At 38.7% G+C, this 57,671-nt stretch carries 51 protein-coding genes, 2 tRNA genes and 2 pseudogenes (1 of these 55 running past the window's edge); 31 read left to right on the plus strand and 24 right to left on the minus strand.

Annotated elements, in window-relative coordinates; genetic code table 11:
- The first annotated feature begins 140 nt into the window (after positions 1-140).
- Positions 141-216, plus strand: a tRNA-Val gene (locus POD11_RS15520).
- Positions 217-594: 378 nt separating this feature from the next.
- Here POD11_RS15520 and POD11_RS15525 read toward each other — a convergent pair.
- The 4 genes and pseudogenes from POD11_RS15525 to yccS all read right to left on the minus strand — a co-directional run bounded on the left by POD11_RS15525 (position 595) and on the right by yccS (position 7,073).
- Positions 595-1,380 (minus strand): YdcF family protein, encoded by a 786-nt coding sequence (locus POD11_RS15525; RefSeq protein WP_262457827.1) that lies wholly within the window; start codon positions 1,378-1,380, stop codon positions 595-597.
- Between the two features lie 114 nt (positions 1,381-1,494).
- Positions 1,495-4,067: pseudogene (locus tag POD11_RS15530) on the minus strand (PepSY domain-containing protein).
- 155 nt (positions 4,068-4,222) lie between these two features.
- The gene (locus POD11_RS15535; RefSeq protein ID WP_002116136.1) at positions 4,223-4,798 is read right to left on the minus strand and encodes an SdpI family protein; all 576 of its coding nucleotides are present in this window, start codon (positions 4,796-4,798) and stop codon (positions 4,223-4,225) included.
- Positions 4,799-4,898: 100 nt separating this feature from the next.
- Positions 4,899-7,073 (minus strand): YccS family putative transporter, encoded by a 2,175-nt coding sequence (yccS, locus tag POD11_RS15540; RefSeq protein ID WP_262457829.1) that lies wholly within the window; start codon positions 7,071-7,073, stop codon positions 4,899-4,901.
- 127 nt (positions 7,074-7,200) lie between these two features.
- On the opposite strand from yccS, the gene POD11_RS15545 reads away from it, so the two are divergent.
- Positions 7,201-8,415 carry a multidrug effflux MFS transporter gene (locus POD11_RS15545; protein WP_262457830.1) on the plus strand — a complete coding sequence of 405 codons (1,215 nt, stop codon included), beginning with the start codon at positions 7,201-7,203 and terminating at the stop codon, positions 8,413-8,415.
- A 26-nt stretch (positions 8,416-8,441) separates the two neighbouring features.
- On the opposite strand, the gene POD11_RS15550 is transcribed toward POD11_RS15545, so the two are convergent.
- Complete coding sequence (locus POD11_RS15550; protein WP_262457833.1) at positions 8,442-9,149, minus strand: nitroreductase; 708 nt, start codon at positions 9,147-9,149, stop codon at positions 8,442-8,444.
- A 510-nt stretch (positions 9,150-9,659) separates the two neighbouring features.
- Here POD11_RS15550 and POD11_RS15555 point away from each other — a divergent pair.
- The 6 genes and pseudogenes from POD11_RS15555 (at position 9,660) to sbmA (ending at position 15,780) form a co-directional block, all read left to right on the plus strand.
- Positions 9,660-9,863 (plus strand): hypothetical protein, encoded by a 204-nt coding sequence (locus tag POD11_RS15555; protein WP_262457835.1) that lies wholly within the window; start codon positions 9,660-9,662, stop codon positions 9,861-9,863.
- Between the two features lie 184 nt (positions 9,864-10,047).
- The gene (locus tag POD11_RS15560; protein ID WP_080649560.1) at positions 10,048-10,188 is read left to right on the plus strand and encodes a hypothetical protein; all 141 of its coding nucleotides are present in this window, start codon (positions 10,048-10,050) and stop codon (positions 10,186-10,188) included.
- Between the two features lie 99 nt (positions 10,189-10,287).
- A pseudogene (locus POD11_RS15565) lies at positions 10,288-11,762 on the plus strand (alanine/glycine:cation symporter family protein).
- 168 nt (positions 11,763-11,930) lie between these two features.
- The gene (locus POD11_RS15570) at positions 11,931-12,905 is read left to right on the plus strand and encodes a patatin-like phospholipase family protein (RefSeq protein WP_262457836.1); all 975 of its coding nucleotides are present in this window, start codon (positions 11,931-11,933) and stop codon (positions 12,903-12,905) included.
- Between the two features lie 204 nt (positions 12,906-13,109).
- Positions 13,110-14,345, plus strand: coding sequence for a threonine ammonia-lyase (locus POD11_RS15575; protein WP_005064397.1), 1,236 nt, complete (start codon positions 13,110-13,112; stop codon positions 14,343-14,345).
- Positions 14,346-14,583: 238 nt separating this feature from the next.
- Positions 14,584-15,780, plus strand: a complete 1,197-nt coding sequence (gene sbmA, locus POD11_RS15580) for a peptide antibiotic transporter SbmA (protein WP_239967286.1) — start codon at positions 14,584-14,586, stop codon at positions 15,778-15,780.
- 40 nt (positions 15,781-15,820) lie between these two features.
- Here sbmA and POD11_RS15585 read toward each other — a convergent pair whose 3' ends face one another.
- On the minus strand, positions 15,821-16,570 hold the full coding sequence (locus POD11_RS15585; RefSeq protein WP_262457837.1) for a DUF4850 domain-containing protein: 750 nt from the start codon (positions 16,568-16,570) through the stop codon (positions 15,821-15,823).
- 124 nt (positions 16,571-16,694) lie between these two features.
- Here POD11_RS15585 and POD11_RS15590 point away from each other — a divergent pair, with 124 nt between their 5' ends.
- Together POD11_RS15590 and POD11_RS15595 are read left to right on the plus strand one after the other, a co-directional pair.
- On the plus strand, positions 16,695-17,762 hold the full coding sequence (locus POD11_RS15590) for a DUF1176 domain-containing protein (protein WP_262457839.1): 1,068 nt from the start codon (positions 16,695-16,697) through the stop codon (positions 17,760-17,762).
- Between the two features lie 83 nt (positions 17,763-17,845).
- A complete protein-coding gene (locus POD11_RS15595; protein ID WP_032005407.1) occupies positions 17,846-18,364 on the plus strand; it encodes a hypothetical protein in 519 nt (172 codons plus the stop codon).
- 78 nt (positions 18,365-18,442) lie between these two features.
- Here the strand turns inward: POD11_RS15595 and POD11_RS15600 are convergent, their stop codons facing one another.
- The 4 genes from POD11_RS15600 to gatC form a co-directional block, all read right to left on the minus strand.
- Positions 18,443-19,021, minus strand: a complete 579-nt coding sequence (locus tag POD11_RS15600) for a DJ-1/PfpI family protein (RefSeq protein WP_064785346.1) — start codon at positions 19,019-19,021, stop codon at positions 18,443-18,445.
- Positions 19,022-19,188: 167 nt separating this feature from the next.
- The gene (gene gatB / locus POD11_RS15605) at positions 19,189-20,658 is read right to left on the minus strand and encodes an Asp-tRNA(Asn)/Glu-tRNA(Gln) amidotransferase subunit GatB (RefSeq protein WP_002116348.1); all 1,470 of its coding nucleotides are present in this window, start codon (positions 20,656-20,658) and stop codon (positions 19,189-19,191) included.
- Complete coding sequence (gene gatA / locus POD11_RS15610) at positions 20,658-22,136, minus strand: Asp-tRNA(Asn)/Glu-tRNA(Gln) amidotransferase subunit GatA (protein ID WP_262457840.1); 1,479 nt, start codon at positions 22,134-22,136, stop codon at positions 20,658-20,660. Before gatA ends, gatB begins: the two co-directional genes overlap by 1 nt.
- Before the next feature lie 52 nt (positions 22,137-22,188).
- Entirely contained in the window at positions 22,189-22,503 is a 315-nt protein-coding gene (gene gatC / locus POD11_RS15615) for an Asp-tRNA(Asn)/Glu-tRNA(Gln) amidotransferase subunit GatC (RefSeq protein ID WP_262457841.1), read from the minus strand.
- 133 nt (positions 22,504-22,636) lie between these two features.
- On the opposite strand from gatC, the gene POD11_RS15620 reads away from it, so the two are divergent.
- The 6 genes from POD11_RS15620 to POD11_RS15645 all read left to right on the plus strand — a co-directional run bounded on the left by POD11_RS15620 (position 22,637) and on the right by POD11_RS15645 (position 27,458).
- Positions 22,637-23,677: a rod shape-determining protein gene (locus POD11_RS15620; protein ID WP_000601379.1), complete on the plus strand. Its 1,041-nt coding sequence runs from the start codon at positions 22,637-22,639 to the stop codon at positions 23,675-23,677.
- A 16-nt stretch (positions 23,678-23,693) separates the two neighbouring features.
- Positions 23,694-24,551 carry a rod shape-determining protein MreC gene (mreC, locus tag POD11_RS15625; protein WP_262457842.1) on the plus strand — a complete coding sequence of 286 codons (858 nt, stop codon included), beginning with the start codon at positions 23,694-23,696 and terminating at the stop codon, positions 24,549-24,551.
- The gene (gene mreD / locus POD11_RS15630; protein ID WP_262457843.1) at positions 24,538-25,029 is read left to right on the plus strand and encodes a rod shape-determining protein MreD; all 492 of its coding nucleotides are present in this window, start codon (positions 24,538-24,540) and stop codon (positions 25,027-25,029) included. Before mreC ends, mreD begins: the two co-directional genes overlap by 14 nt.
- Positions 25,017-25,577 carry a Maf-like protein gene (locus POD11_RS15635; RefSeq protein WP_262457906.1) on the plus strand — a complete coding sequence of 187 codons (561 nt, stop codon included), beginning with the start codon at positions 25,017-25,019 and terminating at the stop codon, positions 25,575-25,577. The genes mreD and POD11_RS15635 overlap by 13 nt, the downstream gene beginning before the upstream one ends.
- Before the next feature lie 113 nt (positions 25,578-25,690).
- Positions 25,691-27,145, plus strand: a complete 1,455-nt coding sequence (gene rng, locus POD11_RS15640; protein WP_224992850.1) for a ribonuclease G — start codon at positions 25,691-25,693, stop codon at positions 27,143-27,145.
- Positions 27,146-27,284: 139 nt separating this feature from the next.
- Positions 27,285-27,458 (plus strand): PA1571 family protein, encoded by a 174-nt coding sequence (locus POD11_RS15645; RefSeq protein ID WP_002116397.1) that lies wholly within the window; start codon positions 27,285-27,287, stop codon positions 27,456-27,458.
- Between the two features lie 29 nt (positions 27,459-27,487).
- Here POD11_RS15645 and POD11_RS15650 read toward each other — a convergent pair whose 3' ends face one another.
- Both POD11_RS15650 and POD11_RS15655 read right to left on the minus strand, forming a co-directional pair.
- Entirely contained in the window at positions 27,488-28,873 is a 1,386-nt protein-coding gene (locus POD11_RS15650) for a WS/DGAT/MGAT family O-acyltransferase (RefSeq protein WP_224992852.1), read from the minus strand.
- A gap of 171 nt (positions 28,874-29,044) precedes the next feature.
- On the minus strand, positions 29,045-29,779 hold the full coding sequence (locus POD11_RS15655; RefSeq protein WP_005064416.1) for a phosphoadenylyl-sulfate reductase: 735 nt from the start codon (positions 29,777-29,779) through the stop codon (positions 29,045-29,047).
- A gap of 184 nt (positions 29,780-29,963) precedes the next feature.
- Here POD11_RS15655 and thrH point away from each other — a divergent pair, with 184 nt between their 5' ends.
- The gene (gene thrH / locus POD11_RS15660; RefSeq protein WP_016143158.1) at positions 29,964-30,581 is read left to right on the plus strand and encodes a bifunctional phosphoserine phosphatase/homoserine phosphotransferase ThrH; all 618 of its coding nucleotides are present in this window, start codon (positions 29,964-29,966) and stop codon (positions 30,579-30,581) included.
- 59 nt (positions 30,582-30,640) lie between these two features.
- On the opposite strand, the gene POD11_RS15665 is transcribed toward thrH, so the two are convergent.
- Together POD11_RS15665 and POD11_RS15670 are read right to left on the minus strand one after the other, a co-directional pair.
- Positions 30,641-32,140 (minus strand): outer membrane protein transport protein, encoded by a 1,500-nt coding sequence (locus tag POD11_RS15665; RefSeq protein WP_262457845.1) that lies wholly within the window; start codon positions 32,138-32,140, stop codon positions 30,641-30,643.
- A 588-nt stretch (positions 32,141-32,728) separates the two neighbouring features.
- Positions 32,729-33,427, minus strand: a complete 699-nt coding sequence (locus POD11_RS15670) for an NAD(P)H-dependent oxidoreductase (RefSeq protein WP_262457846.1) — start codon at positions 33,425-33,427, stop codon at positions 32,729-32,731.
- Positions 33,428-33,584: 157 nt separating this feature from the next.
- On the opposite strand from POD11_RS15670, the gene POD11_RS15675 reads away from it, so the two are divergent.
- The gene (locus tag POD11_RS15675; protein ID WP_262457848.1) at positions 33,585-34,610 is read left to right on the plus strand and encodes an AraC family transcriptional regulator; all 1,026 of its coding nucleotides are present in this window, start codon (positions 33,585-33,587) and stop codon (positions 34,608-34,610) included.
- A 56-nt stretch (positions 34,611-34,666) separates the two neighbouring features.
- Here POD11_RS15675 and POD11_RS15680 read toward each other — a convergent pair whose 3' ends face one another.
- Together POD11_RS15680 and POD11_RS15685 are read right to left on the minus strand one after the other, a co-directional pair.
- Positions 34,667-35,650 (minus strand): fatty acid desaturase family protein, encoded by a 984-nt coding sequence (locus POD11_RS15680; RefSeq protein WP_262457849.1) that lies wholly within the window; start codon positions 35,648-35,650, stop codon positions 34,667-34,669.
- 105 nt (positions 35,651-35,755) lie between these two features.
- Complete coding sequence (locus POD11_RS15685) at positions 35,756-36,556, minus strand: PaaX family transcriptional regulator C-terminal domain-containing protein (RefSeq protein ID WP_262457850.1); 801 nt, start codon at positions 36,554-36,556, stop codon at positions 35,756-35,758.
- 353 nt (positions 36,557-36,909) lie between these two features.
- Here POD11_RS15685 and POD11_RS15690 point away from each other — a divergent pair, with 353 nt between their 5' ends.
- From POD11_RS15690 to hchA, 4 genes are all read left to right on the plus strand, one after another.
- Entirely contained in the window at positions 36,910-37,728 is an 819-nt protein-coding gene (locus POD11_RS15690; protein WP_016143164.1) for an undecaprenyl-diphosphate phosphatase, read from the plus strand.
- Positions 37,729-37,886: 158 nt separating this feature from the next.
- The gene (locus POD11_RS15695; protein ID WP_262457852.1) at positions 37,887-38,783 is read left to right on the plus strand and encodes an AraC family transcriptional regulator; all 897 of its coding nucleotides are present in this window, start codon (positions 37,887-37,889) and stop codon (positions 38,781-38,783) included.
- Positions 38,784-38,816: 33 nt separating this feature from the next.
- Complete coding sequence (locus tag POD11_RS15700; protein WP_262457853.1) at positions 38,817-39,827, plus strand: NAD(P)H-quinone oxidoreductase; 1,011 nt, start codon at positions 38,817-38,819, stop codon at positions 39,825-39,827.
- A gap of 207 nt (positions 39,828-40,034) precedes the next feature.
- Positions 40,035-40,910: a glyoxalase III HchA gene (hchA, locus tag POD11_RS15705; protein ID WP_239968227.1), complete on the plus strand. Its 876-nt coding sequence runs from the start codon at positions 40,035-40,037 to the stop codon at positions 40,908-40,910.
- Between the two features lie 13 nt (positions 40,911-40,923).
- Here hchA and POD11_RS15710 read toward each other — a convergent pair.
- Positions 40,924-40,996, minus strand: a tRNA-Arg gene (locus POD11_RS15710).
- Between the two features lie 59 nt (positions 40,997-41,055).
- Complete coding sequence (locus POD11_RS15715) at positions 41,056-42,435, minus strand: amino acid permease (protein WP_004789335.1); 1,380 nt, start codon at positions 42,433-42,435, stop codon at positions 41,056-41,058.
- Positions 42,436-42,813: 378 nt separating this feature from the next.
- Here POD11_RS15715 and prpF point away from each other — a divergent pair, with 378 nt between their 5' ends.
- The 3 genes from prpF (at position 42,814) to POD11_RS15730 (ending at position 45,500) form a co-directional block, all read left to right on the plus strand.
- Positions 42,814-44,001, plus strand: a complete 1,188-nt coding sequence (prpF, locus tag POD11_RS15720) for a 2-methylaconitate cis-trans isomerase PrpF (RefSeq protein WP_262457856.1) — start codon at positions 42,814-42,816, stop codon at positions 43,999-44,001.
- Between the two features lie 161 nt (positions 44,002-44,162).
- Positions 44,163-45,074, plus strand: a complete 912-nt coding sequence (locus tag POD11_RS15725) for a polyprenyl synthetase family protein (RefSeq protein ID WP_262457857.1) — start codon at positions 44,163-44,165, stop codon at positions 45,072-45,074.
- Positions 45,075-45,131: 57 nt separating this feature from the next.
- Positions 45,132-45,500, plus strand: coding sequence for an MmcQ/YjbR family DNA-binding protein (locus POD11_RS15730; protein WP_262457858.1), 369 nt, complete (start codon positions 45,132-45,134; stop codon positions 45,498-45,500).
- A gap of 69 nt (positions 45,501-45,569) precedes the next feature.
- On the opposite strand, the gene POD11_RS15735 is transcribed toward POD11_RS15730, so the two are convergent.
- The 4 genes from POD11_RS15735 to POD11_RS15750 form a co-directional block, all read right to left on the minus strand.
- Positions 45,570-46,424 carry an SPFH domain-containing protein gene (locus POD11_RS15735; protein ID WP_016143171.1) on the minus strand — a complete coding sequence of 285 codons (855 nt, stop codon included), beginning with the start codon at positions 46,422-46,424 and terminating at the stop codon, positions 45,570-45,572.
- 28 nt (positions 46,425-46,452) lie between these two features.
- Complete coding sequence (locus tag POD11_RS15740; protein WP_016143172.1) at positions 46,453-46,914, minus strand: NfeD family protein; 462 nt, start codon at positions 46,912-46,914, stop codon at positions 46,453-46,455.
- 105 nt (positions 46,915-47,019) lie between these two features.
- Complete coding sequence (locus tag POD11_RS15745; RefSeq protein WP_014207516.1) at positions 47,020-47,937, minus strand: patatin-like phospholipase family protein; 918 nt, start codon at positions 47,935-47,937, stop codon at positions 47,020-47,022.
- A 66-nt stretch (positions 47,938-48,003) separates the two neighbouring features.
- Positions 48,004-48,630: a lysophospholipid acyltransferase family protein gene (locus tag POD11_RS15750; RefSeq protein WP_262457859.1), complete on the minus strand. Its 627-nt coding sequence runs from the start codon at positions 48,628-48,630 to the stop codon at positions 48,004-48,006.
- Between the two features lie 128 nt (positions 48,631-48,758).
- Here POD11_RS15750 and POD11_RS15755 point away from each other — a divergent pair, with 128 nt between their 5' ends.
- The 6 genes from POD11_RS15755 to POD11_RS15780 all read left to right on the plus strand — a co-directional run bounded on the left by POD11_RS15755 (position 48,759) and on the right by POD11_RS15780 (position 55,749).
- Positions 48,759-50,018 carry an MFS transporter gene (locus tag POD11_RS15755; RefSeq protein ID WP_262457860.1) on the plus strand — a complete coding sequence of 420 codons (1,260 nt, stop codon included), beginning with the start codon at positions 48,759-48,761 and terminating at the stop codon, positions 50,016-50,018.
- Positions 50,019-50,091: 73 nt separating this feature from the next.
- Positions 50,092-50,283: a hypothetical protein gene (locus POD11_RS15760; RefSeq protein WP_025470461.1), complete on the plus strand. Its 192-nt coding sequence runs from the start codon at positions 50,092-50,094 to the stop codon at positions 50,281-50,283.
- Between the two features lie 264 nt (positions 50,284-50,547).
- Positions 50,548-51,873, plus strand: a complete 1,326-nt coding sequence (locus tag POD11_RS15765; RefSeq protein WP_262457861.1) for a DcaP family trimeric outer membrane transporter — start codon at positions 50,548-50,550, stop codon at positions 51,871-51,873.
- A 178-nt stretch (positions 51,874-52,051) separates the two neighbouring features.
- A complete protein-coding gene (locus POD11_RS15770) occupies positions 52,052-53,701 on the plus strand; it encodes a phosphoethanolamine transferase (RefSeq protein ID WP_262457863.1) in 1,650 nt (549 codons plus the stop codon).
- Positions 53,702-53,715: 14 nt separating this feature from the next.
- The gene (locus tag POD11_RS15775; RefSeq protein WP_002116411.1) at positions 53,716-54,390 is read left to right on the plus strand and encodes a DNA-binding response regulator PmrA; all 675 of its coding nucleotides are present in this window, start codon (positions 53,716-53,718) and stop codon (positions 54,388-54,390) included.
- A gap of 24 nt (positions 54,391-54,414) precedes the next feature.
- Positions 54,415-55,749 carry a sensor histidine kinase gene (locus POD11_RS15780; protein WP_224992879.1) on the plus strand — a complete coding sequence of 445 codons (1,335 nt, stop codon included), beginning with the start codon at positions 54,415-54,417 and terminating at the stop codon, positions 55,747-55,749.
- A gap of 2 nt (positions 55,750-55,751) precedes the next feature.
- Here POD11_RS15780 and POD11_RS15785 read toward each other — a convergent pair whose 3' ends face one another.
- Positions 55,752-56,459, minus strand: a complete 708-nt coding sequence (locus POD11_RS15785; RefSeq protein ID WP_262457866.1) for a phosphatase PAP2 family protein — start codon at positions 56,457-56,459, stop codon at positions 55,752-55,754.
- Positions 56,460-56,598: 139 nt separating this feature from the next.
- Positions 56,599-57,671 carry the 3' portion of an ammonium transporter gene (locus tag POD11_RS15790; RefSeq protein ID WP_262457868.1) on the minus strand. The gene runs 115 nt beyond the window's last position, so 1,073 of the gene's 1,188 nt are visible here — the last part of the coding sequence; its start codon lies off the right edge, out of view; it ends in the stop codon at positions 56,599-56,601.

The following is a 57,671-nucleotide window of genomic DNA, read 5'->3' on the forward strand; positions in this document are numbered from 1 at the left end:
GCGGTAGTTCAGTTGGTTAGAATACCGGCCTGTCACGCCGGGGGTCGCGGGTTCGAGCCCCGTCCGCTGCGCCATTCTCTTGATTCCCTTGTCTAGAGAATGTAGAGTATAGAGATACATTCGTTATCTTTTCTCATTAAGGGCGCTTAGCTCAGTTGGTAGAGCGTCTGCCTTACAAGCAGAATGTCGGCGGTTCGATCCCGTCAGCGCCCACCATTATTTCTTTCAGAAAATTTAATTTCCTAAATTAATTCTTTCATAAATATCTTATCCTTGCATGTAAATTTACTTACTATGTGACTAAGTATCGATTCAACTTTTCTATTTTAAAATTAAAGTCTTTATTTCATTGTTAAGTTATTCTTTTAATGATCGTTAGTTTTTAAGGTTTCACTTACTACCTCTATATATACTCATACGTTTACGGGGGTGCTTTATTCTCATTAAATTACGCTATGTGTGATTAAAAATAAGAACCTAATCGGTAATTTATTAGCGTCAACGTATCTCAATTTTATATTTGTACTGATCACTAATTTTTCAAAATAAAAAAACTGCTACTTTTGAATAGCAGTTTTTTTATTACATTATTTTTTAATATTCGTTTAGAAGCCATCCACTCGCGTATGCAAAGTATTCACGTAACCATGCATTGTAGCGAGTAGCCAATGGTGTCTCGGCAGCGACTCCATAAACTTGGGTATAGCCCTGTTTTTTTGCGATTGCTACTGCTCGAGGTATATGAAAATCACTTGTCACGATAGCGATTGGCTGGTCTAAGGTAATCTGATGTTGTTCTAATAAGGGTTTACTATTTTTTAAATTAAGCTCAGTACTAGTACTCTTATCTTCAAGGATCATTTGATCTTTTGCGATATGATATTTTTGTTCAAGATAACGAGACATAACCAATGCTTCGCTTTCTTTTTCTGAAAAATCTAGACCACCTGTTAAAACAACCTGTGCTTGCTGCTGTTTTAGGGCTAAAGGGGCGGCCGTATCTAAACGTTTTGCAAGAATTGTAGATGGTTTACCATTTTCGACACCACTTCCTAAAACTATAATTGCTTTTACTAGAGGTATATTATCTGAAGTATCTTTATTTTCTTTAATAAAGCTAAAGAAATAGCCTAAGCCAATCAGCCATATCCAGAAGCATAACCATCCAAAACGCCAAAGTGTGTGTAAGCGATAGTGATAAAAGAAAAAGCGTTCTAAGTGATAATAAAATAAAGAATAAAGGCAGAAAAAAGTACCTAAAATTAAAGGAATAATTGTGCCTACATTAATTTTATTGAGACAAATTAGAACTAATCCATCTAGAAATAAAATCGAACCAATGATTGCTAGGAAAATACGGATCCACTTACTGACTTGCATTGTGCTTAGAGTTGCAATTTAAATTGCAGACAGTGTATGCAAAATCAATCTGAATGCAATAAAAAACCGAGTAAAGCATTTAAGCTATTACTCGGTTTTTGTTTTTATTGACCTTTAATACACATCACGACGGTAACGGCCTTGTTGTCTTAACTCATCGACCTGTTCTTCACCTAGAATTTCAATAAGGGCTTGATCGACTCCACTTGCCATACCATCAATACTACCGCATACATAAAGAACAGCACCGCGTTCTACCCAGCTTACTAATTCTGCTGCATTCTGACGAATTACATCTTGAACATACACGCGTTGTTCTTGGTCTCTTGAAAATGCTAAATCAAGGCGTTTTAACATTCCTGTGGTTTGCCATGCTTCAATAGTTGATGCATAGAAGAAATCACATGCTCTTTGACGTTCACCGAAAATTAACCAGTTTTCAGTATAATCATGACGCGTACGGGTGTGTAATAAGCTCATTAAGCCAGCAATACCTGTTCCGTTACCAATACAAATAATAGGGCGGTTGTCATCAATTAGATGGAATGATTCATTGGTACGAATACGTAAAGCAATTTCATTATTAACTTGCGTATGTTGAGTGAGCCAACCCGAACCTAAACCTAAATTACCAGACGCATCATATTGTTGACGAACAACTAAACGAAGGACTTGTTGAGAAGGAATACTCGCAATTGAATACTCCGTGTTGGTAAGTTAGGAAGCTGTTCTAATAAGTGGTCCAGATTAGCAAATGGTTCAATTTCTCCTGTTAAATCTTTATTCCAAAGGGCTTTTTCGATTGAAATCTGTAATGAATCAACTTTTGAATTTTTAACAATATGGTGGTGCTGCAAAAACTCATTAATACGTTCAGCACTATTACCCGGTTGTATTTCCGCAATATCACCTGCTTGCCAAATGGCCTCATGACTTGCTTTAAGTTCAATATTATAAGCAGGTTGACCTAAGCTATTTGGATTGAGTAAGTCACGTTGCTGCAATGTCCATGTATCAAAGACTTTTTCTAAATTTACAGCATGCAAATCTAATTTAGTTGCTTTCGCGAGAGATTGATTCCAGTTTTGGATATCCGATAAGTTTGCATTATCAACTTCAATTGTATTGAAGAGGGCATGAGCACCATTTGCTTTGAGCCAAGCGTCCACCGCATGACCAAAACTACAATAAGTGTCTGGATATTCTTTAGAACCTAACGCCAAAACAGCATAGTTGATGTGCTTAAGATCTAAATTCGATTTTAAAAGTTTCTTAGCAAAGCTTGTGGCGAGATCAGGAGCATCACCAGTACCATAAGTACTGATTACAAATAGAATTTGCTCATGCTGCTCTAAATCAGCTGGTGTTAGCTGCTGTACAGGTTTTACCTGAACAGGTTGATGAGCCTCCTGTAAACTTGTTGCCGTACTCCAAGCGAGTTGTTCGGCTACACCAGTCTGAGTTGCATAGGTAATAAGCCAAGATTTTGCATTTGGATCAATGTATTGTCCCGCTAAAGACTGGCGAGCTGCCTGTGTTAATTTTTTCTGTTTACGGCGTTTAAGATAAAGCATCCACCCTGTAACCAAGAACAAAGGCATAGCTAATGAGGCAAGCATCGCAACAAATTGATAAATTGGTCCAAAGAAGCTACCGCGGTGTACAGGTAACATACTGCTCATAATCTTCTGATTAAGCTTTTTATCTTCGTAAAGCTCCATCTTTTCGATGTTGCTAGTTTGATAATTATAGGTGGCTTGGTTACGTGCACGTTCATGTTGTGGGGTAGCATCAACAAAGCTTAACTCAATTTTTCCATCATCTTTTTTCGGTAAGTTCAATGTTAGTGTCGAATAATCACGTCCGACCTGACTATTGAAACCGCTCCACGTTTGATTGAGTGCTGTAATAAGCTGAGTATTATCTAATTGTGGTTGATCATTATTACGGCCAGTTTGTTTGCCTTGTTGCATTCCACGCTTTTGAGGAGTAGCGCCATGACCTTGTGACTTAGGTTGTTCAACGCCCATCACTTTGAACATGCCACTACGCCACCAGTCATAAGACCAATATAGACCTGTACACGCAAAAAGAAGATAAAAAACAATGACCCATGTGCCGACAACAGCATGTAGATCCCAAATAAAATTTCGGCCTTTAAGTTTCGGTTTTACCGCAAGCCATTGACGAGCAGAATGCTTTTTGGGCCAACGTAAATATAATCCACTGAGTACAAAGTAAATTAACATGAGTGCACAAGCAGCAGTAATTTGTTTACCAACTTCACCAGCGGTTAAATTACGATGAATTTGTTGTATGAGTAATAATAACTTTCGGCCTTTAACATCTGGCAGAACCTGAGCATTATAAGGGTTCACCATCATATTGTAGCCACGGCGTTCACCTTCTTTTTCAATATTTACAATAGAAGAAGAGGTGGGGTCCTTGGCAATTGTAATGCTATTAATTTTGATTTCAGGCTGAGTTGTATTGAAATGCTGATAAAGCTGAGCAGGGGTTAGTTTTGGACTATTTTCAGCTTGAACAACATAACTATCAGAATTCACCCATTTTAAAATTTGTTGGTCATAAGAATAAATTGCCCCTGTAACACCCATAATGGATAAGATGAGGCCAGCAGTAATACCCAGAAACCAATGAATTTGAAATAAAATTTTTTTAAACATGGTCGAAAATGTAAATATGATGGAGATCTTGTAACGAAGTATAGCCGAAGATTGGGGAGATAATATGGATTTTGGAGATAATATTAATTTTCATTATCATTTATTTTTAGCTTATTAAAAAACCTCCCTGAGGAGGCTTTTTTTTGAATAGAGAATTACAAGGTTTTTGGCTCGCCAACAGATTCTTTTAAGTGCGTGCGAATGGTATTGAACGAGAAGTTCTTAGAATCCATGCGCTTAGGTAGAATATAAGCACCTTGTTGTTCTTGGCCTTTTGGATCTTTTACTTTGAAATTGACCAAAATAAAATCAGGTGTATTGTACCATTCGTAGATATTTTTCCATCCAATAGTACCAACGCCTTCTTGTAGACCCATTTGTTGACGCATCACAATACCATGAGGCTGCACACCTAAACGAATCCCTTTGATTTCCTGTACCGGAAATTCATTCATTTTGCGTTTAACGTACCATTCTAATCCGTATTTACGACCTAGGTAATAAAGTACTACAGCGACAATAGCAACCCAGCAAAAAACAGTAGAGTAGTTCTTAATAAAAATAAGACCTAATATAGCTAGGGCTAAAACGACACCCATAATTGCCCAAATTTTTGTGCTGATTTTATTGGTGCTGCGCCAGATAAGAAGCTGTGCATTACGTTGTTCAGCTTCTGACACATCATATGGTACAGGCTGAAGCGTATAAGCGTATAAAGTTTTCGCGGTCATAGTGCAAATAACAAATTGTAAACTGTTTTAAGTTTAGCACTAATTGGCATAAGTCAGGAAAGGATATTATGCCAATTTCATACTAATTTCCGACTCAAATTTATAACGATGCGAGCTCACTGGCATCATTATCAAGATCATGACTTAGCCGTTGTTTTAACATACTAAATCGGTTCAATACTCCAAGCATGAGCGAGAGCTGCTGTAAAATAATGAGTGATTTTTGGTCTTCCTCATTATTTTGACTTAAACGTTGGCGTATCGTTTGGAGCATATTTTGTGCTGTAAGATCAGGCATCTCATCTCTTAATAAAGCACCTTCAATGTCATCTAGTGCTTGGTCTAAAAGTTTAAGAACAGCTTGATCTTGAATATTTTCTCGATGTGCCCCAAGTGCTGCGATATAACTTAAAAATGTATGGTTTAAACATAAAAATTCAAAGATATCGGATTTACGGGTAGGGTCAAAGTCTGGCTCGGTCGCTAAAGTTGAAATAAGCGAAGCAACCTCGGCATCAGTATTATGAGCAGCACGTCTTACAATACGGTAATTCAGCGCATGATTACGGCCTTCATGATATTGTTTAACGACTTCAGCTAAATAATTGCATTGAGCTTGTAATGAACGTCTGATGTTGCGAGGTAAGCGTCTGAATTTCCAATCCGGCCAAATAAATGTCACTCCAAACCAAGCTAGGGCACATCCAATTAAAGTATCTACAAATCGCGGAATAGCAGCGGCCATCGCTGAACCATCTAGATTAAAGTTAATTAATGCAAGAATAGTGATAAAGGCTGTTGCCTGTGCATATTGCTTACTACGTAACTCAAAAAATAGGACTCCACTTAATATCAACATGAATAGTTGTCCTTCGGTCGAAGGAATTAAGAAGATAATTGCAAGTCCAACAACAATACCAATTAAGGTTCCGACAATTCGTAAGCGTAAGCGACGTTTGGTTGCGTTGAAGTTGGGTTGGCTTACAAACAGAGCCGTAAGCATAATCCAATAGCCATACTCAATACGGGTCATTTGGATAAAGACATAGCCAATAAAAAGTACAATCGAAACACGAATTGCATGGCGGAAGAGTACAGATTCGGGAGTTAAATTCTGTTTTATTCGGATGATAATATCATTCCATCCTTGTAAATCATCATCTTTCAGCTGATTTTCGGCTTGTTTTACTTTATCAGATTGAATGTGTTGTTCAGTTTCCAAGTTGAGCAACTGAGAGTCGATAGACTTTAAATTTTGATATAAAGCGAAAAGAGCATTTACCCATAAAAGGTCATAATGCTGATCACGTCTTAGCTTCTCTAAAGACAATCTTAGATTTTCAAAACTCTGTTTAAAGCGTTTATTATGATTGTAAGGTTTACGTTGTAAAATACATTCATTTAGCTCTTGGCAAGCTTTACCTTGAACTGCCAAAATTCGTTGAAATCTAAATAAAATATCGCTGTGCTGAAAAATTTTGGCTAGTTTTTGATAGTCGATATGGGCTGAGTCAGCACGCTCATGAATATCTTGAGCAACAAAATAATAATGTAGGCTTCGGCGTGTATCTTTTTGTCCACGGTCACCTTTTAAACGAGTCAATAACGCTGTTTTTAAATCATTAAAAATCGTAATTAATTTACCATTTTCTAATGACAGCTCAATCATACTTTGCTGATAGCTGGCAGGCGTCATATCAACATCAAACAAATTCGACTTTGCGAATAAAAAGTCGCCTAGAGATGCATAAGACGCTGCGAGTTTGTCTTGCAGTTGGCGAACCGGAAACAATAAAAAGCTAATAGTGGCAATCAGGCCATACCACGCAGCACCTGCGACTAAAAGGGCTGGTTGAATATACCAATGATCGAAAAGATGAACACCCAACATGGTATAGACCGAAACAACCAAACAGCCATAAGAAATGGTGGCATAACGACGTCCTAACGAACCTAATAAAATCCAGCCAATACATGAAGCAATCAACCCTAAGGCAAAAGCCATTGGGTAGGGGAAAAGTAGTTGTACGGATGCTGCGGTAACGAAGAAACCAATATAAGTATAAATCAGGTTCATGATTCGCACGGAAAAGCGATCATCAATATCACTTAAACCTGCTGCGACCACACCTAAAGTAAGGGGAATGGTTGCTAATTGATAGCCCAAAAAATAAGGCACGAAAGCAGTTCCTGAAAAGGCTATCAGCATTCGCACGTTATACATAAATGTTGTGTTATAAGTCGCTCTTTTTAGGCGTTTTAACCAAGATTTCAAAGGAAGTCCTTGCTGATCAACCTGAGTGATAAAGGATTTGCGTATTTCTACACCAATGTTGCACAAATCATACGATAGACAGTGTAAGCTTGTCTGTATGCAAATGATTGAAAAATGAAATATCGTTATGTCTGAACAAACAGCCCAGCGTCAATACTCTATTGGCTGGATTATGTTGCTCGCTTTGCTCACGGCGTTAGGGCCGTTATCCATTGATATGTACTTACCTGCATTGCCACAAATGGCTCATGATTTTGGGGTAAGTACGCAAATGGTGGCAAATACACTACCAGCTTATTTTTTTGGTTTAGCCATTGGACAACTGGTTTATGGCCCTCTAAGCGATCGTATTGGTAGAAAAAAACCACTTTACTTTGGCCTCGCACTTTATGCAGTCGCAAGCTTATTTTGTGTAATGGCTACTAATGAATGGAGCTTGATTGCCGCTCGTATTTTGCAAGCATTAGGCGGTTGTGTGGGTGTAGTCATGGCTCGTGCGGCAATACGCGATAAATTGGATGTTCAAGGCTCGGCACAAGCTTTCTCAAGCATGATGATTGTCATGGGACTTGCACCAATTTTGGCCCCAATGATCGGAGCATGGATTTTAATTTGGTTTCCTTGGCAGGCTATCTTTATCGCGCTTTCAATTGTGGGCGCAATCTGTTGGTTATGCGTACATTTCTTTTTTAAAGAAACTTTGGTAAATGATAAAAGGCTTAAGCTATCGCTCTATCAAGTGGTGACCTTATATGGAGCTATTTTTAAAGATGCAAGTTTCCGCCTACCTATGTTTGCAGGATGTTTAACAGGTGCAGCACTATTTTGTTATATCAGCTCAGCGCCTGCGGTTTTTATGGATCAGTACGGACTTAATCAGCAAGAGTTTGCTTATGTATTTGGACTAAATGCTTTTGGCATTATGTTAATGTCATCTTTAAATAAGCACCTAACAACACGTGTTGAGATCACTAAACGTTTAAAAGCAGGTTCATTTGTACAAGTGACTGGAGCCATCATTGTCTTTATTGCTGGTTTAGTTTCTGCGGCACCTTTATGGCTGGTTATGTTAGGGTTATTTTTAGCTATTTCAGGCATTGGTTTAACAGGACCAAATGCGATGGCGCTGGCAATGTCCAAACAAGGAGCACGAGCAGGGACAGCGAGTGCAATTATGGGAAGTATGCAATTCGCTTGTGGCCTTTTAGGTGGTGTACTTCTTAACTTTTTGATTTGGTCTGCATCACTCAATATGGGCGTGATGATGGTGTTATTTACACTGAGCGGTTTTATTGTCGTATTAAAAGCGACAAAACAGGTAAAAACCAAGCCATTCTCATAAATTTTTAGAGAATGGCCACTTATATATTATTCGTCTAGAAAAACTGCGAAATTTTCAACAGGCTCTCGAGGTGTAATAAAGGTATTTACAATATGCTGAGGGTCAGCATGACCTAACGCAATTGCACATACGAGCTCTTCTTCATCTGATGCACCCAAGATATCTAAAACAATAGGATGAAAATGGTTCCAAGCTGCTTGTGGGCATGTATCTAAACCACGAGCCTTAGCAGCGACCATCACGTTCTGGATCATCATCGCAATATCCATTTTAGACCCGATTCCCATGGTTTTATTTACGGTAAAGAAAAGACCGACTGGCGCATCAAACAGTTTAAAATTACGTAACTGCTGTTCAGCCATTTTTTCTTTTTCACCCTTTTGGATTTTGAGTAAACCATAAAGCCCCCAACCATTCTCGCGGCGGCGATCAATAAAAGGGGATATCCATTTTTCAGGATAATAGGCAAAAGTTTCTTTATATTGTTCTGCAAGTTGCGGGTTTTTTGAAACTTCAATTTGTGCAGCACAGACACGCTCAACAATTTCATCACGTTTTTTGCCTGTTACCACATAGACTTTCCACGGTTGAGTATTGGTTCCAGAAGGTGCCCGACTTGCGACTTTTAATATATCTTTAATCATTTCTGGTTCAATGGGTGTATTTAAAAATGCGCGGACAGAATGTCGAGAAGTGATAGCCTCATCAACGAGATGAACTTGTTCCAAATTCATGAGTACTCCTAGATCTTTTCTTAAATACTTCATGCTTTTTGAAGCCTAATCTAATGCTTTGAAAGTACTTCATTTATAAGAAAAAAGTATTAGAAAGAGATATCCTTACAGATGTGATAATTTAATTGGTTTGGACATAATGTCTGATTAATTATAATGCGGAAATGCCACTTTAGATTTAAATTAGACAAAAAAGCATCGCCTTATTGGCTATAAAAAGTAAATGCATAATACCAACTGGATTAAAAAATATTCAATTGAAAAAAAGGTATAATATGTTTAAAAACAGAGCGGAATAGATTTTTTTGAATAAAAAACAACCAGAAATTACATAAAATTTTAATGAAAAACATACACAAAATTTTAAATTTCTGCATAATACCGACTTTTTTACGCAGGTATGATTTCTCCATACTCAGGTTAGGAAAGAAATGGCTGCATACGAAATCCCTTTACAAAAAGGATTTTGGTGTAGAAATGGAGAAATACACGAGGAATAAGGAGCTTTAAATGAGTCTACCACTCATCAACAAGCAGTTCATGAAACAAGGATTGGCGATTACCATTGCAACCATGAAAATGAACATGACTCACGCAACTACTGGGCTACAAGAAAAACAACAGCTTGGTACAGATCTAAACGCACTCTTCTTCAATCAAGGGGAAAGGGGCGCAGATGGTCACATTATGGCGATGGCTTGTTACAGTCTTTGAAATTTATATCCAGTTTAGACATTCGCTCTCAAGTATATGTAAATATGCTTATTGGCTTAAATCCAGATTTTGTATAACTCGATTAATTGATGGGAATCATTAGACGAGATTATTTAGCGGTGGTCATTTGTTAGTTTCCAAGTTTGTAGCTGAGTCGATCCATACTACTTTTCCGAAAAGGGAAATGTTCAGTAGTGCGATGATATTATTTTTTTTGAAGGTCGCTTTCTCTCATGCAACTTTCAAAGGCTTAGTGTTGGGCATGATGTTGCTTAAACTTGTGACGATAATTGCTATTCAATTGACATTAAAAGTTTTTTCTTAAATGTACTGAAGGAGTCCCAATTTTTAGGGGCTTTTTTGTTTATTGCAGTATTTTGGCTTGTGCTAATAGCACATTAGCAAGAACGTAAGCGGACCGAGTATGAATGAACAACTCAATGCCACACTGATGTCGTGGGTACAATTTTTTAATGATCCTTTATGGGATTTTCTGGTTATTTTCTTGCTGGCTGTCGGTATTTTTTATACGGTCTTAACAGGGGCAGTGCAAATTCGCATGTTCTTGCAAAGTATTCGTGTTATGAAAAGCAGTCGTACAGAAGGCGCAGATGAGCATGGCCTTACACCTTTCCAGGCATTTGTAACTGGCCTTGCGAGCCGTGTTGGGGTAGGTAACATTGCCGGTGTGGCAATCGCGATTGCAATTGGTGGTCCTGGTGCGGTGTTCTGGATGTGGGTAACTGCTGTACTCGGTATGAGTTCTGCTTTTATTGAGTCTACACTTGCTCAGCTCTTTAAAGTTAGAGATAGCAAGACTAAGCAATTTCGCGGTGGACCAGCTTACTATATTACTCAAGGTTTACGCAGTAAAACCTTTGGTGTGGTTTTCGCACTAGCACTCATCTTTACTTATGGTTTCGTATTCAACTCGGTACAAATTAATGCGATTGCTAATGCTTCTTCACATGCTTGGGGTTGGGACAAAGCCAATCTTATTGCACATTTAGGTAGCGTTGACTTTGAAATCTCTTGGGTTGGTCTTGCTCTTGTAGTTATGGTTGCATTGGCAATTTTTGGTGGTATTAAACGTATTGCTAAATTTGCAGAGATGTTTGTACCTTTAAAAGCAGGTCTTTACCTAGCCGTTGCTCTCTATATCGCATTAAGCAACTATGCAATTTTGCCTGATATTTTAAAGCTAATTGTGACTGAAGCTTTCCATTTCAATGCTGCGGCAGGTGGTTTCTTTGGTGCTGCTGTATCAATGGCAATGATGCAAGGGATTAAGCGTGGCTTATTCTCTAACGAAGCTGGTATGGGTTCAGCACCAAACGCAGCTGCTGCGTCTGATGTAAAGCATCCTGTAAACCAAGGTTTGGTTCAAATGCTTGGTGTGTTTGTAGATACGTTCATTGTGTGTACAAGTACCGCAATCATCATTTTAGTTTCTGGCGTTTACCAAGATGCAGGTTTTGTTGGTGTTGAATTAACTCAACGTGCATTAGAAACTCAAGTTGGACACTGGGGTTCAGACTTCCTTGCTGTTCTATTATTCTTGTTCTGTTATTCAGCTGTACTAGGTAACTATGCCTATGCTGAAAGTAACGTACAGTTTATTAATAACAACCCGAAAGTCATGTTCATCTTCCGTATTTTCGTATTGGTGATGGTGTACTTCGGTGCAATCGGTAGTGTTCCACTTGTTTGGTCAATGGCTGATTTGTTTATGGGTATCATGGCAACCATTAACTTGATTGCAATTTTACTATTAACGCCAATGGCACGTACTTTGTTAAAAGATTACCGCGAGCAATTGAAACGAGGCATTAAAGAGCCAGAGTTTAAAATTGATAAATATCCAGAATTGAAGAAAAAAGTGATTCAGATATCTGGTAAGTTTCAAAAGGCCTCTTATACATAAGAGGCCTTTTTCATATAGAGGGTAAATAAAATACTTGAGTCTAAATTTTAAACATGACAAATTAAATAAATTCACTACAGCTTTTCACGAAAGTAGTCACTAAAATTGCAATCCGAACTTAAACCTTAGTGCGAAGATGGGCCATGAAACAGCTTAAATTGTGGGTTCTAGGACTCTCTTTGGTGTTGGCGGGATGCCAGACCACCACACACTTGTCTGCTGCTTTAAAACCACAAACGACAGAAGCTTATGCTCGTTCTGTCGATCAGCCATTTGCACGAATTAAAAAAATGCAAAAACGCCCTGTTGTCGCGCTTGTATTGGGGAGCGGTGGAGCACGTGGTTACGCTCATATCGGAGTTATTGAAGTTTTAGAACAACACGGTATTCGACCAGATTTTATTGTAGGTACCAGTGCGGGAAGTATCGTTGGAGCAATTTATGCAAGTGGTAAAACACCTGCTGAACTGCGTGATACTGCTTTAAAAATGAAAGCTGGTGATGTCCGTGACATTAGTATTGGTCTAAAAGGTTTTTTTGATGGTAAAAAAGTAGAGAACTACGTTAACGAGCAGGTAAACAATATGCCACTCGAAAAAATGAAAATCCCTATGTATGTGGTTGCAACCGAATTAAAGCATGGTACCAAAACCGTATTTAACTATGGCAATACTGGGCAAGCCGTAAGAGCCTCTGCTTCTATTCCGAGTATGTTTGTGCCGACTAAAATTGGTAAATCTGAATATGTCGATGGTGGGTTAGTGAGTCCTGTGCCGGTTGAAGTCGCACGAGATTTAGGTGCGGATGTTATTATTGCCGTTGATATTCTAGCTCAACCCATTTACACAGAAACATCGAATGTCTGGGGGCTGTTCAACCAGAATATTAATATTATGCAAGGACGTCTGGCGGCGGAAGAGTTGCAATATGCGGACGTAGTTATTCAGCCAGATTTAAGAGAAAAAGCGCATATTTTTGATGTCAAAGGCCGTGAAGCCACGATGAAATCTGGTATAGACGCAGCCAATGCCAAGCTTTCCGATATTCATTTTGCTATTGATGAAAAAATAGCTGAACAAAATATGTCTACGGAAGGACTGAGTGCCCAAACCCAATAAATAAACGTTAATATTCTGAAAATTAAATAAAAGCCTAAAAAGGGCTTTTTTTTTATGGAAGTTTAAAACTTCAATTTTTGAAATAAAATTTTTTGTATATTAGAGACATGTTGGATATGCTGAAAATTCTAATGGCCGATATCAAATATTGTTGCCATTTTTCAAAAATAATTGATTTGTAGTGTATTGAGGCTGACTGGATAAATGATACAGCAACAGGTTAAAAATGGGTTTCCAACATTAGATGATGTTCATGCTGCCGCAGAGCGTTTGGAAGGTTTAGTTGTAAAAACTCCCTTTGTTTTCTCAGAGACCATTTCTAAAACCTTAGGGGCTGAGATGTGGCTGAAATTTGAAAACTTACAATTTACAGCCTCGTTTAAAGAGCGTGGTGCTCTCAACAAACTATTATGTTTATCTGAACAAGAAAAGCAGCATGGTGTCATTGCTGCTTCGGCAGGTAACCATGCACAAGGTGTTGCATATCATGCTCAGCGTACAGGGGTGACTGCGACTATTGTAATGCCGAAATCTACGCCTAATGTAAAAGTACAGCGAGTGCGTGAATATGGCGCACGAGTTATTTTGCATGGTCAAGATTTTTCAGAGGCAGCGGCTGAAATGCATCGTGTTGCACAAGAAGAATCTTTAACAATTATCCACCCATTTGATGATGCTGAAATTATTGCCGGTCAAGGAACCATTGCGCTTGAAATGCTTGCCGCTGTACCTGATCTGGACATTTTAGTTGTGCCAATTGGTGGCGGTGGTTTAATTTCTGGTATTGCAATTGCTGCTAAAGCGATCAACCCGAAAATTAAAATTATTGGGGTACAATCAGTCGTATACCCAAGTATGGCAAAACTACTGTGCAATTATCAGCATGCAGTTTCAATGGGTTCGACAGTTGCTGAAGGTATTGCGGTAAAAACGCCGGGTGAGCTTACGACTCAAGTCGCTAAAGAATATGTTGATGACATTGTCGTTGTCACTGAAGATATGATTGAAGAAGCGATTGCGCTATTACTCAATATTGAAAAAACCGTGTGTGAAGGGGCAGGCGCGACAGGTATTGCTGCAATTATGTCTCGTCCTGATCTGTTTTTAGGTCATAAATTGGGGGTGGTGCTGTCTGGTGGCAATATTGATACACGCGTTATGGTCTCTGTGTTACAACGTCATTTAACTCGTACAGGGCGTATGGTTCGCATACGTGTTGAATTACCGGACAATCCGGGTGCATTAGCGCGTCTAACGGCTATTATTGCTGAGCAGGGCGGTAATATTTATGAGCTGCGTCATGAACGCTTTGCGGCAACAAGTCGTGCCAAAGAAAGTGCCGTGAGCGTCGATGTCGAATTAAAAAGTGCCTCTGACCTAGATTTGCTCATTCAAGCAATGCAATTGGAAGGCTATATTGTTCGTAAAGAAGAGATTTAATCTCTGATATCACTATGTTATAAAAGCTGTATATGGCTCTATCGAGAGTCATATACAAGGTAATTTAAATGGATTAAATTGCCAAAAAAGGGATTAATTTACAAAAAAACGATCAAATCCTTCAATGAAACAGGAAAAACTGACAATTCTCTAAACTTTACCCTTCACAATTTTAAGGTTTAGGTTTTAGTATTTCTTTCATTGTAAATTTGAAGAAATATAGGGATATCCACGCTCAATGTTCAAATCATTTTTTCCATCACCACGGTATTTTTTCATATCTGCGGTTGTTTGGATCGCGCTCAATATGGTGCTTTGGTACTCAGGTGGAAACACGTGGGGAACTTTTGTCGGGTTTGCTCAAGGCTACCATAATACTCAATTACCAGTGGGTGTGAGCCGTTTTTGGTCTCCAACTTTTTTATGGTTTTATATCTGGTTTTTAGTCTCCACTGCGCTCTTTGCTGGATTTTGGAAAATTGTTTCTAATAATCCATGGCAGGGTTGGTCCATCTGGGGTTCGGCTTTTATTTTATTCAATATTTGGTTTGGTGTTCAGGTCAGTGTTGCGATTAATGCATGGTATGTACCTTTTTGGGATTTAATCCAAAAAATGCTTTCAGATGGTGGTGGAGACCTCTCGGCACTATATAGCGAGACAATGGTCTTTCTTTATATTGCTATGGTCGCTGTAACTCTTGCTGTGATTAATGCCTTTTTTACAAGCCATTATGTATTCCGCTGGCGTACGGCGATGAATGAATACTACACAGAGCATTGGGATAAGTTACGACATGTTGAAGGTGCTTCACAGCGTGTGCAAGAAGACACTATGCGCTTTGCAACCATTATGGAAGACTTGGGTGTTGAACTGGTAAAAGCCGTGATGATTTTAATTGCCTTTCTACCTATTTTATTTCAACTGTCTAAACATGTTCCTGTTTTACCAATTGTTGGTGAACTAGAACATTCGTTAGTATGGGCAGCAATTGTATGGGCTGCTTTTGGTACCGTTCTTTTAATGGTTGTCGGTATTAAATTGCCTGGACTGCAATTTAATAATCAAAAAGTAGAAGCAGCTTATCGTAAAGAATTAGTTTACGGTGAAGATCATGCAGAGCGTGCAAGACCAGCTACTTTAAAAGAGCTATTTAGCAGAGTTCGTAAAAATTACTTTCGACTCTATTTCCATTATGCTTACTTTAACTTAGTCGCAACTTGGTATAAGCAGTTAGACATTTTATATAGTCTAGTTGTTTTATTTCCTGCAATTGCAAGTGGAAAGATGACATTAGGCTTGATTAATCAAATTGGTGGTGTATTCGATAAGGTTCGTGAATCTTTTCAATATTTAATTAGTTCATGGAAAACAATTATTGAACTACTTTCAATTTATAAGCGTTTAAAAGCCTTTGAATCGATACTACACAAATAAAAGAAAACCCGCGAAAGCGGGTTTTTTTATAAGCATTGGATTAATGGGTTGTATTATAAAAATTAAGGATAGGTCCTACCAAAGACTGCTGCGATTTATCTAAGGTGACTTGAATTTCTTTATAGTTAAAAGTGTCTTCATCATCATATTTTGCAATGCCGTGGGTTTGATTGTTCACTTGTGGAATTTGATAACTAAAAAAAGCCACTTTCTTAGAAGGATGAACAATGTTAATTAGTTTTTTAGGGTCTTTATAACCACCGAATTCATTTTCAAGACTTTCTTTTAACAGCTCAGGAAAATAAAGAGTTGCATTTGGTAGTCCACAGCCAACACAAAATGAAGAATCATAAAGTTCTATTGCTTGTTTTTGATCTGTACTCATTATTAGAGCAAAACCAGTCCCGTTAGCACCCGCATTTGCTTGCACATCTTGCCAGTTTCTTGGAACGAGCACTAAACCTGTTTCAGGTAATACAAGAAGCTTGAGCTGCTTAGCATGTTGAGCATCGAGTTGAAAATTAAAACGGCAGCTTTTAGGCGTGCATTTTTCAAAATCTTTAAGTAAACCATCCTCCATTGGGTTCTGTGCAGTAACACCATAAAACGGAACTGTAACGCCGTTTAAAAATTTTGCCTCTCCTAGAGTGTAGAACTGATTGTCTGCTTTGCGGGTTGCAGCAGAGCTATAAAATTTGGGGAAATGGGGAGTAAAGCTTTTTACTTCTGCATAAGCAGATGAGGTTAGACAGGTAAATGCAGTAAATAATAAAAAATTCAGTTTTTTCATTTTTAGAAAGTAATCAATTTAAATTTTATATAAATCTAGCATATTCTTTTAAACTAGACGGTAACTCAAAATTTAACACTATTGTTAACTTCATAATAAAACAGACTTATAGAGATATGAAATAATGAAAAATATGCTTTCAATTTGCTGTTTGGCAGTAATGAGTTCTTATAGTTTTGCTCAAGAAATCAAAGGTATTTCATTTTCATACCAAGAGTGGGAAATCTCGTGTAGCAATACGGGTACATGTAAAGCCGCAGGCTATCAAAGTGAAGAAAATGGTGATAATCCAGCATCACTTTTATTGGTGCGTAAAGCAGGGCCAAAACAACCTGTGCAAGCTGAATTTGCTTTATCAGACTATGAGCAAAGTTTGCCAGCCAACCAGCTTAAAAATATTCATTTTTATATAAATGGTAAAGATTTAGGCGCTGTGGCTGTAGATGGTGTTGAGTTGCCACTTATGGGTAAATTGAATAGCTCACAAGTCAACACTCTACTACAGCAGTCTAAACAGAAAACTGAAATTGTATTTAAAAATGCTCAGCATGAATGGAAAGTTTCTGATGCTGGAATGACTGCTGTGTTATTAAAAATGGATGATTTTCAGAAGCGTATCGGAACTGTTGGTGCTTTGGTTAAAAAGGGCAGCACCAATGAAACCAAAGTGCTTATGCCTAAACCAAAACTACTTGTTAAACGTATTAAGACTTCAAACAAACCTTATTTAACTTTACAGCCTAAAAATAAACAGTACCAGGCAATACACCGTAGTTTGATGACTGCTAAACCCAATCCGAAAGAAGATGGCTTTTGTGAAGGCGTTTATGGCGGTAATAGCGATGGAGCTGAACCACAGAAAATTGAGCTATATAAACTAACCAATAAGAAAGTTCTGGCGACTACGTTGTGCTGGAGAGGTGCCTATAACGAAGGATATGGTGCTTGGGTGTTAGATGAGTCTTTAAATGGTAAGGCAACATTTGTGACTGAGTCCGCTTCAGATTTTGATAGCGGTATTATCAGTAGTGCTCAAAAGGGAAGAGGCATTGGAGACTGCTGGGCAAGTGAAGAATGGGTGTGGGATGGTAAGAGTTTTGTACATACTAAGGATATGTGGACGGGTATGTGTAAAGGCTTGGCAGCAGGTGGGGTGTGGGAACTTGATCGAATAGAGTCTGTGGTGAAATAAGTATTTTGCGGTTACAGAGTCATAACAGGTAACTTTAGTGACTCTGTGATAAAAAGAACAGATTGTTTATTGGAGCCAGACCTATGTCACATCATCTTTACGCTATTGTTCGCCGTAAGTTTTCACACCTGAGCCGTTCAATATGTGTGGCTGCTGCTGTGTTGGGGACTACTCAAATTGCGATGGCTGGACCAACGGTTGATCAGCTCAGTGATTGTTTAGTTAAGGCTACAACGGCTTCAGACAAAACTACTGTACTTCAATGGACATTTACAGCTTTAGCAGCTCATCCAGATTTAAAAGCATTTAGTAATGTAACGCCTGAGCAAAAAGATCAGTTAGACCAAAAACTGGCTCAGGTTTTACAACGTGTGATTGTGGAGCAATGTTCTGCTCAGACCAAAGCTGTAATTCAGGCTGAAGGTGTGAAGGCGGTTGGAGAGGCTTTTCAACAGTTAGGTCAAAGTGCGGGTGAAGATATTGTTAAAGACCCGGCCGTTAAACAGCAGTTACAAGGTACATTGCGTTATATCGATTTAAATAAATTAGTGACGACGTTTTTAACACCAGAAATTTGGAATAAATTAGGGATTACGAGATAAAAATCTAGTTTTCTATTTTAGTAATAAAGCCTGCTATCTAACAGCAGGCTTTATTGTATTTGGGATAAAGAGATCTCTTTAGATCGTAATTTTAGCCCCTAAAACTTTCACAAATTGAGCTAACCAAGCTGGATGTGCAGGCCAAGCAGGTGCAGTCACCAAATGCCCATCTGTAACTGCTTCAGTCACAGCAATATCTGCGTATTGTCCACCTGCCAATTTTACTTCGGCAGCACATGCTGGATAAGCTGAGCAGAGGCGGCCTTGTAATATATCTGCCGCTGCGAGTAATTGAGCGCCATGGCATACGGCTGCTATTGGTTTTTTCACTCGATCAAACTCACGCACAATTTCGATAACACGATCATTCATGCGCAAATACTCTGGTGCACGACCACCCGGAATAACTAGACCTACATAGTCTTCGGTATTAACGGCATCAAAATCATAGTTAATCGCAAAGTTGTGGCCACGTTTTTCGCTATAAGTTTGTTCGCCTTCAAAATCATGAATAGCTGTCGCAATATGGTCACCATTCTTTTTATTTGGGCAAACCGCATGCACTGTATAACCTAAACCTGTTAAGAACTGAAATGGAACCATAGTTTCATAGTCTTCTGCATAGTCACCGACCAACATTAGAATCTTTTTAGACATGATTTATCTCTCTTATTTAAAATATATGTGATTTCAATTTTTAATTTAAATTAGCACAATGAAAGTATGATTTTTAGCAAAAAGCACATTCTTTAGTCGAAGGATGTTTCATAAGGATGTAAAAAAGCCCCGATAAATCGAGGCTTTTTTTGAGTTAGCTAATGAAATTAACCAATCAATTTTTTCATTAATTCATTTACTTGAGCAGGGTTGGCTTTACCCTTAGAAGCTTTCATGACTTGACCAACAAGACCGTTAAAGGCTTTTTCTTTACCAGACTTGTACTCTTCAACCATTTTTTCATTGGCTGCAAGTACTTCTTTAATGATCGCTTCAATTGCACCAGTGTCAGTTTCTTGCTTTAAGCCTTTTTCCGCAATAATGTCATCGGCAGATTTACCTTCCGATTCCCACATAAAGCCAAAGACTTGTTTAGCAATCTTACCGCTAATGGTGTTGTCAATAATGCGTGCAATCATGCCGCCAAGTTGTTCAGCAGAAACAGGAGAGTCTGCTAAGTCTAGGCCAGCTTTGTTTAACGCACCTGAGAATTCACCCATTACCCAGTTTGCTGATACTTTACCTTGCTTCGCACCGCCAGCAGCAGCCACAACAGCTTCATAGAAGTCTGCCATTTCGCGTGAGAGCGTAAGTACATGTGCATCGTACTCAGTTACACCAAAGTCTGCGATAAAGCGCGCACGGCGAGCAGCAGGGAGCTCTGGAAGTGCAGCGCGAGCAGCTTCGATTTGCTCATCTGCAATAATCACAGGTAACAAATCTGGATCGGGGAAGTAGCGGTAGTCATTCGCTTCTTCTTTAGAACGCATAGAGCGCGTTTCCATTTTGTTTGGATCGAACAAACGAGTTTCTTGGTCGATACTTCCGCCGTATTCCAAAATTTCCATTTGGCGTTCAATTTCAACATTGATCGCTTGCTCAATGAAACGGAATGAATTGAGGTTTTTAAGTTCACAGCGCGTACCAAAAGGTTGGCCCGGACGACGTAAAGATACGTTACAGTCGGCACGGAATGAACCTTCTGCCATGTTACCGTCAGAAATACCTAACCAACGTACTAATGTGTGAATCGCTTTAATGTAAGCAACAGCTTCTTCAACTGAACGCATGTCTGGTTCAGAAACGATTTCAAGTAAAGGTGTACCAGCACGGTTTAAGTCAATGCCAGACATACCTTCAAATTGGTCGTGTACGGATTTACCAGCATCTTCTTCAAGGTGAGCACGAGTTACGCCAATGCGTTTAGTCGTACCATCTTCAAGCTGAATGTCGATGTGGCCCAAACCCACAATTGGGTTATCCATTTGGCTAATTTGGTAGCCTTTTGGCGAGTCAGGGTAGAAGTAGTTTTTACGTGCAAATACTGATGCTTGGTCGATGTAAGCATCAATTCCAAGACCGAAGCGAATTGCAAGATCAACCACTTTTTCATTCAAAACTGGAAGTACACCCGGCATAGCCAAGTCCACAAGGCTCGCTTGCGTGTTTGGGTCTTGACCAAATTCAGTCGATGAACCAGAGAAAATTTTAGAATTGGTTGCAAGCTGAGTGTGAATCTCGATACCAATAACGACTTCCCAACCGTCAATCAATTTCAACTTTTGAGCTTCAGCCATTATGCGTTCTCCTCAGCAATTGCCGCACGTTGAGTATGGAAATCGGTGTTTTGTTGGTATTGATGAATAATCGATAACAATTGCGATTCTGACCAATAGTTACCAATCAACTGTAAGCCGACAGGCAAGCTGTCTTTATCAAAACCAACAGGAGCATTAATTGCTGGTAAGCCTGCTAAGTTCACTGCAAGTGTATAGATATCGCCTAAATACATTTCAGTTGGACTTAAGTTTGCACCAATCTTATATGCAGTTGTTGGTGCAGAAGGAGCAGCGATTACATCTACATTTTCAAATGCTTTTAAGAAGTCTTGTTGAATTAGACGACGTACTTTTTGTGCTTTTACATAGTAAGCATCGTAATAACCCGCAGAAAGTGCGTATGTACCAATAAGGATACGGCGTTGAACTTCTGGACCAAAACCTTCTGAGCGAGAGCGTTTATAAAGATCCATCAAGTCAGCTGGGTTTTCACAGCGGTAGCCGTAACGAACACCATCATAACGTGACAAGTTAGAAGATGCTTCAGCTGGTGCAATGAGATAATACGTTGGCACATAAGCTTCAGTCATGCTGAGGTCAATCTCAACAAGAGTCGCACCCATTTCTTCAAGCTCTTTCAAAGACTCTTCAACACGTGCTTTAACATCTGCATCTAAACCTGCAACGTTAAAGTATTGTTTAGGAATACCAATGCGTAGACCTTTTACAGATGTGTTGTTTAAGTTTGCAACGTAGTCATCAACTTCTTTTTTAACCGAAGTCGAGTCTTTTGCATCGTGACCTGCAATTACATTCATGAGGTAAGCACAGTCTTCAGCAGAGCGTGCCATTGGACCTGCTTGGTCTAAAGATGATGCATAAGCAATGATCCCGAAACGAGATACACGACCGTAGGTTGGTTTTAGGCCTGTTAAACCACAGAAAGAAGCTGGTTGACGAATTGAACCACCTGTATCAGTACCTGTAGCAAATGGTGCTAAATCAGCCGCTACAGCCGCAGCAGAACCACCTGACGAACCACCCGGAACATGGTCAAGTGCCCATGGGTTACTCGTTGCGCCAACATATGAGCTTTCAGATGTTGAGCCCATCGCAAACTCATCCATGTTCACTTTACCTAAAGTGACAAGACCGGCTGCTTTTGTTTTTTCAACAACAGTTGCATCGTAAGGAGAAATGAAGTTGTCTAATATTTTTGAACCAGCAGTCGTTTTAATACCTTTGGTACAAAAGATATCTTTATGCGCAAGAGGAATACCCGTTAAAGCTGTTGCATTACCTGCTTTTAATGCTGCATCGGCAGCGTCGGCTTCAGCAAGCGCTTGTTCAGGCGTAACCGTCACGTAGCTTTTTACCAGTGGGTCAATTTTAGCAATACGTTGCAAATAATGTTCAGTCAGTTCGCGAGATGAAAACTTCGCTTGGCTTAAGCCCTCAGCAAGTTCACGAATTGATAAGCGATGTAAATCAGTCATGAGTAAAATTTCTTTACATTCAAAATAGGGAAGATGGTTAATTGAGTAAAAGTTATTCAATCACGCGAGGAACAAGATACAAACCATCTTCAGTTGCAGGCGCAACCGCTTGGTATTCATCTCGATGATTGCTTTCAGTTACCACATCAGCACGTAAAGGTTGAGGATTGTCAAAAGGACTTTTCAAAGGTTCTACGCCTTCCGTATCAATGCCTTTTAAGGTTTCCATCATGCCTAAAATTTTATTTAGACTTTGAGCATATTCAGCAGATTGCGTATCATTGAGCGACAATCGAGCAAGATTGGCGATTGCTGAAACTGTTTGTGCATTTAAATCTGCTGAATGCTGTGCATCCGATGTAGACATAACATCACCTAATCAGTATTAAAAATTTTCAAAATATCGTGCGTTATAATAAGCGATTGACTTGTTCAAATCATCACATTTAGTTTAAAGTTGCCACCTTGCATCCACATGAAAGTTTAACTGAGAACGAACCGTGATTCTAAAACGACTAATTGGCTTGTTTTCGCCGGATCTAGCCATTGATTTAGGTACAGCAAATACACTTATTTATGCACCAGGCCGCGGCATTATATTAAATGAACCAACAGTTGTGGCAATTCGTCACAGTGGTTCACAAAAAATTGTTGCTGCTGTAGGTCTAGATGCTAAGCAAATGCTGGGCCGTACGCCTGCGAATATTTCTGCAATTCGTCCAATGAAAGACGGTGTAATTGCGGATTTTGAAGTGACTGAAACCATGTTGAATCAGTTTATTGGTAAAGTTCACGAAAAACGTTTGTTCCCACCTGCACCTCGTGTAGTTGTATGTGTACCATGTAAATCAACTTTGGTCGAGCGTCGTGCGATTCGCGAAGCAGTATTTAATGCGGGTGCCCGTGATGTTCGTTTGATTGAAGAGCCTATGGCTGCTGCAATTGGCGCAGGTATGCCAGTTGAACAAGCATGTGGTTCTATGGTTGTGGATGTTGGTGGTGGTACAACTGAAATTGCAATTATTTCATTGCAAGGTTGTGTCTATGCTGACTCTTTACGCATCGGCGGTGATGTTTTTGATGAGCAAATCATCAATTATGTTCGTAAAGCTCACGGTTGTGTAATTGGTGAAACCACTGCTGAAATTATTAAAAAAGAAGTCGGTATGGCTGTTTCTGATGGTACGACATTAGAAATCGAAGTTCGTGGTCGTAACCTTGCAGAAGGTGTACCTCGTGCAATTACTGTAACTTCTGACGAAATTACTCAAGCAATCTCTGATCCATTACAAAGTATTGTAAGCGCTGTTAAATCGGCACTTGAGCAAACTCCTCCTGAACTTTCTTCTGATATTGCTGAGCGCGGTATTGTATTGACAGGTGGTGGTGCGTTACTTCGTAACCTTGATAAATTATTAGCTCAAGAAACTGGTTTACCGGTTGTTGTTGCTGAAGATCCTCTTACTTGTGTAACCCGTGGTGGTGGTAAAGTATTGGAATTCTTCGACAATCCGAACCATGACATGCTTTTCGTCGGTTAAGTTTAAGGATTAGGCGGTGCAACCGAATATTTTTTCAAGACAGCCGCCATCTTTCCGCTCGTTCATTATTGCGGTCATTACATGCTTGGTTGTGCTGTTCTTTGATTGGCGCATGCCTTATGTAATTCAGCCAGCAAGGGATGTCTTGTACGCTGCATATAACCCAATTTATGCATTGGCCAGTTATCCAGTACTGTCGAGAGAATGGCTGAATCAACAAACAAAATCTGAAGCACAACTGCGTCGTGAAAATACCGCGATGCAGGCTGAGCTTTTACAAGCTCAAGTCCGCTTACAGAAGCTTTCTGAATTATCTGCTGAAAATACCCGTTTACGAGGACTTCTTGATACACCGTTAATTATTGATGGCCGTATGGAAATTGCCGAAGTGATTGGGACTGATGCAGATCCATTGCGTCATATCATCATTATTAACCGAGGCTCTATGGACCATATCAAGGTCGGACAAACGGTTTTGGATAATAAGGGGATTATGGGGCAGATCATCAATGTGTATCCTCATAGCTCACGTGTAATGTTGTTATCTGATAAAGAGCATTCACTGTCGGTACGACTTGAGCGTACAGGAATGCGAGCGATTGTTTCTGGTACAGGTGATTTAGGCCGTTTAAAAATGGAATATGTTCCGACCAGCGCTAATATTCTGGTGGGTGATAAAGTGTTTAGCTCAGGCTTGGGTGAACATTTCCCGGCAGGTTACGCTGTGGGTACAGTTGCCAAAATAAGACGTCATAATTCAGGTGAGTTTGCTGAAATTGATGTCACACCAGCAGCGCAATTAGCCACAGGGCACCATGTAGTTGTACTTTTCTCTGAGTCCTTAGCGAAGGAGCAGCCTTATGCCGATCGCTAAACTCAAACGAGAAAAGCGTAAAGACCCATTATGGGGAATTATTCTCTCCGTTATTGTGGGCTCTGTACTCATGGTTTACCCGCTATCCTATGATATTTCAGGCTGGCGACCATTATTCATGTTAATGATTATGCTATTTTGGGTAGTATGTCAGCCAACATGGTGTGGGGTCTGGTTTGCATTCGGGATGGGGATTTTTACAGACTTATTGCTTGATGCACCTTTAGGTCTCAATGCCTTAAGCTTTGTAATTGTGACTTTTCTTACCCGTTTTTTAATTCGGGAACGCCGTATTTTAACTTTTGTTAATTTATGGACGATAGCAACGCTGGTCATTATTACCCACTTAGCTTTTATGTGGGTAACACAGACCATGGGCGGAATTCATTTTTCGATTGCTAGACATTGGCAACCTTTGATGACGAGTATCATCACGTGGCCAGTCGTCTATTATTGTTTGGCAAAATGGCGCATATAGTTTTAGCATCTAGCTCTCCTCGTCGGAAGGAGCTGTTACAACAACTTGGCTTGGATTTTGAAATCTATAGTCCTGATATTGATGAGTCGGTACATGAAAATGAACTGGTTCATCATTATGTTGAACGTTTAGCTAGAGAAAAGGCACAAATCGTATTGAAGCTTTTTCCAGATGCAATTGTTATTGCTGCTGATACAAGTCTAGGACTTGATGGTCAAATTATTGGTAAGCCTGAATCGAAAAAGCATGCCTTTGAAATTTGGAAAAAATTGTCTGGACGTTGGCACGATGTTTTTTCTGGACTATGCGTTGCGACTCAACAACAAATGTTAAGTCAGGTAGTGCAAACACAAGTTGAGTTCCAGCACCTGACTACACAAGATATGGAAGATTATTGGACCACAGGTGAGCCTGTTGGAAAGGCGGGTGGGTACGCAATTCAAGGAATTGCCTCGCAATATATTCCCCAAATTCAAGGAAGTTATAGTAATGTGGTAGGACTTCCTTTATACGAATTTGCACAGTTATTAAAAAGAGTAAAGACATAAGGGGTTGTTATCATTCTTAATTGAATAGCATTGTCGACGAACACTAGACAAAGTTAAAGTTAACAGCTTCTCTGACTCTTTAATAAAAATTTTATAATGCTTTGAGTTTATGTATGTCAGAAGAACTACTTATTAATGTCACGCCTATGGAGTGTCGGGTGGCATTAATCGAAAATGGAACTGTTAATGAGCTGTATGTCGAGCGTACAGTCAAGCGCGGTCTAGTCGGCAATATTTACAAAGGTAAAGTAGTACGAGTGCTTCCGGGCATGCAAGCTGCTTTTGTGGATATTGGTCTGTCTCGAACAGCCTTTTTACATATCAATGATATGGTTTGGCCTCGTTCGCAGCCTACCCCAAATGTCTTTGAATTATTACATCCTGGACAAACCCTTACTGTCCAAGTTATGAAAGATATGTTGGGTACAAAAGGTGCACGTCTAAGTACAGATCTTTCAATTCCTTCTCGTTATCTGGTTCTCATGCCATATGGAAATCATATTGGTGTTTCGCAGCGTATTGAATCAGAAGAAGAGCGAGAGCGACTACGTAATATTATTGAAAGTATTCAAGCAGAACATAATTTACCCGGTAGTGTGATTGTCCGTACAGCTGCCGAAGGTGTAGATGAGGCAGAAATCGCACAAGACATGTGCTATCTGAGTAAATTATGGGAATACATTCAGCGTAAGCAGACTGATGTTGCTGTCCCTTCTTTAATTTTTGAAGAACTTCCATTACCTCAACGTATTATTCGTGATTTGGCGAGCGAAGAAACGGCAAAGATTTATGTCGATTCGCGAGAGATTCATGCAAAGTTGCTTGAATTTGTAGAAGAGTTTGTTCCAAATATGAAGAATCGTCTCATCCATTATCCGGGTGAGCGACCGCTATTTGATCTTTACAATGTTGAAGAAGATATTCAAAAAGCTTTGCAAACCCGCGTAGCTTTGAAGTCGGGTGGCTATCTGATGATTGACCAGACTGAGGCCATGACAACGATTGACGTTAACACGGGTTCATATGTCGGTGGTCGTAGTCTTGAAGACACGGTTTTTAAAACCAATATGGAAGCGACTCAAGTTATCGCGCGTCAACTTAGACTGCGTAATTTGGGGGGTATTCTGATTATTGATTTTATTGACATGCAAGAAGCAACTCACCGTGAAGAGGTGATGCGTCAGTTTGAAAAAATGCTTGAGCGAGATCACGCTAAGACCAAAATTACTCAAGTGTCAGAACTTGGACTGGTCGAAATGACTCGTAAACGAACTCGTGAATCGTTAGAACATTTATTATGTGAATCATGTCCAACGTGTCAGGGGCGTGGTTTTGTCAAAACAGCAGAGACAGTGTGTTACGAAATATTTCGTGAGATATTACGTTATACCCGCGCATTCGAGTCAACGAGTGGCTTTACTGTTGTTGCGCATCCTTCTGTGATTGACCGATTATTAACAGCAGAAGCACCAGCAGTAGCCGATTTAGAGCATTTTATTAACCGTGTTATTAAATTTCAGGTCGAAAATTTATATACGCAAGAGCAATACGATATCATTTTAAGTTAAAGTTGTAACAAGATATCGCTTAATCCTTGTTACAACTGAAATTTTACTTTCATTCATGAATTTTAAATACTACTTACATACAGTAGCCGTAGACGTTCTCCCTATTAAACGTCTTAGCAAACAATAAGAGGTATAACCCATGAATGTAAGTGAAAACTTAATTAGCAACGGTCTTAAACATGTTTTAGAAAGCACGCCAGTAAATAGCTGCTATATGTTGAATGACCAAGGTAAAGAAGTACCGATTACAACTGCAATGATTCGTTCAGTATGTCATCAGTTACTTAACCAGTGCCGCACAATCAAAAAATAAGGGGCCAATTTAAAGCCCCTTAATTTTTTCTAACTTGCTGAATGATGTTTCAGTTGTTTCTCTGCAATAATTTCTTCAAAACGTTGAATCTCATCTTCTAAATGAGTCAAAAGGTTTTGCATTTTCGGTAAAGCATTTCGACAAGCTGTTAATCCAACTTCAAGCTTATCTAAATAACTGGTCATGGTAATGTTTAGAGCTTGTCCATCCATAACAATCGAAGCAGGATAGAGAGCGTCTAGTTTCGCGCCATTCCAATAAAGCGGCTCACGTGGTCCTGGTACATTGGAAATCACTAAATTGAACGCCTGACGCTTAGGAAGCATTCCTGACATGATGTTTAATCCTGCCGGTCCATAAACAACAGCGCTATAGTTTAAAATTTCATTCGCAGTCATTCGACTAAAGCGCTGCTTCGAGTTTTGCATGCTACGGCGAATGATTTCTAGACGTTCTAACGGTTGATCTTTATGGGTCCCTAAATTTGCCAAAATCATGGTAATTCGGTTGCTCACGTCAGAATCATCTGTACGTAATGAAGCGGGAACCATGGCAATCAGTGGCTTTTTAGGTAAGCTGTTTTGACTAATCAAATATTCACGTAAAGCACCTGAACATACAGCCAGCACAACATCATTAATCGTCACGCCTAATGCTTTTGAAATTTTTCTAAGGCGGCTCAGTTCAAATGATTGGGCCGCAAAACGACGTGAAGCACTGACTCTTTGGTTTAAAATAGAAACTGGTGCCTGAAAGGTAGAAACATAATCAGGATTTTTGCCCATTTCTTTGAAGATAGTCTGAGATAGCTCTTGCATGACTTTTGGAGCGATATCGAGTTGGGACTTAATTCCACCTAAAATACTTTTAATTTTACTTGTACTTGGCGTCGGTACTTTTAGGCGTTTAGTTCTTTTGCTCTCAACACACCATAAAGGAACAACATGTTTTTCTTCTGGTGTTTTTGATAGAGATTTCTCAATCAAACGCATACCAGCAACACCGTCGACCATTGCATGATGGATTTTAAAATACATGGCAAAGCGATTGCCTTCGATTCCTTCAATAATGTCACAAGTCCAAAGAGGCTTGGCACGGTCAATTAGTGAGCTATGCTGCTGTGAAATATAAACCAGAAGTTCGCGAATACGGCCAGGATGAGGCAGAGCAATGTGGCGAAAGTGATGATCGATATCGAACTCTTCATCTTCATCCCAAAATAGGCCATTTAAACGGTTATTGAAGGGAGGAATAGGAATACTTTTTGAGCGTCTGATATCTTCTACTAAATCATGTACAAAGGTTTCTGGTGCATTTTCAGGAATTTCAAATAAAAATAATCCACCGACATGCATGGGTTGCTGTCTTTTTTCGAGCGACAGAAAAATGAAATCAATTGGGTGTAATGGACGCATAAATCATTGTGCCTCATGCATTTTTCTAAGAAGCCCTTATATGAGCTCTTATTAGAATTATAGAACCGTAAAATTAAGTATATAGCGTTTAGAGTAGAGAAAATATGACTTTGTGTACGCAACATGACACAAAAAAAACCACTGATTTACCAGTGGTTTTTTGATAATAAATTACTTTTTCATATTACCTGCATGTAATCCACATTCTTTTTGAGTGGCTTCTTCCCACCACCAGCGACCTTCACGCTCATGTTGGTTTGGTAATACAGGTCGAGTACATGGTTCACATCCAATAGAAACAAAACCGCGCTCATGAAGAGGGTTATATGGAATTTCCATCATACGGATGTAGCTCCATACCTCAGCACTTGTCCAATTTGCTAGAGGATTATATTTAATGAGTTGCTTACCTGGACCAGAGAAGCCCGCATCAGCTTGTACTACTGGAATTTCAGTACGTGTACCAGGGCTTTGATCTTTACGTTGACCGGTAATCCAGCCATCTAAAGTCGCAAGTTTTTTACGTAAAGGCTGAACTTTTCGGATACCGCAACATTCTTGGTGCCCATCTGTAAAAAAGCTAAATAAACCTTTTTCGTTGACCATGTTTTGGACAGCTTCAGATTCAGGGAAACAAATTTCGATATTGATATTGTAGTGTTTACGGACAGTTTCAATAAATTGATAGGTTTCAGCGTGGAGTCGGCCAGTATCGAGACTAAACACACGGAACGGCTTACCTAAACGTGAAGCAATATCAATTAAAACAACATCTTCTGCTCCCGAAAACGAAATCGCAATTTCACCTTGTTGGCTTAAGGCAAGTTCTAAAATTTCTCGAGGGCTTTTGGTTGCATACTCAGCAGCAAGAGCATCTACGATATCAATAGTCGGAATAACGGTCATGTGTGTTCCTGGCAAAAGGCTTGGGCGCATTGATTTATGAAAAATATTCTAAAGGATAGTTAATAAAGTGCTTAGCACTTTAATTTCGAACCTTATGAATAAAATTGATTTGATCAATAACAACGCAAAACTGAAAATCTTAATGGTATGATACAGCAATTTTTAACCAACGTTGGAAGCATTCATGGAAATCGTATGCCTAGATCTGGAAGGGGTTTTAGTTCCTGAAATCTGGATCAATTTCGCAAAAAAAACAGGGATTAAAGAACTCGAAGCAACAACTCGTGATATTCCGGATTATGATGTTTTAATGACTCAGCGCTTGAATATCTTAAAACAACACGGTTTAGGCTTAAATGACATTCAAGAAGTCATTGCCGAGATGGGGCCATTACCAGGTGCAAAAGAGTTTGTTGAATGGGTGAGCACTCATTTCCAACTCGTGATCTTGTCAGATACTTTCTATGAGTTTGCTCATCCTTTGATGAAGCAATTGGGTTGGCCAACCATTTTCTGTCATAAATTAGAGACAGATGAAGAAGGAATGATTACAGCTTATAAATTACGTCAACCAGATCAAAAACGCGAATCGGTTAAAGCACTACATGGTTTAAATTTCCGAGTAATCGCAGCTGGCGATTCGTATAACGATACAACCATGCTTGGTGAAGCGGACCATGGTTTCTTATTTGATGCGCCAGAAAACGTGATTGCTGAGTTTCCACAGTTTCCTGCTATCCGCGGATATGATGCATTAAAAGAAGCAATCCGTTCGGTTTCACAGCGTACAATCCCAGCTTAAGAATAAATCATAAAAAAGGCGCTTAAAGCGCCTTTTTTTATATGAATGAGTTTTGAAACTTAGAATTTATAACCAAGTTTTAAACCATAAGCGATTGCGTTGTTGTCAGAGAACTCTGCAACATATTCATCACTACCTGCTTGCGCACCTGTTTGAGCTTTGGCATCACCCAACCAGAAATATTTTACACCACCAGCAATAAATGTTTGTGGAGTAGGGCTATATTGTAGACCTAGACCTACGTTCCAGTAACCTTCAGTTGGACCTAAAGTTGTGATTGGGTCACCAGCACCCGAGTCCCAACCCACAGACACGTTACCTGCCCATTTGTCATTGAGTTTACGACCAACACCTGTGGTTACTGTCCATTGGTCATCTGTATAGCTAACCAAATCGAAACCATTTGGGCGGTTGACAATAGGCCCTACAACTTTTGATAGTTGGCCAAATTTGTATGGTTGAACAGAGAAATCTTTCCAGTTCACCCAACGAATGTTTGCAAACGCAACGGTGTCAGCCATGATGCCTGTTTGGAAATCAAAGTTAACTGATTGAGGTGTTGTAATTGTAGTATCTGCTGAGCTATTTTTAATTGCATCAGCCGCAGCAGCTTGCCCTAATAATGAAAGAGCAGGAAGTGTAGGCAAATTTTCACGAATATTGACGTCATGGTCAACTTCAGAACGATAAGTTAAAGAAGCTTTAAGAGCAATTTCAGGAATTTGATAAGCAAAACCTGCTAACCAACCCACACCGCCAGTTTCTTTGATGTCTGCATCATAGCCATTGTAGATACTATAAGCTTGTCCACGGAGGCTAATATTTCCTTTAATTGTTTGATATACACCACCTGCATAGAGGTTCCAGTTTTTATTTGGTTGAAAACCAAAAACCATAGCAAGGTTTTGAGTATCAACTTCAACTTTGGTGCCACCTTTGCCAAGTAAACCATTAATTTCATTTATACCAGCATCTACTCTTGCTGCAACGCCTTGTTTTACGCCCGCATCGATAGCAGCTTTCGTAGCTGCATCATTATTATAAGCATTTAAAGTAGCAGCAAATTTTGCTTTCCCGGCATCAGAGCTTAAATCAACTCCTTGGGCTTGTAGAGCAGCACCAACACGCTGATCGCTAGTTAATCCATTAAAAGTTGTATCAATAGTATTGGCACGAATTACATCTAATCTGTCTTGGGCTAAAATTGTATTAGAAGAGTCTGATACAAATACATTTTTCCCAGAATATTCTGCATCTGCACCAAAAGGTTGATCGTAAATTAAACCAAATGAGAATTTATCGTTAAGTTGTAGTTTTAAAGCTGCATTTGGGAAAAAATAATCCTCCCCCATATCGCTAATATTACGGCGAGTTGCGCTTGATCCTGCTTCTTTACCTGATACATCTGGGTCTAAAACAGAAATACCCGCTTCAAAGTAGTTACCAGGCTGCAAAAATGCAGACATTGATTGTCCAGAGCGATCCAATGCTGCTGCAAAAACCCCAGTTGCAGGCAGCGTTGCTAAAATCATTGCAGTGCTCAGATGTTTTAATTTCATTTTAATCTTTCCTTGAACTTCAAGACATTTTTTTAAAAGTAACAGAGTTAAACCGTTTAAACTGTGTTGCCTTCAAAGCTCCTAATTACAAGTAATAGAAGCTTTGATAACTCCATGTAACAAAAATAGCATAATTACAATAAGAGTAAATCTGTTATATGAACTGAGGAGTACTCACTTTTTATACAAATAGTGCCGATAATGAATGAAATATGAAGGAATATTTTCATTATTAAATTAATTTAATTAATTGATATTTATATTTTTTATCTATTAGTGATGAGCTTTGTTTTTATGACATTTTTGTCACAAATCTAAGAAAAATGGTCAAAGATTTTTTTGTAAAAATATGAATTAAATGATTATGAAATGAGTATTAGTCATCATTTTTAGTTGATAAGTCTAGTTTCTCTACATCTGTATATTATTGATTCACTTTTATATTCTTAATTTTATAAAAAAGTTTAGCTTAATTTTTTTACCATTTGATCTATTTTTTGAGCGAAATTGGAGTCTCTATTTAAAAGCGATCATTAGAAAATAATCATCTAGATTCGGCTATTTAATTTTTAGAGCTCAAACACAGTATTAAAGTGGATATAGTTTTTCATCAAATTGTTCTAGCTTAGGAAATTTTAGTGGTTCAAGCTGGTCCAAGTGAGAGAGATAATTCACATAGTCTTGAAGAAGGCTTTCTCGTGCTTCTTGGCTAATGTACGGTACGTGGTAAGCAATGAATGGAGGTAGGACTTCAAAACCAGCATATGCCAAAGTACCACGCTGAATTGGCGATAGATAATTTTCGATTGAACCATGAATAGAGTTCTCTCCAAACATGTGTGTTCTACCGCCGAGCGTTAAACACAACATCGCTTTTTTACCTGCCATGCCGCCGTGGTTATAAAACCGCTTACCACCATAAAACAAGCCAGAGACGAAAACACGATCAATCCAGCCCTTTAAAATTGCTGGAACAGATGTCCAATAAAGTGGGAAATTAAAAATAACTAAATCAGCTTTTTTTACTTTTTCAATTTCTGCTTGAATATCTGGAGCTAGAAGTTGATTTTTGCTGGCATTCCTTTGCTCTAGAGCATAGTTAAAATAATCAGGTTGATTGAGCTCTAGAAAATCCTCTTTGGACGCAACGGGGTTAAATTTCATCGCATATAAATCTGAAACCTTTACTGTGTGCCCCAATTTTTCTAAGGTTTGCTTGGCTGTACTTTTTAAAGCAGTGGTAAAAGACTGTGGTTCTGGATGAGCATGGACAATCAGAATATTCATAAGGTGACCTGTATTCTTTTTCAGGAACTGTGCTGTCTAATGCAATTCGACGGATTTTGTTTTGATTAACTATGCATCAATTTAAAAGCATGGCATAGTTCATGAACTGACAGTTTTTACCATTTCACGCCATTTTATTTTGCTCAATGGGTTGCTCATGAATCCAGAATTACCCGGAACTTATATTAATTTAATTGTAGAAACTATTAAGCGGTGGGATGTCTCTGGTGATCAGCTTTTAGAGGAAAGTGGAATAACTTTAGGCCAATTAGAAAAGCCTTACTGGTATGTTGAGTTCAACATCTTAAATCAACTTATTGAACGGGCCATTGAGTTATGCAAAGAGCCAGCACTGGCAGGATATTTAGCTTTAAACATGACAGCTTCATGTTATGGTTCAGTCGGAATGGCTGCTATCGTTTCTTCAAATTTAGGAGAAGCGCTGAAAATTCTTGAACATTTCATTGGTTCACGTTGCAAGGTCTTTAAACCAGAATTAAAACAAGAAAATAATGATGCATATTGGTCAATTCATCAGCCAGTCGATGCATTTCAGTTGAGTTCAAATGCCAACATTTTTTTGTTAGTCGGTTTTGTTCAAATCGCGAGAAAACTAACAGGGCTTTCTCATTTGGGAAAAGTTGAATTACAAATGCCAGAACCTATAGGTTTTGCCGAAATAAGTCATCAACTGGCTGTGACTTGTTTATTTAACCAAAAGCGTAATTGTTGGATATTTCCAAAAGAGTATTTAGCACAACCTGTATTAACGGCAGACCCAATGCTAGCGCCATTGTTAAATGCGCAATGTAAGCGGGATATAGAGAAGTTAAAGTTAAAAAGTGGTTGGAAAGGGCGCGTTAAACAAGTTGCTGAAAAATTGCTTTTGGATGGGGAGGGGGAGACATTAAAAGTTGGGCAAGTGGCTCAAATCATGAATATGTCAGAGCGAACCTTACAACGCTATTTAGCCCTTGATCATACTAGTTTTACAATCTTGGTAGACTCTCTCAAAAAGGAACATGCCCAGAAACTTTTAGCTCAAAATAACATGTCGATTGAAAAAGTGGCTTTAATGCTGGGTTATGCCGAAACTTCTCACTTCACTCGTGCGTTTAAGCGTTGGATGGGGATTACTCCTAAATATTTTCAAACCCAGCATAAAATGGATGATTTAAGTTAAAAGGCTATAAATTTAATTTCATGGCCTTTCATTGATCATTTCAATTATTAAGTAGATTATTCTGGCTTAGATAAGAGTGATTCAATCACTTCCAAATAACTAGGTGGTGCCGGAACATGACCGCGGTCTCTTAATAGTCGATGCATGCGCGGCAGTTTGAAGTAGGGCACCGAAGCCATTAGGTGGTGTTCCATATGATAATTGACATGAATAGGTGCCACAAAGCTTCTAGCAATCCAACCTGCGCGTGTCGTGCGTGTATTGGTTAAGGCTGTATTACTCGTTTGCATGCCTGCATGTTCGGCCATTGAGCGGATTCTTAAAAATAATGGAAATGGTGTTAAATACGCTAAAGGCCATAACCAAAAAAAACGTTGCTGCCCAAACGCCTTTAAAACACCGTAAAGAGCCACATTTGTTGCAATGGCACCGCTACTGTTTTTGATAAGACTTTTGGCATAATCAACGAAATCTTTATTGCTTCGATCTAACCAGACTTGATCATTTGCAACGGTCCATTTCATTAAATCGAGATCCATTAACACTCGACCAAAGCTAAACTTTAATCCTGTCATACCCGTTAAGTCGCGTAAGAATTTACGAGTAAGAGATTTTTTACTTACTGGAAAACCAGAAACTAAAGAAAGATCAGGGTCATCTGGAGTAGAGGTTTTTGCATGATGACGGACATGGTGTACGCGGTATTTTTGTAGATCATTCCAGATTGGACGGGCGCATAGCCATTCACCTACGAAGTCATTTATTTTCTTATTTTTAAATAGGCTTTTATGCGATGCCTCATGCATCAAAATTGCTAGACATAACTGGCGACCCGCCAATATGGCCAAAGCTAGCATACAAGCAAGTAATTTGCCCCAGCTAGGTAAGTAATCCCACATCATGATTAAACTTGCAAATGTTCCGCCAATAACGGCCCATGTGCTTGCAACAGCCCAAGCGCCGTATGCATCTGAGGGTTGTGTGAGCTCCTGTATTTCTTCTCTGCTAAATAGATCGGTCACACTCACTTGTGCATTCATTTTTATTCTCCCAAATCAGATTTTGGCATTCATATTTTATATTACAAATATAATCATAAAATTTTAAAAAGTGAAATATTTGTTTGTAAAAAAATAAATCGCCTTTTAATGGGCTAATTCATTTTCATAAAGTTTTTGCCATAGCTTTTGTCCAATCGAATCGAGCTGCTGTACATTTTGAGCAAACTGATTACGGGCATGTTCATCAACAAATGGAGAGGGCAGTAGAGGATCATTCATAAGTAAGGTAATTGTTTCACGTCCTAATAACAAAGCTTGAGTAGCAGCCTCATTTAAAGATAAATTTTTATAGTTCAAAAGCCAATCTTGTATATCTTGACTATACATTTCATAGTTTTTTTCAAGCTGTTTGGTATCCCATAAAGAAGGAATTAACGAAACTGTTTCTGAGTCAAATTTTTGAATAATAGAAACTTTAGCTTCATTTTCAAGACCTGCTAAAACGAGTTCTTCACATGTTTTTTCAAAGCTATACGCTAAATTGTCTGGACGTATATAAATACCAGTTTCGAGCTCTCTAAAACCAAATTGATGTAAAGCGCGTTCTCTCTTTTTTAAAGCAGTCCGATCAATACGACCTAAAGTTCCAGTAAATACGGCAAGATACTGCTGTTGCCATTGTTTAGTCTGCTTAATGCCATTTTTACGATTCAAAATGACTTTTGCCCATTCTTTAGTTGATGGCGACAGTTGATAAATACCGCGCTCTACACTTTCTATCATGCCTTCATTTAATAGCCGAGTCGTAGCCACACGAATACCGTTGTCACTCATATTAAAAAGTTTAGCAGCAATCAATATTTGTTTAATGGTGAGTTGAGGGTAAGCCGAAGAAAGAAATAAATCGATAATAAGATGGCGTGCATTAATTTTGGTATTTTTCATTCAGATAGAATTTTTGATATGAGTTGCATTTGAACAGAATAATATCATGTTTCTTTAAGGACATTTTAAGATCATTTTGTAGAGTAAGTAAGGGCAAAAAGCTTTATCTATAACAAGAAAAATTTTGGGAGTTCTTTACCAAGTTTTATCTTTTTACGATAGTTAACCCAAGTTTGTCATCATGTTGTGATACATTATCGCACTTTAAATAAACTGCCTTTAACTAGGGGCAATAACCACAAACGTTAGAAATGGTCTGATATTGAACATGTGTTAAGTCTAATTTGGGACTTACCAATTGCGATAAAACTAATTTTAGATCGTTCTAATGATTAACTTTCTTTGAGCAAGTTATGGAAAATTTTGAAGTTATAAAAGCACTGTTTTTAGGCTTTGTCGAAGGCTTAACTGAATTTTTACCTATCTCGAGTACAGGCCATTTAATTTTATTTGGTCATATTATCGATTTCCATTCAGACGGTGGTCGTGTATTTGAGGTCGTAATCCAGTTAGGTGCTATTTTGGCAGTGTGCTGGTTATACCGACAAAAAATTATTAACTTGATTAAGGGATTCTTTAGTGGCGATGTAGAATCACGTCATTTTGCGATTAGCGTGCTTATTGCATTCTTCCCAGCAGTCATTATTGGTGTTTTAGCTGTCGATTTCATTAAGAGTGTTTTATTCAGCCCAATCGTCGTTGCGATTGCTTTGATTGTCGGTGCTCTTATCATTTTCTGGGTTGAATCTAGACAGTTTGAGCATAAGACACTGGATGCAACTAAAATTACTTTTAAACAAGCGCTTTTAGTAGGCCTTGCTCAGTGTGTGGCCATGATTCCGGGAACTTCACGTTCAGGCGCAACAATTGTGGGTGGAATGTTTGCGGGCTTATCACGTAAAGCTGCTACAGAATTCTCTTTCTTCCTTGCAATGCCAACCATGTTGGGTGCTGCAACTTTTGACTTGATTAAAAATGCTGACGTACTCACCTCAGACAATATGATTAATATTGGGGTAGGCTTTGTTGCTGCTTTTATTGCTGCGCTGTTTGTTGTAAAGGCATTGGTATTATTTGTAGAACGTCATACATTACGTGTATTTGCTTGGTACCGAATTGTACTTGGTGTAATTATTTTAATTGCAGCCATGTTCTTTAATTTATCAGCTTAAATCATCTGATAAAGTGAAAAAACCTAGAATGCTCTAGGTTTTTTTATGCCTAAAAATTGATTTGAATTGCCTATTTATACAAAGTAAACGCAAGACAGATGTTTTCATTTTAAGTTCATTGTTATATTGATTATTAGATTACTTCTCACAATAAAACTATGCCGCGAAATCATCTTACAGAACATTTGGTCGATGCTTTTTTGCACTTGGCTCCAGTAGAAGGTCTCTATCCTACTTTTATTTCTAATATCACTTTAATGCGGGTAGACCATTCCACGAAACCTATTGCAGTGCTACAAGAGCCTTCAATTGTTTTAGTGATACAGGGATTAAAGCGAGGGTATATTGGTAAAGAAATCTTTCAGTTTCAACAAGGCCAGTGCTTATTCATCTCAATTGCAATACCGTTTGATTGCGATACTATTGTCGAAAATAATGAACCGATGTTGGCGATTGCAATAAAGTTTGAACCACAAATGATGGCTGATCTCATTACTAAAATGGATAAACAGCAACAAGTGGTTACTGAAGATGCTCATTCAGAAGATTTAAAATTAAGCTGTGGGCTTAGAGTGATTGACATGAATGCCACTATTTCAGAGGTTGCTCTCAGATTGCTCAATTTACTTCGCTCTAAACAAGATACTTTTATATTGGGTGAACAAGTTAAAAGAGAATTGGTTTATCGTGTGGTACAAGCTTCAGGTGGCAATCTAGTCGAGAGCTTATCGGCTATGGCAAGTCGAAATGGTGTGATTTATACCATTTGTGAAATTATTCAGCGTGATTATTATCATAACTTAACGGTTCAAGAATTGGCGAAACAAGCGGGCATGAGCATATCGCTTTTTCATCAAACTTTTAAAAAGGTGACGAATTATTCGCCCTTACAGTACATCAAAATTACTCGGTTACATAAGGCACGTGAGTTAATCATGAATAATAAAATGGGAGTCGCAGAAGCCGCCTATGAAGTTGGATATGTTAGTGCTTCACAATTTAGCCGAGAATTTAAACGACTGTTTGGCATTCCACCCAAGTCCTCAATTATTTAAAGTAAATTAAGTATTTTGAAATATAAGTCAAACATGGAGCATTTTATGACCCTTCCAACAACCATGAAAATTATTGAAATTACGGCTCCGGGTGGACCTGAGGTTCTAAAAGTTCAAGATGCTAATATTCCAGAACCTCAAGCAGATGAAGTCTTAATTGAGGTAAAGGCTGCTGGAATTAACCGCCCTGATGTATTGCAGCGTATGGGTTTATATCCAATGCCTAAAGGTGTTACTCAAATACCGGGACTTGAAGTCGCTGGTGTCGTGGTTGCTGTAGGTGAGCAAGTAGATCAATTCAAGGTTGGTGATAAAGTTTGTGCTCTAACAAATGGCGGTGGTTATGCTGAGTACTGTGCGGTAACTGCAACCCAAGTATTGCCAATACCTGAAAATTTATCTTTTACGCAAGCTGCTGCGATTCCGGAAACATTTTTTACGGTTTGGGCAAACCTCTTTGATATTGGCCGTTTAAAGAAAGATGAAACCGCACTGATTCATGGTGGGGCAAGTGGTATAGGAACCACAGCTTTAGCGATTTGCCAAGCTTTAGGAATTAAAACTTTTGCTACGGTTGGTAGTGAAGATAAAGTTGATGCACTTTCAAATTTCACCACAGCAATTAACTATAAAACCCAAGATTTTGAGCAAGAAGTTTTGAAACATACTCAAGACCAAGGTGTTGATGTTATTTTGGATATTGTGGGTGGTTCTTATTTTCAGAAAAACTTAAATCTATTAAAACGTGATGGCCGACTGGTCATTATTGGTTTTATGGGTGGACGAATCGCAAAAGAATTTGATTTACAGAAACTGATTTTAAAACGTGCCACAATTACGGGTTCAACGATGCGTGCACGTAATAGCCAAGAAAAAGCAGAGATTGCCCAATCTTTGCATGAGCATGTATGGCCGCTTTTGGCTCAAGGTAAATGTTTACCGCAAATCTATAAAACGTATGCTTTTTCAGATGTGCAAAGTGCCCATGCATGTATGGAGCAAGGTGATCACATTGGAAAGATCGTTTTAGAAATGAATGCGTAACGCTGTAATCATTGAAGTTTGGGCGAACGACAGGTTCGCCTAAACTATACTTTTTAATTCTAGGTTCTGCCTATTTCTCTATAAAAATTGCCAAATTCTATTGGCAGATTGCACCAGTTCCATAACTTCACCTATAAATTGATTAAGAAATAACAATTGGTTCTTACCTTATTATTTCTTTCCATACTGATGAAAAGGATAGTAACAATGAATACCGCAAATATTGATGATAAAAATCCTACTCCAGATTTGGCTGAAGATAATGCCTTTTTCCCATCACCATACTCACTGAGCCAATATACTGCTCCTAAAACCGATTACGATGGCACGACTTATTCAACGCCGTATACGGGCAATAAAAAAGTTTTAATGATTGCGACTGATGAACGTTACATCCAGATGCAAAACGGTAAGTTCTTTTCAACAGGTAACCATCCTGTAGAAATGCTTTTACCGATGTTTCATTTAGATAATGCGGGTTTTGAAATTGATATTGCAACACTTTCAGGAAATCCAGCCAAACTTGAAATGTGGGCAATGCCGAAGCAAGAACAAGTGGTATTAGATACTTTTCAAAAATACGCAGATAAATTAAAAAATCCTTTAAAGCTAACTGATATTTTAGAAACAGTAGTGGGGGAAAACTCACCTTATGCGGCTGTATTTATTCCGGGTGGGCATGGTGTTTTAGCTAAAATTCCACATAGCCTTGAAGTGAAAAAAGTCCTTAAATGGGCAGTTGAACAAGATAAATTTATTATTACGTTATGTCATGGTCCAGCTTCATTGCTGGCTGCGGCAGTAGATGAACAGCCAGAAAACTATATTTTTAAAGGCTATCAAATTTGTGTATTCCCTGATTCATTAGATAAAGGAGCAAATATTGATATTGGTTATATGCCGGGGGCTTTACCTTGGCTAGTAGGTGAAAACCTTGAAAAACTCGGTGTCGAAATTTTAAATAAAGGCATTACAGGTCAATGTCATAGAGACCGTAAATTGTTAACTGGTGATAGTCCGCTTGCTTCTAATAATTTAGGAAAACTTGCAGCTGAAACGTTGTTGGCTGAAGTGAAGGATTAACGTGTTAAGTATGTACGCCCTGCGGGACTCGAACCCACGTCGGTCGCTTAGGAGGCAACTGCTCTATCCAGTTAAGCTAAGGGCGCATAATTTTCTGATTATAAACAAAAAAGCCATTGTCTAGACAATGGCTTTTTAGATTTATTTATTCTTCCGGATTTTCAATGGAATCTAGTTTTTTAGGATTTAAATAGTCAAAAAGTACGAGCATTGCCGTAATCCAAATAGGGATCATCATTACTGACTCTTTGAAGCCTTGAGTCCACATAATATAGAGAACCACAGCAATAAACGCTAAAACTAAATAATTACTAAAAGGTGACCATAACGCTGGAAAAGATGTCTTAATATTCGCGTGCTTAACAAAGCGTCTATACTTCAAATGTGTAATTGATATCATTGCCCAGTTTAGAACAAGTGCACCAACCACAACGTACATAAGATGTCCAAGGGCATCTTCAGGTACAAAGTAGTTTAAAAGAACACAACCAAAGATTAATAAAGCAGAAAGCAAAACAGCGGGAATAGGAACCCCCTGTTTATTAGTTTTTGCAAAAACTTTTGGTGCATTCCCTTGTTGAGCGAGACTGTAGAGCATACGGCTATTTGCAAACATCCCACTGTTATAAACAGAGAGGGCAGCAGTTAAGATAATAAAGTTCAGTAAGTGTGCAGCCCAACCAATTCCCATTTGGCTAAAAATCATAACAAATGGACTTTTGTCGAGACCGCCAAGATCTAACTGGTTCCATGGCACTAATGAAAGTAAGATCGCTAGTGAACCGATATAGAAAATCAAGATACGGAAAACGACTTGGTTAATTGCTTTTGGAATGGTTTTTTTCGGATCTTTTGCTTCCGCTGCGGCCATACCAATCAGTTCAATACCACCAAAGGCGAACATCAAGAAAGCCAACATATAGAACAGGCCGCTAAAGCCATTTGGAAAAAATCCACCATGAGACCAAAGGTTACTAAATGAAATACTTGAACCTACATCTGCTGTAAATAGCAAATAAAGCCCAAACACAATCATAGAAATAACCGCAGCAACTTTAATAATAGCGAGCCAGAATTCGGACTCCCCATAAAATTTGACGTTGGTTAAGTTAATTGCCGTAATCACGACAAAGAAAAATAAGACAGAAGTCCACGCTGGAATATGAGGCCACCAATAATTAATATATTTGGCTACCGCGGTGAGCTCACTCATCGCCACCAGAACGTAGAGTATCCAATAGTTCCATCCGGTTAAAAATCCGGGAAATTTCCCCCAATATTTATACGCAAAATGGCTGAACGATCCTGCAACAGGTTCTTCAACAATCATTTCTCCCAAGTGACGCATAATCAAAAACGCGATTAAGCCGCCAATGGCATATCCTAAAATAATGGATGGTCCCGCAGATTGAATCACTTGCGCCGAGCCTAAAAATAATCCGGTACCAATTGCTCCACCCATAGCAATTAATTGGATGTGTCGATTTTTTAGTCCTCGTTGCAGTGTAGAAGATTCGTTGGTCAAAGGTCTTCACTCACAATGAATAAGTAAATTATTCTAATAGATGGAGTTATTTTAGCCTAGACTACAAATTAATAAGCTGTGACTGAAAAGTAATTATAAAAAATATTTAAAATCAATGGTTTACTTTTAATATTTCAATATAAAGTAAAAAGTCCTCTAAAAAATATAATTTCATATAGACTTTTTTTCTTAGATTTTGCTTAGATTAAGTCATTGCCAGCATATTGCTTAATTCTCAAAATATGCTCGCGTCAATACGATTGATGTATAAAGCAGATCGCTATCTCTTGGCCTTAAAACAATTTAAGATGAAGAGAAGGGTAAACAAGAATGCTTGTTTTGATATAGAAGAACATAATAGTAAGGATAACAGTTGATATGAGCTCAGTACCGCAAATTAAAATTCCAGCAACCTATATGCGTGGTGGAACCAGTAAAGGTGTCTTTTTTAAGCTTGATGATTTGCCGGAAAAAGCCCAAGTTGCAGGACAAGCCAGAGATCAGCTCTTACTACGTGTAATTGGTAGCCCAGACCCATATGGAAAACAAATTGATGGGATGGGCGGTGCCACTTCGAGTACCAGCAAAACAGTTATTCTCGCTAAAAGTACTCAGCCAGATCATGATGTCGATTATTTATTTGGTCAGGTTTCAATAGATCAACCTTTCGTAGATTGGAGCGGTAACTGCGGTAATTTGACTGCTGCTGTTGGTTCTTTTGCGATTTCAAATGGTTTAGTTGATGCAGATCGTATTCCAGAAAATGGCCTATGCACGGTTCGAATCTGGCAAAAAAATATTCAAAAAACCATTATTGCGCATGTGCCTATTACCAATGGTCAAGTTCAAGAAACAGGTGATTTTGAGTTGGATGGAGTAACTTTCCCTGCAGCTGAAGTTCAAATTGAGTTTTTAGACCCAGCCGATGACGGTGAAGAAGGCGGTGATATGTTCCCGACGGGAAATATCGTTGACGAATTAGAAGTCCCTGACGTTGGTCGTTTCCAAGCGACATTTATTAATGCAGGTATTCCAACCATTTTTCTAAATGCAGAAGATTTGGGTTACCAAGGTACAGAGCTACAAGATCATATTAATAGTGATGCAACGGCATTAGCACGTTTTGAGAAAATTCGTGCGTATGGTGCGGTACAGATGGGTTTAATTAAAGATATTTCAGAAGCGGCTGCACGTCAGCACACACCAAAAATTGCTTTTGTTTCTAAACCGAAAAACTACATCGCTTCAAGTGGTAAACAAGTTCCAGATAGTGATGTCGATTTATTGGTTCGTGCTTTGTCGATGGGTAAATTACACCATGCGATGATGGGAACAGCAGCAGTGGCGATTGGCACGGCAGCCGCTATTCCAGGTACTTTAGTAAATTTAGCTGCGGGCGGTGGTGAGCGTGAAGCGGTACGTTTCGGTCATCCATCTGGAACATTACGTGTTGGCGCTCAAGCCGAACTTGTTAATGATCAATGGGTCGTTAAAAAGGCGATTATGAGCCGGAGTGCACGTGTGTTAATGGAAGGTTGGGTACGTGTTCCGGGTGATAGTTTCTAAAACACTTAAGAATGAAAAAGCCTCTCAATTTTGTAGAGGCTTTTTTACATATGCCTTCGAAAACTCATCACGCACTTTTCACAGTGAATCGTGTATGATGTAGCGCATGAATGCTTCATGACATTCAATAAAATTTCTCTACTGATTTTATCGAGGCGACTGTGTCATCACTCTCTCAAGTTAATGCGGATGTTTTAAAACAAGCTCAACAACGTATTCAACAAGATTTATTGACGACACTGGCCGCATTCTCAATTCCAGAGCCTTTAAAAGGCGCAGTACATCATGCAGTTATGCTTGGTGGAAAGCGTGTGCGTCCGGCTTTATGTTATGCCACTGCCTCTTTACAGCCAAATCCAAATTTTGCTGCCGCTCGCCGTGCTGCGGTCGCAGTTGAACTTATTCATTGTTACTCACTAGTGCACGATGATTTGCCTTGTATGGACAATGATTTGCTTCGTCGTGGTCAACCGACTTGTCATGTTGCTTTTGGTGAAGATACTGCTTTGCTTGCAGGTGACATATTACAATCAATGGCTTTTGAGGTTTTAGGTAGCCGTTTGTTTGATGAACAAGGGCAGGGTACTGATGCCGCGATTGTATTAAAACAAATGCAGATTTTAGCAACTGCCAGCTCTAAAATGGTTTCTGGACAGGTTTTAGATTTACAATCTGAAGGCAAGCGAATTACTCAAGACGAACTTGAAAATATCCATCGCAATAAAACTGGTGCGCTCATTCAAGCGGCTATTATGATGGGTGCAGTGACCATTTTCTCTGGAACAGATCAAGCTATTCCAAAGTTACGTCAATATGGCCAGACAATTGGACTGGCTTTTCAGGTTTTAGACGATGTTCTTGATATTACTTCGAGTACTGAAACCTTGGGTAAAACTGCGGGTAAGGATGAGCAAGTACAAAAATCGACGTACCCAGCCTTAATGGGACTTGAGCAAGCAAAAAACTATGCTAAAGAATTACATGATCAAGCTTTTGAAGCTTTAGGTCATTTTGGTGACGATGCAAAAGAATTAGTCGATATCTCACAATTCCTTTTAGCTCGTACCAATTAATAAGATTAAATCAATATTCATGCTTCTATTCATATTCAATGAATAAAGGAGAAAAGAATGAATGGTGCTCAGCTTCATCAAAATGCAATTGAAATTGCACGAAATCTTCCTTTTAGTGTGCAAACTCATCCATTTGGGCCTGAATATGAAGTTTTTAAAATATTAGAAAAAATATTCATGCTGACTACAGAAGTCGCGGGTGTCAAAATGATTAATGTCAAATGTGATCCGTATAAAAGTCAGGAATATCAAGAACTCTATTCATTTATTATTCCGGGCTATCATATGAATAAAAAGCACTGGATTTCGATTACACCGCATAAGAACTTAACAAGTGATTTACTTCAAGATTTGATTCATGATTCTTATGATTTAGTCGTGAAAAAACTTCCTTTGAAGGATCAGAAAAAATTAAAAAACCAATAATATAAAATATAAAAACGGTGGCATGATGGCCACCGTTTTGCTTTCAATAACTTATTTAAAGTAACTGAATTAATTATGTTTTCCCATAATGCCGCGAATTGTATTTAAAACATCGGCAGGTAAAACCACAGTTTTAGCATTGCTTGATTTCGCCATATCTTGCATTGCTTTGACATACTGCTCACCTAACAGGTAAGCAACAGGTGTTTCTTTATCACCCACTGCACTTGTGACCATCTCAATCGCTTTTTGTGAAGCTTCAGCCAAAACAACTTGTGCTTCTGCATCACGGCGAGAGGCTTCTAAGCGACCGTCAGCCTCTAAAATAGCAGCTTGTTTTTCACCATCAGCTCTCGTTACTGTCGCACGGCGTTGACGTTCTGCCGCAGCTTGAGCTTCCATGGCAGCTTGCATGGTTGAAGAGGGTTGAATATCTTGAATTTCAACAGTTTTTAAAGTAATACCCCAATCTGAAATATCATCAGAAATAGCTGCTTTTAACTTAGCTTTAATATGGTCTCGTGAAGACAAGGCATCATCTAGATCCATTTCACCGACAATAGAACGTAATGAAGTTTGTACAAGGTTTTGAATTGCCCATGTATAGTTTTCAATACCATAAACTGCTTTTTCTGGTGTGGTTAAATTAATATATGCCACAGCATTCATGAGCAATACCGCATTGTCACGTGTAATCACTTCTTGAGAAGGGATATCTAACACAATATCTTTAGTGGTAACTTTATAAGCCACATCATCGACATAGGGAATCACAAAATTAAGCCCTGGATTTAGGGTAGAGTGATATTTACCTAAACGTTGAACAATCCACTTATAACCCTGAGGAACAATGCGAACCCCTTTAAAAATAGTGATAGCCACAAAAGCCAAAAAGGCTAAAACAATAATAGTACCAACTGGCATGAAAATACCCTCTCTTTATCTTTAATGTTTATGAAGTACCGTGGGACTGGACAATTAAGTCATTACCCGAAATATCAATAACTCTAACGCGGTCACCGACTTTGACTGGAGTAGTACTTCGACAGTTCCATTCATCGGCTCCTAAAATAGGCATTGGAAAGCGAACAATAATTTGATCATGATCAAGACCGGTTTGAATCACCATCCCAATTTGACCAATAGTCGCTTCACGGGGTAATCCCGCTTTAGTTTTATCAATTGATAATGGTTTAATAAATTTGAACCAAAGAATGGTGCATAGCACTGAAAGAACTATCCACAATACAATTTGCGTTGTGAGGCTAATATCTGGAAATAACCAGTAGAGAAAGCACACCATAATGGCGGCAATACCAAACCAAAGCGCGGCAAAGGCGGGTAGAATCAGTTCAGAAAGAATAAGTAAGATACCCAATACAAACCAGTGCCAAGGTTGTATAACAAACTCCATAGATCTGCTCTTTTATATATCTTTATGATGGGTAAAAGTGACTCAATATCACTTTTACCACTGTAGCAGATGATGGGGAGTGTGGATAGAAAAAAACCACCTCAATTAAAATTTAGGGCGTGGTGCGGGTTTAAATGCAGCTGGAGATTTTTTGAAGTTTGCAATTGCGGTTTCGACTTGGCGTATTTGCGCTTGAGCAGCTTTTTCACCTTCCAAAATTGCTTGATTACTTGACTTGAGATCAAGCGTACCTAAGTGGCCCACTTTAGGTTGAATCACTACATTGGCTTGCTTGAGTTCTTCATTAATACTTTGTTGACCCATAATATTAATGGTTTGATCCAGTAATCCCCACATATTGGCTGGGCGGTTCCCTGCTGGACGCGCAGAAATATCAACCGCAATCACAATATCAGCACCCATATCACGAGCGGTTTTAACAGGAATTGGGCTAACCAATCCACCATCTACATATTTCTGCTTGCCAATTGTTGCCGGTACAAACACATTTGGAATACTACAAGATGCACGTACGGCTTGGCCTGCATTACCTTTAATAAAGTCAGCTTTTTGACCATTATCAAGGCGCGTTGCGACCGCTGCAAAACGAATTGGAAATTTCTCAATTGGTTTGTTGCCTACGTTACGGTTAACGTAGTCCTGTAACTTTTGTCCAAGAATAATACCCTGACGGTTGAGTGTTAAATCGCGGATATCCGATTCTTGTAACTTCAGCGCTAAACTTTGCAATTGATAAGGCGTTTGTCCACTTGCGTAGATACTTCCCACAAAGCTACCAGCACTCGTACCTGTCACAATTTTAGGTTTAATTCCGTGAGACTCTAAAACCTTGATTACACCAATATGTGAAAATCCTTTTGCTCCACCGCCACCTAAAGCAAGTGCAATCACAGGTTCACGGGCTTTCATTGAGGTTGTCGGTGTTGGTGTTTTGCTAAATTTATCACAGCCAAAGAGTGCTAGAGAGATAAATCCAATACTGGCAAATTGAGCAATTTTCATCTTTAAAAATAATCTACGTCGAGATAAATTAAGAAGGGCCATAAGACCAGATTTGCTCAATTTTTGCTAGGTTTTTTTCACTAGATTTTGTAAAGGTTCAGCGAGCCAATTGCGATTTTTGGGTGATATTTTTCCTTCATAACGCTCAAAAATCTTAGCGAGATCTTCATCATAGTTACCACTAGGATTTAAGTGCCCTAAGCAGTGAATCATCTTGCGGTCATAATCGAAAGAAAACATCACAATGGGAATATTGGCTTTTGCAGCAATATGGTAAAAACCACTTTTCATTTTTTTTGCTTTTTTACGTGTGCCTTCGGGTGCCATTCCAATCCAGATCTTGTCATGTTTTTGTATGGTGGCAACGACTTGTTCTGTCAGTCCATTGGCCGTGTCACGTTTAACAGGAATGACTCCAGCCCAATCTAAAGCTCGTTTAAAAGGTGGTTTAAAAAGAGCGTCTTTACCTAATACTGTAATTTGGATACCTAATCCGAAAATCGCAAGAAAGCCATACCACCCATCAATATTGGAGGTATGGGGAGAAATAATCGCGACTGCTTTTGGAAAATTGGGAACTTCGCCTTCAATTGTCCAACCTTGTGCTAAAAAAAGTTTCTTGAATAGCGCCCGGCTTAAAGCAGTGCCACGTTGAGGTACCAAATCAGGTAAATTAGGGAAATGTTGATCCATATTTTTTTAAATTTTAACTTGTCCTCGTTTTATCTTAATCTTTTGAAATATATGCTTCATTGGCAAAATGTAAGAACAACATGACATTTGATGTTATTCCTCATTAAACAAATAAAAAGTAGGTTTCTATGGTGCGGCAGCAAAATCTTTATCTTCTGCTATTTTCTTTATATTGGGCACAAGGACTGCCTGTTGGGTTTATGACGCACGCTTTACCCGTGATCTTAAGAGCAGAAGGAGTTTCACTCGCCCATATTGGTGGTTTTGGCTTATTAATGCTGCCTTGGTCAATCAAGATTTTTTGGGCGCCATGGGTTGATCGATACGCACTTTCCCGTTTAGGACACTATCGTAGTTGGATATTACCTACGCAGTTTTTGACGGTAGGTGTGCTGTGTATTTTGTCTTTTTTCCCCGTTCAAGCTTTAGATCAGCCCATTTATTTATTCGCCTTTTTCATTTCACTTCTTTTTATGAATTTAACAGGAGCAACCCAAGATATTGCGACCGATGCTTTAGCAGTCAATTTATTGAAACATGATCAACAACATTGGGGGAATACATTTCAGGTCATTGGTTCGCGGTTAGGTTTTATTGTCGGTGGAGGCGCCGTACTTTGGTGTTTAGACTGGCTGACATGGCAACCTACTTTTTTGCTATTAGCAACCATAGTATTTTTAAATACTTTACCCGTTTTATTATTTAAAGAGCCTCAACACACTTCTCATTTAAATGAAGAACCCAAACTTGGCCAACAAAATTTAATTCTAAAAATTAAAGCCTATTTGGGATATTTCTCCCAAAGTAAAGAGCTCCGTTCTTGGTTAATAGTACTCATCACTTTTAAAGTAGCGGACGGTTTAGCGGGACCATTACTCAAACCATTAATGGTGGATATGGGGTTAAGTTTTACACAAATTGGTGTTTATATCACGATGCTCGGTGCAGTAGCGGCGCTGATAGGGGCCGCAGTAGCAGGATGGGGGCTTAAATACTTTTCAAGGTCAACAGCTTTAATTGTTTTTTCAGTCTTTAAAATTATAAGTTTAGGAGCCTATGCTTACTTAGCCTATACCTATGAACAAAAAATTCAGCTCAATGTCTGGGCTATCTATATAGTAAATGCTTTAGAAGACGCCTTCTCGGCAATGTTGTTGGTGGTTATGTTGACTCTAGTCATGCATTACAGTCGTAAAGAATATGCGGGAACAGATTTTACCTTTCAAGTATCAGTCATGGCGACTGTGAGTGGTCTCCTTTATAGTTGTAGTGGGGTGATTGGTGATGTACTTGGTTATTTCCATTATTTGATAGCTATTGTCACTATTGGACTAATCACTTTACTGCCTATTTATCTCTGGAAACATGAAAAACTACAGGAAAATTAATGTTAACTAAATGAAATAAAGAAACTTAATATTGCTTAAGCCATGATCAAGCCTAGATCTACTACCTTGGTCTATGTTTTTAAAAATGTATATTTTTAGCTATTTAAATGCGCTATTAATTGTGCCATCTTGTGTGGGTAGCAAATGGAAGCTAACTGGAGAAAAAATGGACTTCGATAACAAGAAAAATCATGTGAATCAATCAAAATCGGCAGAAAAATGTTCAATTAGATTGGATATTAGCCTAAAGTCTAAAAAAGAATAATGAAATAACGATTTAATCATTCTATAAGATAAGAGAGTTGTGTAGGATTCGTTACAACATGAAGTTAAGGTAAAAATCTGTAAAACAAAGTATGTCTTTGGTTATAGGCTTTAGTCTTGCACAGCGTTGAAATTGGTTTTGGTTGCGGTAATAAAATTAATGTAACCAAAGTGGAGGAGAGTTGATTTTTTAGCCCCTTAATTTAATGGCGTAAATCAACTTGGCATGGATAGGCAACATAAAATATATTTTTAGGAGTTCTTGATGGATCTATTCCTTAATCGTAAATCTTTCGTTATTAAAAGTTTAGCTCTTACAGTAACAGCTTTAATGATGAGTGGGGCACATGCTGCAACTTCCGACAAAGCGGAAATTCAACAGCTTCGTAAAGAAGTAGAAGCACTTAAAGCTTTAATTCAACAACAACAGCAAGTACAGCAACAACAACAGCAAGTACAGCAACAACAGCAAGTACAACTCGCTGAGGTTAAAGCACAACCTGTTGCTGCGCCAGTTTCACCTTTAGCAGGATTTAAATCTAAAGCTGGCGCTGATGTGAATCTATATGGTTTTGTTCGTGGCGACGCTAATTATATTATTGAAGGTGCTGATAACGACTTTGGTAAAGTAGCTGAATCAAAAGGCGAAGCAAAAGACAAAATTCGTGCAACTGCTAAAACAACTCGTCTAGGCTTAGATTTCACAGCTCCAGTAAATGATGCCAAAGTCGGTGGTAAACTCGAAGTTGACTTTGCTGGTTCAACAACAGATTCAAATGGCTCATTGCGTGTTCGTCATGCTTATGTAACATATAATAACTGGTTATTTGGTCAAACAACTTCAAACTTCTTAGCTAATCATGCACCAGAAATGATCGACTTCTCGACAAACATTGGTGGTGGTACTACTCGTGTTCCACAAGTACGCTATAACTACAAACTAGGACCAGCAACACAATTGTTTGTAGCGGCTGAAAAAGGTGATAGCACTGGTCTTACTGGTACAAAAGATACAGATGGTAGCTGGGTAAATGACAGTATTAAATATAGTTTGCCAGTATTAACTGCTAAAATCACTCAAGGCTATGCAGATGGTAAAGGTTCTGCTTCAGCTCGTGCATTAGTTGAAAACTATAAATCAAAAGCTGGCGGTGATAACCAAACTGGTTGGGGTGTAGCTGTTGGTACAGACTTTAAAGTATCTGATCCTTTAAAACTATTTGCTGATGCATCTTATGTTGTAGGTAACAGCAACTACTTATATGGTAGTAATAAGGCCTATACAATCGTAAATGGTGATATTGAGCAAAATGAATTTGTAGCCGTACAAGTGGGTGGAACTTATAAGATTTTACCTAACTTACGTTCGACTTTAGCTTACGGCGCTCAATTCTCTGATGACGGCACTGATTATGCTAAAGCATATGCAGCTGGTAATGAAAAAGTTCAACAAGCATGGATTAACTTCATTTATACACCAGTTAAACCAATTGATTTAGGTGTTGAATACGTTAACGGTAAGCGTGATACATTTGATGGTAAGTCTTACAAAGATAACCGTGTTGGTTTAATGGCTAAATATAGTTTCTAAGAACAATATTTAGTTAAAAATTAAAAAAGGCGAGGTTAATGAATCTCGCCTTTTTGTTATTTAAAATTTAAAAATAAAGATGCCGTAAGGCCTTTGGATTAGATCATTTTTTATTTAAGTCATTTTTAAGTTTCAATTTCTACATTAGAGCATCATAAAAAGATTGTAGTCGTCCGAGATGCTGAATTTCTTTTCTACATTAAAAAATAAACAGGTTTCACTGTTTATGTTTAATTTAATTTTAGCTATTTGGTTAGGGGCCATTCTCAATATTGGTTTCTTCCATAGCATTGATATTTTAACTCCATATTTTGGAGTAAAGGCTATTCTATTTTTAGCTGCTACAGTAGTTATTGTGGTCGCTGCTTACTATGCGCTTTTACAAATTTTAAACTGGAAATGGACGGCTAAACTTTTTGCAATTTTGCTGGTCGTGATTGGTGGTTTTAGCTCTTATTTTGTAAATACGTTAGGTGTAATCATCTCGCCAGATCAGATTCAAAATATGATACAAACTGATGTATCTGAAGTTTCTGATTTAATTTCATTACGTTTTGGGCTTTGGACAATTTTCTTTGTGGTTTTACCTATTATTTTAATTACGCAGGTAAAACTTAAAAAGGAAAAAGTATCTTATTTATTGATGAAAAAGCTTGGTTCGATTGTTGGTTCATGTGCAATCGTTGGTGTTTTATTATTTGTTTATTATGTTGATTTCGCATCTATTTTTCGTGAACATCGTGATTTGAAAGGTATGATCTCACCACAAAATAGTATTTCATCTTTAATGTCTTATTATCACAAAATGGCACCTAAAAAGAACCTGCCACTCATACATTATGGTGAGGATGCTCATCAAGTTCAGCAAGTACAAAACAACTTGCCTAAATTAATGGTTTTGGTGGTAGGCGAGACTGCCCGTGCGGAAAGTTTTGCATTAAATGGTTATGCTAAAAATACGAATCCAGAGCTTTCTAAACAAGATATTTTGAATTTTTCACAAGTCAGCTCATGCGGTACAGCAACTGCTGTGTCAGTTCCATGCATGTTCTCTGGTATGCCACGCGTTGACTATGATGAACAACTTGCAAGTCATCGTGAAGGTCTATTGGACATTGCCAAACGAGCGGGTTACCAAGTGACTTGGATTGATAATAATTCTGGTTGTAAGGGCGCGTGTGATCGTGTTGAGCAGTACCCGATATCAGAAAAGTTAAAGCAAAAATGGTGTAAAGACGGCGAATGCTATGATGATATTTTAATTGATAGCTTAAATGAGTATTTAGCAACTATTCCTAAAGAAGATACCCGTCCACGGCTCATTGTTTTACATCAAGTTGGAAGTCATGGCCCAGCCTATTACAAACGTGCGCCTGCTCAATATCAACCGTTTAAACCGACTTGTGATACTAATGCGATACAGGGCTGTTCTCAAACAGAGTTATTGAATAGTTATGATGATACGATTGTGTATACAGATCATGTGTTAAGTCAGTTGATTGATAATTTAAAAGAAATATCGAAATATCAAACAGGTTTATGGTATTTATCTGATCATGGTGAATCAACTGGTGAACATGGTTTATATTTACATGGTTCACCGTATGCAATTGCACCGAGTCAACAAACACATGTACCAATGATTATGTGGTTCTCTGATAAATGGAAACAACACAATTTTGCACAAGTAAGTTGTTTAAGCCAACAAACAAAAGAAACGTTAAGTCAGGATAATTTATTCCCAAGCTTATTAAGCTTGTTAGGCGTAAAAACTCAGGTCATCAACCCTCAACTGGATATGCTGCACTCGTGTGCCCATGTGAATTAAAGCGAGCTTAAAACATGACAAAAATCTTGATGATTGAAGATGATTTTATGATTGCAGAATCAACAATAACGTTGCTGCAATATCATCAATTTGAGGTGGAATGGGTCAATAATGGCTTAGATGGTCTGGCTCAGTTAGCTAAAAATAAATTCGATTTAATTCTTTTAGACTTAGGGCTACCGATGATGGATGGCATGCAAGTCTTAAAGCAAATTCGCCAAAGAGCAGCGACACCAGTTTTAATTATTTCAGCACGAGATCAGTTACAAAACCGCGTGGATGGCTTAAACCATGGCGCAGATGATTACCTGATCAAACCCTATGAGTTTGATGAGTTACTTGCTCGTATTCACGCGCTATTACGCCGTAGTGGGGTAGAGGCTCAGCTTGCCAATCATGAGCAGCTATTACAAAGTGGTGATCTGGTTTTAAATGTTGAACAGCACATTGCTACTTTTAAAGGTCAACGTATTGATTTGTCCAATCGTGAATGGGCGATTCTTATTCCTTTGATGAGCCACCCAAATAAAATCTTTTCTAAAGCAAATCTTGAAGATAAGTTATATGATTTCGATAGCGATGTAACCAGTAATACGATTGAAGTATATGTGCATCACTTGAGAGCTAAACTCGGGAAAGACTTTATTCGAACGATTCGAGGGCTGGGTTACCGTTTAGGGCAATCGTAACTTAAATTTTGGAACTTCTTAACAGTGCATTATTCATTAAAAAAACGACTGATTTGGGGCACCTCAATTTTCAGTGTCATCTTAGGTTGTATATTAATTTTTAGTGCTTATAAGGTTGCACTTCAAGAAGTCGATGAAATTTTAGATACGCAAATGCGATATTTAGCTGAAAGAACAGCTGAATATCCATTGAAAACGGTAAGCAGTGAGTTTGATTTTCATAAAACTTATCATGAAGAAGATCTATTTGTAGATATTTGGGCTTATAAAGACCAAGCCCATTTATCTCATCACCTTCACTTATTGGTTCCACCCGTTACACAAGCAGGCTTTTATTCGCATAAAACTAGTCAAGGTTTAATCCGTACTTATGTTTTGCCATTAAAGGATTATCAAATCCAGATTAGCCAACAAGAAAAAGTCCGTGAAGCTTTTGCTTGGGAGCTTGCGGGCAGTATGTTTATTCCATATTTGATTATTTTACCTTTTGCGATTTTTGCTTTAGCTGCAATTATTCGTCGAGGTTTAAAGCCGATCGATGACTTTAAAAATGAACTGTCTCACCGTGACTCAGAAGAGCTGACACCTATTGAAGTTGTGGATTATCCTCAAGAACTGTTACCCACAATTGATGAAATGAACCGTCTTTTTGAGCGTATTTCTAAAGCACAAAATGAACAGAAACAGTTTATTGCAGATGCTGCTCATGAACTTCGAACTCCTGTGACTGCTTTAAATTTACAGACCAAGATTTTAATTAGTCAGTTTCCTGAGCATGAATCACTGCAAAATTTGAGTAAAGGATTAGCACGTATTCAGCATTTAGTGACGCAGCTTTTAGCTCTGGCTAAGCAGGATGTCTCTTTAAGTGTGATTGAACCGACGAAGGCTTTTCAACTCAATGATGTGGCTTTAAACTGCGTTGAGCAGCTTGTTAATCTGGCTATGCAAAAAGAAATTGACTTAGGGTTTGTTCGTAACGAACCAATTGAAATGCATAGTGTCGAGCCAACAGTTCATTCAATTATTTTTAACTTAATTGATAACGCTATCAAATATACGCCTCATGAAGGGATGATCAATATTTCTGTTTTCACTGCTACAGATGGAGATGCATGTATACAAATTGAAGATAGCGGGGCGGGGATTGACCCAGAGCATTATGATAAAGTACTAAAACGTTTTTATCGTGTACATCACCACCTTGAGGTTGGCAGTGGTTTGGGGCTATCGATTGTAGATCGAGCGACTCAGCGCTTAGGTGGGACTCTGACATTAGACAGAAGCTTAGAGCTTGGTGGACTTTCTGTTTTGGTCAAACTTCCTAAAGTTCTCCATATTCACGAAACAAGAACTTGAGATTAGGTAAGTTCTTGTTTGATTCGTTTCTCAAATTTAAAGCGGTGAATACAAATTGCATAGAATAAGATATTCACTGCCCAAACCACCCAACCTGTCCATAAATTATGACTCAGGAAATGTGCTCCACGCATCATTTGTCCCCAACCCATCATAAAGCCCAAAATAATGCCCGCAATGAGATAAAAATAGGCACGTTTAGGTTGTTCAAGGCGATAAACAAAATAACCTGTCATTAAAATAAAACCAGCGCTTGCATGGCCGCCTGGAAAGCAATGCCCATGCTTAGCAGTGAAGTCCCATACATAACTTAAAGCAGTAGGATGAACCATATTCCAAGGGCACGCATGAGCCGATTGTGATTTTAAGAGGCCAACTATACCGCTACCAATCATACTCACAAAAAACATATAACCATATTGCCAGCGATAAAGCTTTAATTTTTCAATTTTAAATGATGCAAGCCATAGACCGAAAAAGATGACGTAAATGGTAGTAATGATTTGTTTAACAATTTCATGATTCAGTCTTTCAAGATACCAATTGTCCCGATTGAAAAAATGACCTGTTGAATCAATCCAAGGGTGGATGAAATACATGTCAATTTTTCCACCCACAGGAAAAACGATCAAAAGCAGGAAAAAACTGAAAAAAAGAAGAATGATATTAAGCTGAAAAAATTGTTTTTGTTGATTCATGCCATGCAACATCAATTAAATTGTGAGTAAAGGCATTACATAAAATTAAGCTTAAATTGCTCTTAAACTATACGAAGAAAGAAGTTCAATTTTCTTTAAAAAATAAAAAAAGCGACGAGAAGTATCGTCGCTTAGAGCACTTTAACAAGTATTAAAACATACCTTCTTCAGAGTTTGCTGAAATCTTATGAATAGATAAATCTGCACCACGGAACTCGTCTTCTTGAGATAAACGAATGCCGATAGTTGCTTTAAGCAAGCCGTAAACAATAAAGCCGCCAGCAAGTGCAATGGCTATCGCGAGCGCTGTCCCGATGAGTTGAGAGATGAATGAGACACCGCCTAAACCACCAAGCCATTGCTGACCAAATAGACCTACTGCAATACCACCAAATGCACCGCATACACCATGTAAAGGCCATACACCGAGTACATCGTCCACTTTAAGTTTGTTTTGAGTATAGGTGAATAGATATACAAACATTGCACCAGCTGCACCACCAATAATAAGCGCACTAATTGGGTGAACAATGTCAGAGCCTGCACAGATCGCAACTAAGCCTGCAAGTGGGCCGTTGTGTAAGAAACCAGGGTCATTTTTCCCAATTGCATTTGCTGTAATTGTTCCGCCGACCATTGCCATGAGCGAGTTAATGGCAACCAGACCAGAAATCGCATCAACACGCTGAGCACTCATCACGTTAAAGCCAAACCAGCCAACAATTAAAATCCATGAACCAAGCGCCAAAAAGGGAATAGAAGATGGCGGATGAGCACTTACACGGCCATCCTTCTTATAACGACCAGAACGTGCACCCAATAAAATCACGGCAGCAAGTGCAATCCAACCACCCATAGCATGCACCACGACTGAACCTGCAAAGTCATGAAAAGCTGCCCCAAAAGTTACTTCTAACCATTTTTGCAGACCGTAGTTACCATTCCAGACCATACCTTCGAAAAATGGATAAACCAGCGCAACTAAAGCGAGTGTCGCAATTGCTTGTGAACGCATTTTCGCGCGTTCAGCAATACCACCTGAAATAATGGCAGGAATTGCCGCAGCAAAAGTGAGTAAAAAGAAGCAACGCATCAGGTTGTAGCCATGATCACTTGATAAAACCGTTCCATCATGGAAGAAGTGCTGACCATACGAAATGTAATAGCCAACAAAAAAATATGCGATTGCAGAGAGAGCAAAGTCAGTCAGAATTTTACTCAGTG

It is taken from the genome of Acinetobacter sp. P1(2023) (assembly GCF_028367635.1).
Taxonomy (GTDB): domain Bacteria; phylum Pseudomonadota; class Gammaproteobacteria; order Pseudomonadales; family Moraxellaceae; genus Acinetobacter; species Acinetobacter pittii_E.

Excerpts from the sequence above, each read along its gene's own strand:
- POD11_RS15555 (WP_262457835.1), top strand. The coding sequence starts at position 9,660 with ATGAGTCTACCACTCATCAACAAGCAGTTCATGAAACAAGGATTGGCG.
- POD11_RS15635 (WP_262457906.1), top strand. The coding sequence starts at position 25,017 with ATGGCGCATATAGTTTTAGCATCTAGCTCTCCTCGTCGGAAGGAGCTG.
- POD11_RS15740 (WP_016143172.1), bottom strand. The coding sequence starts at position 46,914 with ATGGAGTTTGTTATACAACCTTGGCACTGGTTTGTATTGGGTATCTTA.
- POD11_RS15560 (WP_080649560.1), top strand. The coding sequence starts at position 10,048 with ATGTTCAGTAGTGCGATGATATTATTTTTTTTGAAGGTCGCTTTCTCT.
- POD11_RS15600 (WP_064785346.1), bottom strand. The coding sequence starts at position 19,021 with ATGTCTAAAAAGATTCTAATGTTGGTCGGTGACTATGCAGAAGACTAT.
- POD11_RS15700 (WP_262457853.1), top strand. The coding sequence starts at position 38,817 with ATGGAGCATTTTATGACCCTTCCAACAACCATGAAAATTATTGAAATT.
- hchA (WP_239968227.1), top strand. The coding sequence starts at position 40,035 with ATGAATACCGCAAATATTGATGATAAAAATCCTACTCCAGATTTGGCT.
- POD11_RS15750 (WP_262457859.1), bottom strand. The coding sequence starts at position 48,630 with ATGGATCAACATTTCCCTAATTTACCTGATTTGGTACCTCAACGTGGC.
- thrH (WP_016143158.1), top strand. The coding sequence starts at position 29,964 with ATGGAAATCGTATGCCTAGATCTGGAAGGGGTTTTAGTTCCTGAAATC.
- POD11_RS15760 (WP_025470461.1), top strand. The coding sequence starts at position 50,092 with ATGTTTTTAAAAATGTATATTTTTAGCTATTTAAATGCGCTATTAATT.
- POD11_RS15670 (WP_262457846.1), bottom strand. The coding sequence starts at position 33,427 with ATGAATATTCTGATTGTCCATGCTCATCCAGAACCACAGTCTTTTACC.
- POD11_RS15755 (WP_262457860.1), top strand. The coding sequence starts at position 48,759 with ATGGTGCGGCAGCAAAATCTTTATCTTCTGCTATTTTCTTTATATTGG.
- prpF (WP_262457856.1), top strand. The coding sequence starts at position 42,814 with ATGAGCTCAGTACCGCAAATTAAAATTCCAGCAACCTATATGCGTGGT.
- POD11_RS15645 (WP_002116397.1), top strand. The coding sequence starts at position 27,285 with ATGAATGTAAGTGAAAACTTAATTAGCAACGGTCTTAAACATGTTTTA.
- gatB (WP_002116348.1), bottom strand. The coding sequence starts at position 20,658 with ATGGCTGAAGCTCAAAAGTTGAAATTGATTGACGGTTGGGAAGTCGTT.
- POD11_RS15650 (WP_224992852.1), bottom strand. The coding sequence starts at position 28,873 with ATGCGTCCATTACACCCAATTGATTTCATTTTTCTGTCGCTCGAAAAA.
- POD11_RS15730 (WP_262457858.1), top strand. The coding sequence starts at position 45,132 with ATGAATGGTGCTCAGCTTCATCAAAATGCAATTGAAATTGCACGAAAT.
- POD11_RS15595 (WP_032005407.1), top strand. The coding sequence starts at position 17,846 with ATGTCACATCATCTTTACGCTATTGTTCGCCGTAAGTTTTCACACCTG.
- POD11_RS15785 (WP_262457866.1), bottom strand. The coding sequence starts at position 56,459 with ATGTTGCATGGCATGAATCAACAAAAACAATTTTTTCAGCTTAATATC.
- POD11_RS15675 (WP_262457848.1), top strand. The coding sequence starts at position 33,585 with ATGAATCCAGAATTACCCGGAACTTATATTAATTTAATTGTAGAAACT.
- POD11_RS15570 (WP_262457836.1), top strand. The coding sequence starts at position 11,931 with ATGAAACAGCTTAAATTGTGGGTTCTAGGACTCTCTTTGGTGTTGGCG.
- POD11_RS15550 (WP_262457833.1), bottom strand. The coding sequence starts at position 9,149 with ATGAATTTGGAACAAGTTCATCTCGTTGATGAGGCTATCACTTCTCGA.
- POD11_RS15765 (WP_262457861.1), top strand. The coding sequence starts at position 50,548 with ATGGATCTATTCCTTAATCGTAAATCTTTCGTTATTAAAAGTTTAGCT.
- POD11_RS15655 (WP_005064416.1), bottom strand. The coding sequence starts at position 29,779 with ATGACCGTTATTCCGACTATTGATATCGTAGATGCTCTTGCTGCTGAG.
- POD11_RS15545 (WP_262457830.1), top strand. The coding sequence starts at position 7,201 with ATGTCTGAACAAACAGCCCAGCGTCAATACTCTATTGGCTGGATTATG.
- POD11_RS15735 (WP_016143171.1), bottom strand. The coding sequence starts at position 46,424 with ATGCCAGTTGGTACTATTATTGTTTTAGCCTTTTTGGCTTTTGTGGCT.
- gatC (WP_262457841.1), bottom strand. The coding sequence starts at position 22,503 with ATGTCTACATCGGATGCACAGCATTCAGCAGATTTAAATGCACAAACA.
- sbmA (WP_239967286.1), top strand. The coding sequence starts at position 14,584 with ATGTTCAAATCATTTTTTCCATCACCACGGTATTTTTTCATATCTGCG.
- POD11_RS15745 (WP_014207516.1), bottom strand. The coding sequence starts at position 47,937 with ATGAAAATTGCTCAATTTGCCAGTATTGGATTTATCTCTCTAGCACTC.
- POD11_RS15590 (WP_262457839.1), top strand. The coding sequence starts at position 16,695 with ATGAAAAATATGCTTTCAATTTGCTGTTTGGCAGTAATGAGTTCTTAT.
- rng (WP_224992850.1), top strand. The coding sequence starts at position 25,691 with ATGTCAGAAGAACTACTTATTAATGTCACGCCTATGGAGTGTCGGGTG.
- POD11_RS15525 (WP_262457827.1), bottom strand. The coding sequence starts at position 1,380 with ATGCAAGTCAGTAAGTGGATCCGTATTTTCCTAGCAATCATTGGTTCG.
- POD11_RS15585 (WP_262457837.1), bottom strand. The coding sequence starts at position 16,570 with ATGAAAAAACTGAATTTTTTATTATTTACTGCATTTACCTGTCTAACC.
- gatA (WP_262457840.1), bottom strand. The coding sequence starts at position 22,136 with ATGACTGATTTACATCGCTTATCAATTCGTGAACTTGCTGAGGGCTTA.
- POD11_RS15770 (WP_262457863.1), top strand. The coding sequence starts at position 52,052 with ATGCTGAATTTCTTTTCTACATTAAAAAATAAACAGGTTTCACTGTTT.
- POD11_RS15680 (WP_262457849.1), bottom strand. The coding sequence starts at position 35,650 with ATGAATGCACAAGTGAGTGTGACCGATCTATTTAGCAGAGAAGAAATA.
- mreD (WP_262457843.1), top strand. The coding sequence starts at position 24,538 with ATGCCGATCGCTAAACTCAAACGAGAAAAGCGTAAAGACCCATTATGG.
- POD11_RS15775 (WP_002116411.1), top strand. The coding sequence starts at position 53,716 with ATGACAAAAATCTTGATGATTGAAGATGATTTTATGATTGCAGAATCA.
- POD11_RS15665 (WP_262457845.1), bottom strand. The coding sequence starts at position 32,140 with ATGAAATTAAAACATCTGAGCACTGCAATGATTTTAGCAACGCTGCCT.
- POD11_RS15690 (WP_016143164.1), top strand. The coding sequence starts at position 36,910 with ATGGAAAATTTTGAAGTTATAAAAGCACTGTTTTTAGGCTTTGTCGAA.
- POD11_RS15535 (WP_002116136.1), bottom strand. The coding sequence starts at position 4,798 with ATGACCGCGAAAACTTTATACGCTTATACGCTTCAGCCTGTACCATAT.
- POD11_RS15575 (WP_005064397.1), top strand. The coding sequence starts at position 13,110 with ATGATACAGCAACAGGTTAAAAATGGGTTTCCAACATTAGATGATGTT.
- POD11_RS15685 (WP_262457850.1), bottom strand. The coding sequence starts at position 36,556 with ATGAAAAATACCAAAATTAATGCACGCCATCTTATTATCGATTTATTT.
- POD11_RS15695 (WP_262457852.1), top strand. The coding sequence starts at position 37,887 with ATGCCGCGAAATCATCTTACAGAACATTTGGTCGATGCTTTTTTGCAC.